66 protein-coding genes (1 of these 66 cut by a window edge) are annotated in these 56,218 nt (G+C 41.9%); 20 read left to right on the top strand and 46 right to left on the bottom strand.

The window, feature by feature from the left end:
- The 7 genes from EIZ39_RS11920 to asd all read right to left on the bottom strand — a co-directional run.
- Positions 1-945: the 5' portion of a DmpA family aminopeptidase gene (locus EIZ39_RS11920; RefSeq protein ID WP_129200188.1), read on the bottom strand. Its footprint begins 120 nt before the window's first position; the window shows 945 of its 1,065 coding nt (coding positions 1-945); the start codon lies at positions 943-945; its stop codon lies beyond the left edge, outside the window.
- A 15-nt stretch (positions 946-960) separates the two neighbouring features.
- Complete coding sequence (locus EIZ39_RS11925; RefSeq protein ID WP_129200277.1) at positions 961-1,458, bottom strand: metallophosphoesterase family protein; 498 nt, start codon at positions 1,456-1,458, stop codon at positions 961-963.
- Between the two features lie 158 nt (positions 1,459-1,616).
- Positions 1,617-4,091: a DNA topoisomerase IV subunit A gene (gene parC / locus EIZ39_RS11930; RefSeq protein WP_129200189.1), complete on the bottom strand. Its 2,475-nt coding sequence runs from the start codon at positions 4,089-4,091 to the stop codon at positions 1,617-1,619.
- Between the two features lies 1 nt (position 4,092).
- Positions 4,093-6,054, bottom strand: coding sequence for a DNA gyrase/topoisomerase IV subunit B (locus EIZ39_RS11935; RefSeq protein ID WP_129200278.1), 1,962 nt, complete (start codon positions 6,052-6,054; stop codon positions 4,093-4,095).
- Positions 6,055-6,183: 129 nt separating this feature from the next.
- Positions 6,184-6,612 (bottom strand): hypothetical protein, encoded by a 429-nt coding sequence (locus EIZ39_RS11940; protein WP_164985054.1) that lies wholly within the window; start codon positions 6,610-6,612, stop codon positions 6,184-6,186.
- 123 nt (positions 6,613-6,735) lie between these two features.
- On the bottom strand, positions 6,736-7,134 hold the full coding sequence (locus EIZ39_RS11945; RefSeq protein ID WP_129200191.1) for a S1 RNA-binding domain-containing protein: 399 nt from the start codon (positions 7,132-7,134) through the stop codon (positions 6,736-6,738).
- A gap of 98 nt (positions 7,135-7,232) precedes the next feature.
- Positions 7,233-8,075, bottom strand: coding sequence for an archaetidylserine decarboxylase (gene asd, locus EIZ39_RS11950; RefSeq protein ID WP_129200192.1), 843 nt, complete (start codon positions 8,073-8,075; stop codon positions 7,233-7,235).
- Between the two features lie 169 nt (positions 8,076-8,244).
- Here asd and EIZ39_RS11955 point away from each other — a divergent pair, with 169 nt between their 5' ends.
- Together EIZ39_RS11955 and EIZ39_RS11960 are read left to right on the top strand one after the other, a co-directional pair.
- Positions 8,245-8,697: a hypothetical protein gene (locus EIZ39_RS11955; protein WP_129200193.1), complete on the top strand. Its 453-nt coding sequence runs from the start codon at positions 8,245-8,247 to the stop codon at positions 8,695-8,697.
- A gap of 83 nt (positions 8,698-8,780) precedes the next feature.
- A complete protein-coding gene (locus tag EIZ39_RS11960; protein WP_129200194.1) occupies positions 8,781-9,434 on the top strand; it encodes a hypothetical protein in 654 nt (217 codons plus the stop codon).
- An 80-nt stretch (positions 9,435-9,514) separates the two neighbouring features.
- On the opposite strand, the gene EIZ39_RS11965 is transcribed toward EIZ39_RS11960, so the two are convergent.
- From EIZ39_RS11965 to EIZ39_RS11990, 6 genes are all read right to left on the bottom strand, one after another.
- Positions 9,515-9,712, bottom strand: a complete 198-nt coding sequence (locus tag EIZ39_RS11965; protein ID WP_129200195.1) for a hypothetical protein — start codon at positions 9,710-9,712, stop codon at positions 9,515-9,517.
- Between the two features lie 253 nt (positions 9,713-9,965).
- Positions 9,966-11,075, bottom strand: coding sequence for a PRK06851 family protein (locus EIZ39_RS11970; RefSeq protein ID WP_129200196.1), 1,110 nt, complete (start codon positions 11,073-11,075; stop codon positions 9,966-9,968).
- Positions 11,076-11,248: 173 nt separating this feature from the next.
- Entirely contained in the window at positions 11,249-11,842 is a 594-nt protein-coding gene (locus EIZ39_RS11975; RefSeq protein WP_129200197.1) for a hypothetical protein, read from the bottom strand.
- Between the two features lie 202 nt (positions 11,843-12,044).
- Positions 12,045-12,362 (bottom strand): hypothetical protein, encoded by a 318-nt coding sequence (locus EIZ39_RS11980; protein WP_164985056.1) that lies wholly within the window; start codon positions 12,360-12,362, stop codon positions 12,045-12,047.
- A gap of 87 nt (positions 12,363-12,449) precedes the next feature.
- A complete protein-coding gene (locus tag EIZ39_RS11985) occupies positions 12,450-13,871 on the bottom strand; it encodes an NAD-dependent malic enzyme (RefSeq protein ID WP_129200199.1) in 1,422 nt (473 codons plus the stop codon).
- Between the two features lie 136 nt (positions 13,872-14,007).
- Positions 14,008-15,201, bottom strand: a complete 1,194-nt coding sequence (locus tag EIZ39_RS11990) for a D-alanyl-D-alanine carboxypeptidase family protein (protein WP_240675781.1) — start codon at positions 15,199-15,201, stop codon at positions 14,008-14,010.
- Positions 15,202-15,331: 130 nt separating this feature from the next.
- On the opposite strand from EIZ39_RS11990, the gene EIZ39_RS11995 reads away from it, so the two are divergent.
- On the top strand, positions 15,332-16,231 hold the full coding sequence (locus EIZ39_RS11995) for a ComEC/Rec2 family competence protein (RefSeq protein ID WP_129200200.1): 900 nt from the start codon (positions 15,332-15,334) through the stop codon (positions 16,229-16,231).
- Between the two features lie 74 nt (positions 16,232-16,305).
- On the opposite strand, the gene EIZ39_RS12000 is transcribed toward EIZ39_RS11995, so the two are convergent.
- The 4 genes from EIZ39_RS12000 to pyrB form a co-directional block, all read right to left on the bottom strand.
- The gene (locus EIZ39_RS12000; RefSeq protein ID WP_129200201.1) at positions 16,306-16,653 is read right to left on the bottom strand and encodes a hypothetical protein; all 348 of its coding nucleotides are present in this window, start codon (positions 16,651-16,653) and stop codon (positions 16,306-16,308) included.
- Positions 16,654-16,763: 110 nt separating this feature from the next.
- On the bottom strand, positions 16,764-17,195 hold the full coding sequence (locus tag EIZ39_RS12005; RefSeq protein WP_129200202.1) for an Hsp20/alpha crystallin family protein: 432 nt from the start codon (positions 17,193-17,195) through the stop codon (positions 16,764-16,766).
- 140 nt (positions 17,196-17,335) lie between these two features.
- Positions 17,336-17,566 (bottom strand): hypothetical protein, encoded by a 231-nt coding sequence (locus EIZ39_RS12010; RefSeq protein ID WP_129200203.1) that lies wholly within the window; start codon positions 17,564-17,566, stop codon positions 17,336-17,338.
- Positions 17,567-17,693: 127 nt separating this feature from the next.
- Entirely contained in the window at positions 17,694-18,632 is a 939-nt protein-coding gene (pyrB, locus tag EIZ39_RS12015) for an aspartate carbamoyltransferase (protein WP_129200204.1), read from the bottom strand.
- Between the two features lie 163 nt (positions 18,633-18,795).
- Here pyrB and EIZ39_RS12020 point away from each other — a divergent pair, with 163 nt between their 5' ends.
- Positions 18,796-19,191 (top strand): globin domain-containing protein, encoded by a 396-nt coding sequence (locus EIZ39_RS12020; RefSeq protein ID WP_129200205.1) that lies wholly within the window; start codon positions 18,796-18,798, stop codon positions 19,189-19,191.
- Here the strand turns inward: EIZ39_RS12020 and EIZ39_RS12025 are convergent.
- Positions 19,188-19,724: a PaaI family thioesterase gene (locus EIZ39_RS12025; RefSeq protein ID WP_129200280.1), complete on the bottom strand. Its 537-nt coding sequence runs from the start codon at positions 19,722-19,724 to the stop codon at positions 19,188-19,190. The two genes, EIZ39_RS12020 and EIZ39_RS12025, sit on opposite strands and share 4 nt — an antisense overlap.
- 85 nt (positions 19,725-19,809) lie before the next feature.
- Here EIZ39_RS12025 and EIZ39_RS12030 point away from each other — a divergent pair, with 85 nt between their 5' ends.
- The 3 genes from EIZ39_RS12030 to EIZ39_RS26615 all read left to right on the top strand — a co-directional run bounded on the left by EIZ39_RS12030 (position 19,810) and on the right by EIZ39_RS26615 (position 22,064).
- Positions 19,810-20,595 (top strand): stalk domain-containing protein, encoded by a 786-nt coding sequence (locus EIZ39_RS12030; RefSeq protein WP_129200206.1) that lies wholly within the window; start codon positions 19,810-19,812, stop codon positions 20,593-20,595.
- Between the two features lie 158 nt (positions 20,596-20,753).
- Complete coding sequence (gene spoIIP / locus EIZ39_RS12035) at positions 20,754-21,893, top strand: stage II sporulation protein P (RefSeq protein ID WP_129200207.1); 1,140 nt, start codon at positions 20,754-20,756, stop codon at positions 21,891-21,893.
- Between the two features lie 15 nt (positions 21,894-21,908).
- Positions 21,909-22,064: a hypothetical protein gene (locus tag EIZ39_RS26615; RefSeq protein ID WP_164985057.1), complete on the top strand. Its 156-nt coding sequence runs from the start codon at positions 21,909-21,911 to the stop codon at positions 22,062-22,064.
- Between the two features lie 53 nt (positions 22,065-22,117).
- Here EIZ39_RS26615 and EIZ39_RS12040 read toward each other — a convergent pair whose 3' ends face one another.
- The 3 genes from EIZ39_RS12040 to EIZ39_RS12050 form a co-directional block, all read right to left on the bottom strand.
- Positions 22,118-22,753, bottom strand: a complete 636-nt coding sequence (locus tag EIZ39_RS12040; RefSeq protein ID WP_240675782.1) for a YkyB family protein — start codon at positions 22,751-22,753, stop codon at positions 22,118-22,120.
- Between the two features lie 169 nt (positions 22,754-22,922).
- Positions 22,923-23,273, bottom strand: coding sequence for a hypothetical protein (locus tag EIZ39_RS12045; RefSeq protein WP_129200208.1), 351 nt, complete (start codon positions 23,271-23,273; stop codon positions 22,923-22,925).
- A 78-nt stretch (positions 23,274-23,351) separates the two neighbouring features.
- Positions 23,352-24,779, bottom strand: a complete 1,428-nt coding sequence (locus EIZ39_RS12050; protein WP_240675783.1) for a putative glycoside hydrolase — start codon at positions 24,777-24,779, stop codon at positions 23,352-23,354.
- Between the two features lie 133 nt (positions 24,780-24,912).
- Here EIZ39_RS12050 and EIZ39_RS12055 point away from each other — a divergent pair, with 133 nt between their 5' ends.
- Complete coding sequence (locus EIZ39_RS12055; protein ID WP_129200209.1) at positions 24,913-25,548, top strand: peptidylprolyl isomerase; 636 nt, start codon at positions 24,913-24,915, stop codon at positions 25,546-25,548.
- A 66-nt stretch (positions 25,549-25,614) separates the two neighbouring features.
- On the opposite strand, the gene EIZ39_RS12060 is transcribed toward EIZ39_RS12055, so the two are convergent.
- Positions 25,615-26,568, bottom strand: a complete 954-nt coding sequence (locus EIZ39_RS12060) for an MraY family glycosyltransferase (RefSeq protein ID WP_129200210.1) — start codon at positions 26,566-26,568, stop codon at positions 25,615-25,617.
- An 85-nt stretch (positions 26,569-26,653) separates the two neighbouring features.
- Positions 26,654-27,403: a bis(5'-nucleosyl)-tetraphosphatase PrpE gene (gene prpE, locus EIZ39_RS12065; RefSeq protein WP_240675784.1), complete on the bottom strand. Its 750-nt coding sequence runs from the start codon at positions 27,401-27,403 to the stop codon at positions 26,654-26,656.
- A gap of 205 nt (positions 27,404-27,608) precedes the next feature.
- Between prpE and EIZ39_RS12070 the strand changes: the two genes are divergently transcribed.
- Positions 27,609-27,800: a hypothetical protein gene (locus EIZ39_RS12070; protein ID WP_129200211.1), complete on the top strand. Its 192-nt coding sequence runs from the start codon at positions 27,609-27,611 to the stop codon at positions 27,798-27,800.
- Positions 27,801-27,922: 122 nt separating this feature from the next.
- Here EIZ39_RS12070 and EIZ39_RS27520 read toward each other — a convergent pair whose 3' ends face one another.
- Complete coding sequence (locus EIZ39_RS27520) at positions 27,923-28,057, bottom strand: hypothetical protein (RefSeq protein WP_255433927.1); 135 nt, start codon at positions 28,055-28,057, stop codon at positions 27,923-27,925.
- A 224-nt stretch (positions 28,058-28,281) separates the two neighbouring features.
- Between EIZ39_RS27520 and EIZ39_RS12075 the strand changes: the two genes are divergently transcribed.
- Positions 28,282-28,872, top strand: a complete 591-nt coding sequence (locus EIZ39_RS12075) for a rhomboid family intramembrane serine protease (RefSeq protein WP_129200212.1) — start codon at positions 28,282-28,284, stop codon at positions 28,870-28,872.
- A 26-nt stretch (positions 28,873-28,898) separates the two neighbouring features.
- Here the strand turns inward: EIZ39_RS12075 and EIZ39_RS12080 are convergent, their stop codons facing one another.
- Entirely contained in the window at positions 28,899-29,183 is a 285-nt protein-coding gene (locus EIZ39_RS12080) for an NAD/NADP transhydrogenase alpha subunit (protein ID WP_129200213.1), read from the bottom strand.
- 132 nt (positions 29,184-29,315) lie between these two features.
- A complete protein-coding gene (locus EIZ39_RS12085; RefSeq protein WP_129200214.1) occupies positions 29,316-29,954 on the bottom strand; it encodes a cell wall hydrolase in 639 nt (212 codons plus the stop codon).
- Positions 29,955-30,045: 91 nt separating this feature from the next.
- On the opposite strand from EIZ39_RS12085, the gene EIZ39_RS12090 reads away from it, so the two are divergent.
- Complete coding sequence (locus EIZ39_RS12090; protein WP_129200215.1) at positions 30,046-31,218, top strand: MFS transporter; 1,173 nt, start codon at positions 30,046-30,048, stop codon at positions 31,216-31,218.
- 71 nt (positions 31,219-31,289) lie between these two features.
- A complete protein-coding gene (locus tag EIZ39_RS12095) occupies positions 31,290-31,550 on the top strand; it encodes a hypothetical protein (protein WP_129200216.1) in 261 nt (86 codons plus the stop codon).
- 65 nt (positions 31,551-31,615) lie between these two features.
- On the opposite strand, the gene pepF is transcribed toward EIZ39_RS12095, so the two are convergent.
- Positions 31,616-33,433, bottom strand: coding sequence for an oligoendopeptidase F (gene pepF / locus EIZ39_RS12100; protein ID WP_129200217.1), 1,818 nt, complete (start codon positions 33,431-33,433; stop codon positions 31,616-31,618).
- 140 nt (positions 33,434-33,573) lie between these two features.
- Here pepF and EIZ39_RS12105 point away from each other — a divergent pair, with 140 nt between their 5' ends.
- Together EIZ39_RS12105 and EIZ39_RS12110 are read left to right on the top strand one after the other, a co-directional pair.
- Positions 33,574-34,626 carry a type III polyketide synthase gene (locus EIZ39_RS12105; RefSeq protein ID WP_129200218.1) on the top strand — a complete coding sequence of 351 codons (1,053 nt, stop codon included), beginning with the start codon at positions 33,574-33,576 and terminating at the stop codon, positions 34,624-34,626.
- A 1-nt stretch (position 34,627) separates the two neighbouring features.
- Positions 34,628-35,143 carry an isoprenylcysteine carboxyl methyltransferase family protein gene (locus EIZ39_RS12110; RefSeq protein WP_240675785.1) on the top strand — a complete coding sequence of 172 codons (516 nt, stop codon included), beginning with the start codon at positions 34,628-34,630 and terminating at the stop codon, positions 35,141-35,143.
- A 57-nt stretch (positions 35,144-35,200) separates the two neighbouring features.
- On the opposite strand, the gene EIZ39_RS12115 is transcribed toward EIZ39_RS12110, so the two are convergent.
- From EIZ39_RS12115 to EIZ39_RS12130, 4 genes are read right to left on the bottom strand one after another with little or no spacing between them, the layout of a single operon-like run.
- Positions 35,201-36,775 carry a GMC family oxidoreductase gene (locus EIZ39_RS12115; RefSeq protein ID WP_205668545.1) on the bottom strand — a complete coding sequence of 525 codons (1,575 nt, stop codon included), beginning with the start codon at positions 36,773-36,775 and terminating at the stop codon, positions 35,201-35,203.
- Positions 36,772-37,365, bottom strand: a complete 594-nt coding sequence (locus EIZ39_RS12120; RefSeq protein WP_129200219.1) for a gluconate 2-dehydrogenase subunit 3 family protein — start codon at positions 37,363-37,365, stop codon at positions 36,772-36,774. The genes EIZ39_RS12115 and EIZ39_RS12120 overlap by 4 nt, the downstream gene beginning before the upstream one ends.
- A 4-nt stretch (positions 37,366-37,369) precedes the next feature.
- Positions 37,370-37,762 carry a hypothetical protein gene (locus tag EIZ39_RS12125; protein WP_129200220.1) on the bottom strand — a complete coding sequence of 131 codons (393 nt, stop codon included), beginning with the start codon at positions 37,760-37,762 and terminating at the stop codon, positions 37,370-37,372.
- A 16-nt stretch (positions 37,763-37,778) separates the two neighbouring features.
- Positions 37,779-39,011 (bottom strand): nickel-dependent lactate racemase family protein, encoded by a 1,233-nt coding sequence (locus EIZ39_RS12130; protein ID WP_129200221.1) that lies wholly within the window; start codon positions 39,009-39,011, stop codon positions 37,779-37,781.
- 144 nt (positions 39,012-39,155) lie between these two features.
- On the opposite strand from EIZ39_RS12130, the gene EIZ39_RS12135 reads away from it, so the two are divergent.
- Entirely contained in the window at positions 39,156-39,908 is a 753-nt protein-coding gene (locus EIZ39_RS12135) for a DUF1385 domain-containing protein (protein ID WP_164985059.1), read from the top strand.
- A 50-nt stretch (positions 39,909-39,958) separates the two neighbouring features.
- On the opposite strand, the gene EIZ39_RS12140 is transcribed toward EIZ39_RS12135, so the two are convergent.
- Positions 39,959-40,264, bottom strand: coding sequence for a hypothetical protein (locus EIZ39_RS12140; protein ID WP_129200223.1), 306 nt, complete (start codon positions 40,262-40,264; stop codon positions 39,959-39,961).
- A gap of 210 nt (positions 40,265-40,474) precedes the next feature.
- Between EIZ39_RS12140 and EIZ39_RS12145 the strand changes: the two genes are divergently transcribed.
- From EIZ39_RS12145 to EIZ39_RS12155, 3 genes are all read left to right on the top strand, one after another.
- Positions 40,475-40,681, top strand: a complete 207-nt coding sequence (locus EIZ39_RS12145; RefSeq protein ID WP_129200224.1) for a hypothetical protein — start codon at positions 40,475-40,477, stop codon at positions 40,679-40,681.
- Positions 40,682-40,717: 36 nt separating this feature from the next.
- Positions 40,718-42,775 carry a peptidoglycan D,D-transpeptidase FtsI family protein gene (locus EIZ39_RS12150; protein WP_129200225.1) on the top strand — a complete coding sequence of 686 codons (2,058 nt, stop codon included), beginning with the start codon at positions 40,718-40,720 and terminating at the stop codon, positions 42,773-42,775.
- A 72-nt stretch (positions 42,776-42,847) separates the two neighbouring features.
- Positions 42,848-43,078, top strand: coding sequence for a hypothetical protein (locus EIZ39_RS12155; RefSeq protein WP_129200226.1), 231 nt, complete (start codon positions 42,848-42,850; stop codon positions 43,076-43,078).
- Between the two features lie 261 nt (positions 43,079-43,339).
- Here EIZ39_RS12155 and EIZ39_RS12160 read toward each other — a convergent pair whose 3' ends face one another.
- The 3 genes from EIZ39_RS12160 to EIZ39_RS12170 all read right to left on the bottom strand — a co-directional run bounded on the left by EIZ39_RS12160 (position 43,340) and on the right by EIZ39_RS12170 (position 45,886).
- Positions 43,340-44,467, bottom strand: coding sequence for a hypothetical protein (locus EIZ39_RS12160; protein ID WP_129200227.1), 1,128 nt, complete (start codon positions 44,465-44,467; stop codon positions 43,340-43,342).
- 151 nt (positions 44,468-44,618) lie between these two features.
- Positions 44,619-45,266, bottom strand: a complete 648-nt coding sequence (gene nth / locus EIZ39_RS12165; RefSeq protein WP_129200228.1) for an endonuclease III — start codon at positions 45,264-45,266, stop codon at positions 44,619-44,621.
- 95 nt (positions 45,267-45,361) lie between these two features.
- Entirely contained in the window at positions 45,362-45,886 is a 525-nt protein-coding gene (locus EIZ39_RS12170; RefSeq protein ID WP_164985061.1) for a hypothetical protein, read from the bottom strand.
- Between the two features lie 187 nt (positions 45,887-46,073).
- Here EIZ39_RS12170 and EIZ39_RS12175 point away from each other — a divergent pair, with 187 nt between their 5' ends.
- On the top strand, positions 46,074-46,910 hold the full coding sequence (locus EIZ39_RS12175) for a hypothetical protein (protein WP_129200230.1): 837 nt from the start codon (positions 46,074-46,076) through the stop codon (positions 46,908-46,910).
- A gap of 53 nt (positions 46,911-46,963) precedes the next feature.
- Here EIZ39_RS12175 and EIZ39_RS12180 read toward each other — a convergent pair whose 3' ends face one another.
- Together EIZ39_RS12180 and EIZ39_RS12185 are read right to left on the bottom strand one after the other, a co-directional pair.
- Positions 46,964-47,683 carry a YetF domain-containing protein gene (locus tag EIZ39_RS12180; protein WP_129200231.1) on the bottom strand — a complete coding sequence of 240 codons (720 nt, stop codon included), beginning with the start codon at positions 47,681-47,683 and terminating at the stop codon, positions 46,964-46,966.
- A 47-nt stretch (positions 47,684-47,730) separates the two neighbouring features.
- Positions 47,731-48,600, bottom strand: coding sequence for a CvfB family protein (locus EIZ39_RS12185; protein WP_129200286.1), 870 nt, complete (start codon positions 48,598-48,600; stop codon positions 47,731-47,733).
- Positions 48,601-48,834: 234 nt separating this feature from the next.
- Between EIZ39_RS12185 and EIZ39_RS26620 the strand changes: the two genes are divergently transcribed.
- On the top strand, positions 48,835-48,999 hold the full coding sequence (locus tag EIZ39_RS26620; RefSeq protein WP_164985063.1) for a hypothetical protein: 165 nt from the start codon (positions 48,835-48,837) through the stop codon (positions 48,997-48,999).
- 50 nt (positions 49,000-49,049) lie between these two features.
- Here EIZ39_RS26620 and EIZ39_RS12190 read toward each other — a convergent pair whose 3' ends face one another.
- From EIZ39_RS12190 to EIZ39_RS12230, 9 genes are all read right to left on the bottom strand, one after another.
- A complete protein-coding gene (locus tag EIZ39_RS12190; RefSeq protein WP_129200232.1) occupies positions 49,050-49,262 on the bottom strand; it encodes a hypothetical protein in 213 nt (70 codons plus the stop codon).
- A 104-nt stretch (positions 49,263-49,366) separates the two neighbouring features.
- Positions 49,367-49,786, bottom strand: coding sequence for a LysM peptidoglycan-binding domain-containing protein (locus tag EIZ39_RS12195; RefSeq protein WP_129200233.1), 420 nt, complete (start codon positions 49,784-49,786; stop codon positions 49,367-49,369).
- Between the two features lie 119 nt (positions 49,787-49,905).
- Positions 49,906-50,667 (bottom strand): flagellar motor protein MotS, encoded by a 762-nt coding sequence (motS, locus tag EIZ39_RS12200; protein ID WP_129200234.1) that lies wholly within the window; start codon positions 50,665-50,667, stop codon positions 49,906-49,908.
- Complete coding sequence (locus EIZ39_RS12205; protein WP_129200235.1) at positions 50,664-51,467, bottom strand: MotA/TolQ/ExbB proton channel family protein; 804 nt, start codon at positions 51,465-51,467, stop codon at positions 50,664-50,666. Before EIZ39_RS12205 ends, motS begins: the two co-directional genes overlap by 4 nt.
- 159 nt (positions 51,468-51,626) lie before the next feature.
- The gene (locus EIZ39_RS12210) at positions 51,627-53,330 is read right to left on the bottom strand and encodes an acetate/propionate family kinase (RefSeq protein WP_129200236.1); all 1,704 of its coding nucleotides are present in this window, start codon (positions 53,328-53,330) and stop codon (positions 51,627-51,629) included.
- A 141-nt stretch (positions 53,331-53,471) separates the two neighbouring features.
- Positions 53,472-53,696 carry a hypothetical protein gene (locus EIZ39_RS12215; RefSeq protein ID WP_129200237.1) on the bottom strand — a complete coding sequence of 75 codons (225 nt, stop codon included), beginning with the start codon at positions 53,694-53,696 and terminating at the stop codon, positions 53,472-53,474.
- Positions 53,697-53,787: 91 nt separating this feature from the next.
- Positions 53,788-54,912 carry a hypothetical protein gene (locus EIZ39_RS12220; protein ID WP_129200238.1) on the bottom strand — a complete coding sequence of 375 codons (1,125 nt, stop codon included), beginning with the start codon at positions 54,910-54,912 and terminating at the stop codon, positions 53,788-53,790.
- 53 nt (positions 54,913-54,965) lie between these two features.
- Complete coding sequence (locus EIZ39_RS12225; protein ID WP_129200239.1) at positions 54,966-55,394, bottom strand: YugN family protein; 429 nt, start codon at positions 55,392-55,394, stop codon at positions 54,966-54,968.
- A gap of 70 nt (positions 55,395-55,464) precedes the next feature.
- Positions 55,465-56,124, bottom strand: coding sequence for a TVP38/TMEM64 family protein (locus tag EIZ39_RS12230; RefSeq protein ID WP_129200240.1), 660 nt, complete (start codon positions 56,122-56,124; stop codon positions 55,465-55,467).
- Between the last annotated feature and the right edge of the window lie 94 nt (positions 56,125-56,218).

The following is a 56,218-nucleotide window of genomic DNA, read 5'->3' on the forward strand; positions in this document are numbered from 1 at the left end:
TGCCACTGCTCGGAATACCGAATCCAGGTGATCCTCATGCAATACCGTCTGTATCACTTCTGTCGTCTCCGGATAATGCGGTACTTGATTGGCCGTGCTAAATGAAAGAACAATATCCCCGCTTCCATGTCCAACAAAGGATCCTGTTCGACTAAGGCCAACCGTGGCACGTTTTGACACTCGTTTAAGCTGTCTTTCGCTTAGTGGAATATCAGTAGCTAGCACAATGATGATCGATCCTTTGTCCCGTTCTGTCATGTGTCCGCTTTGATCTTGCATTTCGATCCACTTCCCTACGGGTCTTCCATCAATTAGAAGATCACCCTTCTGACCAAAGTTAGAAAGGACGATACACCCGACAGTATAATCAAGGGCTTCTATGCGTACAACACGTGAAGCTGATCCGATTCCCCCCTTTAACCCGAAGCACGACATGCCGGTTCCTGCTCCCACAGCCCCTTCCTCAAAATCTTCTGAAGCCTTGCAAATCGCATCCCAAGCATGTTCCTTTTGCACGTGGAGCCCGCGGATATCATTCAGATATCCATCATTGCACTCGCCTACCACAGGATTGACGGTTCCAGTCGTCACACCAATATCTTCATTGTCTCTCAACATATACTCGACTAAAGCAGCACTGACCGTACCTACACTTAGCGTATTCGTAAGCAGGATGGGAGTTTCTAGTACTCCCAATTCTTCCATTTGGATCGTACCAACTGTTTTACCGAAACCATTGATGACGTAGCTTGTTGCTAACACCTTATCTTGAAAGCAATTTCCCCTATGCGGAAGTATACACGTAACACCAGTCTGAATGGCCCCCTCGCTTAACGTCACATGCCCCACCTTTACGCCTTGTACATCTGTTATCTTATTCTTTGGTCCAGTAGGAAGCTGTCCAATGGAAATTCCATAGTCTCTTAATCTCTTTTTTGTGCCCATGTTAACCTCCTAGCCTTATGTTTTATCGTCGTAATAATAGTGTTCTGCCTTAATTGAGTTCGCAAGAGTCAAAACACCATAGGAATATCGAGGTTGACGTCTCTTATCGGTCGGGGAGCCGGGATTAAACACCAAGACCCCTTGATGCTTACGAAGAAAAGGAACATGAGAATGACCAAAAACAATCACATCCACCGTCTCATCAGCGAAAGCTTCCCAAGCTCGTTCCTCCGTCTTCTTCCTCACCCCATCACCATGAATCATACCGATCCGATATCCCGCCAGGGTAATAATCTTCTTTCTCCCAAATCGCCGAATAATTTCTTCCCCATCATTATTTCCTGCTACACCATCAATCGGTGCCAGCGACTCAAAAGCATGAACCACCTCGGGCTTAGTCCAATCTCCCGCATGAAGGATAAGATCTACACCTTTCAACCCCTTTACAAGCTCTTGAGGAATTCCCTTTGCCCTTGATGGCATATGAGTGTCTGAGATGATCCCAATTCTCATGTTAAAAGCCATATATCGTCATCCCTCTTCCTTCCCTAACGATCTTTCTTTTAGTTTAGCAGATATTCCCTTTTGTTGTTATCACCTCTCACTTCCTTCGACAGAAAAAGAGCCGTTACGACAATTGTCGTACGGCTCTTATCGAAATATGCGCTTGCCTAGGAAATATCCTGATCCTCGTCGTGCTTTTCTTCTGGTATAATCGGTCGCTGATAAGCCCGAATCACTTCTTCTCCTTTTTCAAGAGAAAGTAGATCTTTTCCCGCTCCACCTTGATCAGAGATGTCTATTGTATCTACAGGAACTATGGCTTCTTGCCCCTTATTCGTAACAAAATAGAGGTCCCCAGCTGTATCTGACTCTAATAAGACGTAGATCAAGCGGTGAGGTTTCGTCTTTCTCTTCCGGATGACCAGTAATCCCTTGCCTCCTCTGGCCTGAACAAGGAAGTCTGAAACATAAATCCGTTTTACGGTACCATCTGTCGTTAGGATGGCTAACACTCGCTCATCCTCTTCTTTTGTAACGAAAGCGTCAATCATATCGTCTGTATCCGATAGTTTCATCGCTTTTACGCCTGCGGTATTCCTTCCCATAGGGTTTACTTCCTTCAGTGCAAACTGGATAGCCATTCCTTCCTTGCTTACCATTAGCATCTGATCATTGGCGCCTGCAAGGAACACTTGAACGACACGATCATCCTCTTTCACTTTAACAGCTGCGATCCCTCGCTTCTTGTAGTTCGTAGCATACTCCGTGAGAGCCGTCTTCTTTACCATCCCCTTAGAAGTGGCAAAGTGGACAAACACCTCTGGCTGATTGAAATCCTCAATAGGGATAACCCCAATAATTTTTTGATCTTTCCCTAATCCAACCACATTGACAAGGGCAGTTCCAGGGTCTTTCCAACGCGCGTCCGGAATTTCGTGGATGGGTACCTGATAATACATCCCGTCATTGGTAAAGAGCAACAACGAATGAATCGTATTAACCCGTAGGAAGTACTTAATTTTATCCCCTTCTTTGACTCCTGCTGTTTCTAAGGTCCCTCCCGAACTAGTAAAGGAACGCAAAGATACACGCTTGATATACAAGTCTTCTGATAGGGTTACTATGACATCCTCAGAAGGAACGGTAATGGAAATATCGACTTCGATCGTCTCAATTTCATCCTGAATCACCGTCCTGCGTTCGTTGCCATACTTTTCACCGATTTCCGCCAACTCTTTTTCAATCACTTTCTTAAGTTGTTTTTCACTCGTGAGAATGGCATTCCATTCTTTCAGCTTTTTAAGAAGCTCTTTTTCCTCTTTTTCATACTTTTTGATATCAAGTCTAGTCAATTGGTGAAGGCGAATATCTAAGATGGCCTCCGCTTGCTCGTAGGTAAAGTCATATTTAGAGATCAAGTTTTCTCTTGCATCTTCTCTTCCATCAGAATCCATAATCGTATCAATGACTTCCCTAAGAATGGAGATCGCCTTAATTATTCCTTCAACAATATGAAGACGCTTTTCGGCCTTATCATAATCATATTGAGTACGACGGGTTACAACCTCTTTTTGATGCTCGATATAAGCTTGTAAGATCTCTTTTAGCCCCATTTGTTTCGGATGGGTATCTGAAATCACTAGCATATTAAAGCTATAGGAAATTTGGAGATCTGTTTTCTTGTAGAGATAATTCAAGATGCCCTCAATCTCAGCGTCCTTGCGAACCTCTAAGACGATCCGCAAGCCTTCTCGATCGGTTTCATCTCTTACTTCCAATAAACCGTCCACGTTCTTGTCTATAATTTCTTCATCAATCTGCTGGACCAGCGCTTTTTTCTTCACAGTATAAGGAATCTCGTCAATGACGATTAACTGCCTTCCTTGCTTTCCCTTTTCCACATGGGTCTTAGAGCGAATTACAATTCTCCCGGAACCTGTCCGATAGGCTTTCTTTATTTCCGACTTCCCTTGAATAATTCCACCTAGTGGAAGGTCTGGTCCAGGGATATACGTCATAAGCTCATCTAAGGTGATATCAGGGTTATTAAGCAAGGCAATAGATCCCTTAATGACTTCTCTTAAGTTATGAGTAGGAATCTCTGTCGCAAAGCCAATGGAAATCCCCGTTACCCCGTTCACTAGCAAGTTGGGAAAGCGTGATGGTAGTATGGTAGGTTCCTTCGTCGTGTTGTCATAGTTCGGGATGAAATCAACCGTATCCTTTTCAATATCGCGCAACATCTCTGTAGAGATTTCTGTTAGGCGCGCCTCAGTATACCTCATAGCCGCAGCGGAATCGCCATCCACCGTCCCCCAGTGGCCGTGTCCATCAATAAGAGGCTCTCTCATTTTATGATTCTGCACGAGATTCACCATTGTCTCATAAATGGAGGAATCGCCATGCGGGTGGTAATTCCCCATAACATCCCCAACGGTTTTCGCTGATTTCCGATAAGGACGGTCAGGTAGATTTCGCTCTTTATACATGGAATAAAGGACTCTTCGCTGTACAGGCTTTAAACCATCACGAACATCAGGTATGGCCCGTGATAGGATAATATAACGTGCATAATCGCTAAATCTGGAACGATAAACGTCCCTTACACTCATCTGCATATAATCCTGGTTGAATAGGCTCACACTATTCCTCCTCAACAACAAACTTCACGTTCTGTTCGATCCACTCCCTGCGTGGTGGAACCTTATCCCCCATAAGGATGGTTACGATCCGTTCGGCCTCTGCTGCATCTTCGATATCCACTTGGATTAATCGCCGCGTGCTTGGATTCATCGTCGTATCCCAGAGCTGCTCCGCATTCATTTCACCCAGTCCTTTATAACGTTGGATCTCGGCTTGTTTACCCAGCTTTTTCATAGCTGCGCTGCGCTCTTCCTCAGACCAGCAGTAGATCACTTCCTGCTTCTTCTTATCCTGCTTATAAACTTTATATAAAGGTGGTTGGGCGATATACACTTTCCCACGTCTCACTAACTCAGAAAAATATCGGTAAAACAAAGTCAAAAGGAGAATCTGGATATGTGCTCCATCGTAGTCGGCATCGGTCATGATAATAATCTTGCCGAATGCACATTTATTCGCATCGAATTCGTCGGCAATTCCGGTTTCAATCACTTCCACGATCGTATTAATCTCTTCGTTTCCATTGGGCCCGATCACTTCATAAATCTTCTTCTTTTCCACATTGATCGGCTTCCCTCGCAAACTGAGTACGGCTTGGAAGTTGCGATCACGCCCATTGATTGCCGAGCCGCCAGCACTATCTCCCTCAACAATAAACAGTTCATTGCGCTCGGAATCCCGTTTGGCAGGAGGAGTGAATTTGTCACTGATACTCTTTTTGCCTTTTTTCTTTTTCTTTCCTGGGTTCTTTAGCGCTTCGGTCGCCTTCCTAATTTCTTCTTTTATTCGTCTGGACTCGATTGCTCGATCGATAATCAGCTTCGCTATCTCAGGATTCTCATCTAGGAAAAATACCATCTTCTCTCCAACAAATCCTTCTACAGCAGAGCGAGCCTCCTCACTTCCTAGTTTGTCCTTAGTCTGACTTTCGAATTGCGGGTTATCCATACGAATACTAAGGACAGCCATGAACCCTTCTCGATAATCATTTCCTGATAAGTTTTTGTCATTCTTCTTTAAGAAGTTATGCTTGCGAGCGTAGTCATTGAGTGCCTTCGTCATGGCATTGCGCAGACCGGACACATGCGTACCCTCGTCGATGGTAGGAATGGTGTTTACATAGGACAACAAATTATCGACAGAGGAATCATTGTATTGAAAGGCTAATTCCACATCAATGCCTTCCTTCTCCCCTTCAAAGTAGACAATATCGTGCAGAGTTGTCTTCCCATCGTTAAGATACTCAACAAACGCCTTAATCCCTTCATCGAAGTGAAAGATTTCCTCCCGGTTAGGAGAAACTCGTTCATCCTTTAGATGAATGGTCACTCCCTTCAGAAGGAAAGCGTTATCCTTAAGACGTTCCTTCAATGTTTCAAAGTGAAAGTTCGTTTCACTAAACACCCTGCTATCTGGTTTAAAACGAACAATGGTGCCTTTCTTATTCGTCTTCCCCATGACCTGTAGGTCTGTTACGGGATGTCCTACTTGTTCTTCTTGGTTTGCTTTTTCTTCGATGTACTCGAAACGTTGTTTATAAGCTTGGCCATCGCGGTGGATTTGAACTTCTAACCATTGGGACAAGGCATTCACCACACTGGCGCCAACGCCGTGCAAACCACCAGATTTCTTATATCCGTCTCCACCGCCAAATTTCCCTCCGGCGTGAAGGACGGTAAAAACAACGGTTGGGGTTGGAATCCCTTCATCTCGGTTGATTCCAGTAGGAATCCCCCGCCCATTATCTTCAACAGTCACACTGTTATCTTTATGTATAGTTACACGGATGGTATCGCAGTATCCTGCAAGTACTTCATCCTTGGAATTATCGATAATCTCCCATACTAAGTGATGCAAACCCCTAGTTCCGGTTGAACCGATATACATACCTGGCCTTACCCGAACAGCGGTTAAGCCCTTGAGGACTCTAATATCGTCATCACTATATAACTTTTCTTTCATTTGACTCAACTGGACTTCCCCCTTTGCTTTTAAAATGTACTGGTTTTTTACTGATATTGCAAGAAGGAATCAGAAAAACTTCTATCGAACCTGTAAATTCACCTTGTTCAATCATGAAAAAAAACCCTTCTAACTCAAGGGTTTATCCTTTTCATTAGAAAGGTTATGTTCTTCTAGGCTTAAGTTTTTCATGGTTCTTTTAACCAACTCGGCTATGTTATTTCCACAATCAGGACAAAACTTCGTCGAGATCGTTACAATCTGGCGACAGGAATCACACGTAACTAAGTCTTTAAGAAACAGTACTTTCCCTTTCATCTCATCAATTTGGCGATGGAGATGGGTAAGCGCATGTACTTGTGCCTTTACATGATGCTTTGTTTCATCTTGCTCCATTATGGGATCTCGGAATATCTTTTCTCCGATGGATTGATATAGTTTTTCCGCCTCAGTCTCTAGTTTTTTAATCTGCGTGTTCAGCTTGTTAATCTCTAAGGCATCTTGGGACTTACGAGTCGCAATATCTAATGTCCCTTTCACTTTATTAAAGAACCTCATTTTCCTTAACCGCCTTTCCCGCTTCAAACCATATTTAATACATATATATGTCGGATGGTGAAAAGGCAGAACAAGGCTACAAAGAAGAGTAGAAAAGGAAAAAACCACTCTAAATAGAGTGGTTTATCTTCTCTTTTCACGCTTGCCAAGATCGCTCATTTTATCTTCGCTCGTTTTTGCCCACTTTTTCATTAGGCTTTCGAAGTCATCCTTCTGAGGAGCTTGCTGGCGTCCAGGGCCGCGATCATCGCGTTTTCTGAATGGAGGACGATTATTAGGTTTCGGTTCCTCATTGATTCTCATCGTTAAGGAGATTTTTCCATCGGGTTTGATTTCAGTTACTTTAACTTGAACTTTATCGTCCACTTTAAGCACTTGGTTAATATCTTGCACATAAGAAGATGAAATCTGGGATATGTGAACAAGACCTTGTTTGTTATCACCAATTTTAACAAAGGCTCCAAAAGACTGAACCCCAACTACCGTACCTTCAATAATGTTTCCTACTTCAATCGTACTCAAAAAATGTTCCCCCTAAACTAATATGTACACTATAGAATATACATCAAAAATGAAATGAAATAAAGAGCTACTCTAAGAAAAAAATTGGAAATAATATCTTATTTATTCAATTGACCAATTTGTTCCCCCATCTTAACCGCCAACCCTTCATGAATCCTGTCTTCGAACTCGACCTTACCTTTTTCGAAGACTAGAACCACGGTAGATCCAAACTCAAAAAAGCCAAGTTCGCCTCCACGTTCAACCGGTATCGCTGAAGGGAGTTGTCTTTGTACCAAAGTTCCTGCTTTTATATTCGTTCCTGCCTCTTTACTATATCCAACTTTCACACTCCCTACAACTGTTGCACCGACTTTCACGACGCCCACACGACCAGCAGAAGATTGAATGAAAGTAATTAGTCTCTCATTCATGGCAAATAGTCCTTTTACCGCTCTTACTCCAAAGGCATTCACTGGAAACAATGTACCCGGAATATAGCTATAGTCTGTAATCTGTCCCTCTACTGGAGCATGTACCCTATGATAATCACGTGGGCTTAGGTATATGGTCATAAACCTTCCACCTTCAAAGGCGGAAGCCTCTGACTCCTTCATCCCCAATAGATTCCATACAGTATAAGTTACCCCTTTTGCTTGAATCAGCTGCCCTTCCTTAATCTCTCCGAAGGCTGCGATTCGCCCATCTGCAGGACTAACCACCGCATAAGGCGAGGTCGCTATGGGACGCAGACCCTCCCTTAACTTTCGTGTGAAAAATTCGTTAAGGGTACCATATTCCATTGTCGATTTCTCCGCTTCTTCCACAGGAATCTGAAATACACGAGAAAAAAGTGGGATAAACTGTCTACTCACAGGTCGTTGCGCAAGGCTTCCAATGAACCTTGATATGGCATGCGTAGGCATTAATTTCATAAGTTGTAATAAAACGAAATCCTTCATTCCATTCCTCCGAGTTTCTCTTTTTAACATTACCCCTTATTTTAGTTGAATAACTGCCAAAAGCAAAGGTAAAAAAGAAATTCCTGTTCTTTTGGCGAACGTGTTATAGTGTACTATTATAATATTACCCTGATCTGTTAACCATGGTTTGAAGAGAGGAGCCTTTTTATTGTTAGAAGATCGACCTATCATTTTTTCCATTGATCCTGGCGAGCACATCGGCTACGCCGCTTCCAGTGGAAACAAAGTCCTAGAAGCAGGAGTTATTGTAGGGGTTACGGAACATGAACGATTTAGCACCCTTAATGAGAAAATCTGCACCATACTTCCTCATATTATTCTCATCGAGAACAGTTATAAATATAAGAAAAAAATTACTCATATGCTTAAAACCATTCCTGAAGGTCGACGTCCTGTTATCTACCTTCTAGATGCTAAACAAGTCCAATTTCGTCTTTTTGGCAAACCCTTTGGAAAATATGGTAAAGAAAAGACGAGCCATCGTCAAATTCGAAACCTCATGGTTCAAGAATACTTCGGTATGACCTATGAGGTTCATGCGAATGACGCGCTTTTAATGATAATTGATTGGAATAAGAGTCCTGCCATTGTCTCAAGGTAGGTTCCTTCATTGCCACATCCATCATGCGATGATATACTCTATTTGTTGTTAAAGACAGATAGGTATTTGCCAAGGGGGAGCACATGTTAAAAAAAGGCCTAATCGTTACTGCCTTTCTTGCTGCTCAGTTGCTTTTAGCAGGCTGTGCACAAGAAAAAGTAATGGATACAGAACTCATACGCTTACAGAATAAAGTTAAAGACCTAGAAACTGCACAGAAATTAAAAGAAGATGAATCTGCGCAACTCACCCAGAAGATCATGGGGCTTGAGGAGCAAATTGAAAAACATAATGGGCAACTCGCGACGTTACTAGAGGCCTCTCAGGCCGTAAAAAACGAGGAGATCTTCCCCGTCATTATCCAAGATGTCAAGCTAACTTCAGATAAAATGGACCAGCATGGGAGAATATGGGGGGGATTCAATCTCAATGTCACGTTGTATAACGGAACGGATCAACCTATTGAGGATAGTATTTCGGCCATTATAGTGGAGGATCATCCTGAGAAGTTAACTGAACCACCTCGGGTGCAAAACATGGTTCAGAAGTTTGAAATTAAACCTAAAGAAGCTAAAATTATTACGTTTACAGACATTCCTATCAATGAACCATCTAAACGTTTTAATGTTATTGTAAAACTGTTGGAACAAACAAAATCTGGTACAACTTCAGGAGTGCCTGGGAAGGCGACATGGGTCGTAGTACCTACCGTTGTCTTTCCACCAAACGGACAATAATTTTCAGAAAAAGACTGAGCTCTAAGTTCAGTCTTTTTTCTGTTTAAAAAAAATACCACTCCCTCTTCTTGGGAGCAGTATCAAAATCCAACGATCTGCGGTTGATGCATTTCTCTTACAAAATCGTAGTGAAAATTGGCTTGTTTTTGCCTCATTCTAGATAAAACCCATCCCTTGCGGTTCATTCCATCCAGTTGCTCAGGTGACAGCATTCCAGTTGTTACGATTAAATGATGACCTCGGATTCTCTTACCAACTAAAAATACACTATTTTCCATGGTATCAACACCCTTTTGTCGTATTTGCGAAAGGCCTGTCCAACTTATTCGTCAACATGCTGCAAACTTCTATTTAATTGCTATCCTTGTCTATAATTGTAAATAATTAGTAAGCATTTTCCAACATAAATCGTTCTCTTTTTTTCGACTCCTTCTAACAAATAATTTTATATTCTTACAAATATTCTTAAAATAACTGTTGGATTAAAGGGGAGGAAGAACGAAAACGTTCTTCCTCTTTACCTTTAGGACCTTATTTGGATGCTGCCACTTGGGCAAATTTGTCGATTTCCAACTCAATTTCGGCTTGAATCTGGTTCACCTTGCCAAAATCCATTGCTTCTATATAAATTTTTTCTAATTCGTCATGAAGCTCTTTTGCTTTGGCTAAGGTTGCAATGGCTTCCTTCATTTTGCTGGAATATCGACCTGAGATTTCTTCTACTTGATCCGCATATTTTTCATCCGTACCAGGCTTAATTGTCCGCTTATACATATCAATAATTTCATCATTGTCCCGCTCTGGGAAATATTCGTGAGGAGCCGTACTATCAAAGATGGCAAACCCTAACTCCCTTACAATTACCATATCAAGACTGTTAGGATCAAAACCACAATGATAAATCTCAACATCAAAACCTCGTTCCTCAGCCACGGCTGCGAGCTTCTTCAACATGGTCGACTTACCGGACCCCGGTCTTCCTTTAATAAAATATCTCTTACCAATATCGGCAGTTAAATTTTGAATAAAGTCTACGGCTCCCTTGGGGGTTGCTGCACCTAAGTAGCGATGGCGGATCTGCTGTGTATCCTTTTGTGGTTCTTTGTCGCCATATAGACAGTCAATTAACTCCAAGGTCAGCTTGTTAGCTTCACTAAAGTTCATATTTTCAATGAAAATTTTCTCCCATTCGTCATGAATCTTCAAAGCTTGAGCAAACAGGGAATAAGCATTTTCAAAGGTGGTGGAGACTTGAGCGCTGATTTTCTGAATTTGATTCTTATGAACAAATAATTTTTCTACATCCCACGCACTTCCGAGGTTAACATATTGTTCAACGGCTCCTGGCGCCTTCGGTTCTATAACATGTGGGGCTGTTCCATCTACGATCCCTACTTTAAGTCCTGGAATTAGGACACCATCAATCGAGTCGTTGTCTGAAGAGCAATGGAGTAATTCCAGGTTATAGCCTTGCTGGCTGTACTTTTCCGCAATGCTTTTCATCAACGAGGATTTCCCTGTTCCAGGACCTCCTTTAAGAATAAATAACCGATCAAGACCTTGCAGGTTCGAATCGTAAAAATGTTTAAAGCCTCTGGCTGTATTGCCACCGGCGTAATAGTTCAATATCTTCAATGCCATTCTAAACACTCCCTGCCATAAGGTTGTTAAATTGCAAACAGGTAGATGCCTGTCGGTGATAACAAGATATGCAAGGACGATAGAATGGGTGTATGCCCATTAATCCTATATGGTATATAAAAAGCCTTGATTGAGAGTTCCCAAGCAAGGCCATGGCTATATCAATTTATTATTTAATGTATATGTTCAACGTGGCGTGAAATTTCAAGTACATCTCCTCCACCTTGAGCCTTTAGGGCATTGGCGGTGGCTATCGCTTTTACATCTGGCTTTAGGAGGACGGTTGTCCGAATCATCTCAGAATCGTCCTCATCATCAATGGGATTAAAATAACAAACTAAGGTTCTAGAGCCATCCATTCGTTTGATTGATGCTTCCTCAAGATAGCCCATAAATTCCGTTTCTTCATTGTAGCGTACATACAACAAATCGTCTTTGTATTTTTCCTCTAGCATACGGGCCAGCTCTTCACCGTTATGATATTCTACTTGGAGTGTACCGAGATGAGAAAACTGTTGAAACTCGTCTTCCCATAGTAAATCATCTAAGTAAATTTCTAATTCTTGATCCTCTAGAGCTGATAATACTCTTTTTCGGTAAACCTTCATTTCTTCATCTGAAAAGGAGACATCTACAATCTCCTCTCCTGCTCTTGTCAATGTAATATCTAATGAGTTCATACCGCTGTGCCTAACCGTGTAATCCCACTTCGTGAGATCATAAATAATAGACGAAATTCCCATACGTGGCTGTTCTTGATGGTTCAAAGTCTTTTGCCTCCTCCACTTGGAACTATAACATATTTATTTCCCTAGAGAAGAGACATTATGTAAAAAAAAAGCTTCCTCACTGAGGAAGCAGATAACTCTCAACCAACAATTATCATTAGTTGATACTTAAACAATACCATATACCTGTCTTATTGTATAACAAAAATTATTACCAAAGACTTAAAAACTTCCCAAATGACTATTCTTCCTCTTCTTCTTTTTCGCTTGCTTTTTCCTCGGAATTCCCAAGCTTCAGCACTTCTCCACCAAGATGAATGTAGACATAGGGTTCAGCATCTTCTTTTCCAGCAATAGATTGCTTAAGACCACCTATAAAGTGAGTAGTAATATCGAGAAAATTTTGTTTCTCGCCCTCATCCTCCAATTGTCCTAATACATAAAGATCACCTTGATCTTTATACATATAGGATAGGTAACCTACTGCTTTTCCCTTTGTGTTGATGACATTCAGGATTTCTCCATGTTCATTCCGGAATTGAGGTTCAAGGAATATCATTGATTTCACCATCTTTAACAGTTATTAGGCTTTATTTATTTTTGCCTAAATAGACTGTTATATTCCTTTAATAAGAAGAAGAAAGAGTTATTTCAAATCACGTGGGTCTTTTCGAGCAACACCAGTCTGAATTGCGGCCTTGATGACGGCTTCACGGATCCGCTCAACGACTTTATTGTTAAAGACACTAGGAATAATATAAGTTTCACTTAATTCATCATCTGTCACAACTGATGCAATCGCTTGTGCTGCTGCAAGCTTCATAGCTTCATTGATTTCGGAAGCACGGCAGTCTAATGCGCCTCGGAAAATGCCTGGGAAGCAGAGAACGTTATTAATCTGATTCGGGAAATCAGAACGTCCTGTAGCCATCACTCGAACATAAGGCTCTGCCAATTCTGGGTCAATCTCAGGAACAGGGTTAGCCATGGCAAATACAATTGGATCTTTTGCCATCTTCTTCACATCTTCAACCTTCAAAATCCCTGGTGCTGATACTCCAATAAAGACATCTGCACCTTCAATTACCTCTGATAAATTTCCGCTAAGGTTATGCGGGTTTGTCATTTGTGCATAGGCTGTCCATTGAGGATTTTCATATTGTCCATCTCGATTAATGGCACCATATCGATCGACCCCAATTACATTAGATACACCAGCCGCTAATAGGATTTTTGTACAAGCAATACCCGCGGCACCAATACCAGTAATGACTACTTTTAGATCCTCTAGGTTCTTACCTACGATCTTCAAGGCATTAATTAGTCCAGCAAGTAAGACAACAGCTGTGCCATGCTGATCGTCATGGAAAACAGGAATATCTAATTCTTTTTTCAATCTCTCCTCGATCTCGAAGCATCGAGGGGAAGAAATATCTTCTAAGTTAATCCCACCAAAAGCAGGAGCGATAGCTTTAATAATACTAATAATCTCTTCGGTATCTTTTGTATCTAAACATAAAGGAAAGGCATCAACGTTAGCCATCTGCTTAAAAAGCATGGCTTTCCCTTCCATTACAGGCATCGCTGCAGCTGGACCAATATCCCCTAATCCTAGAACGGCCGTTCCATCTGACACGACGGCAACAGTGTTTCGCTTAATGGTCAAGGAATAGGCTTTATTAGGCTCTTCTTGTATAGCTGTACAAACTCGTGCTACGTGAGGAGTATAAACACGAGACAAGTCATCTCGGTTTTTAACTGGAATCTTCGATTTCATTTCAATCTTTCCACCAATGTGCATGAGGAAAGTTCGGTCTGACACATTGATTACTGTTGCACCATTCAAAGCAGAAATAGCACTGCTAATTAGCTCACTATGCTTGTTGTCGGAAACATTCACTGTAATATCTCGAATGGTATGAGTTTTACTGGAAGAGATTACGTCAATACCGACAATATCCCCACCTGCTCCACCTATGGCCTGTGCGATATCACCAAAAGAAATGAGCGCTTTCTCAAGTTGAATACGAATAATGATATGCATACTTGCTCCAGTTGGCATTGACATCTGGTTTCCCTCCAAAATATCTTTTTGTGTTAATCTTTTTACTTTTTTACTTTTTCCATATTACTCCTTGTCCCAAGGAAGTTCAAGTTAAATAAGCAACAAAAAACCCAGAAAAGATCTGGGAATTGTTTACTATTTACATGTTCTTAGATTGGTTATCCTTTTTCCGCAGTTTATTCAAGATGAAAACAGCTAAGATGGACAATACGACAGCTCCAACCAGGTAAGAGATAAAACCATCATTCTCCACATTACCCATATTATGTACTCTGACAGAGCTCATCATATTTGCAGCTTCATCTTTTGGCCCAGAGGATTCCACTATCTTAAGCTTTCCTTTTAAGACTTGCTTGACCCCACCCGTCCCGATAACAATGTTTCCTTCTTCATCCACTCGGTAGCTTAATGATTCGTTTTTCTTAACCGTATAATAGACATCCTCAGCGGCTTCCCACAATGAACCTCCATCGGATCTTTCAAACCGCTTTCCTTTTGTGAACAGCCTTCTCGTTTCAAAATGGTCGAACCCATAATCAAGCAAAGTTGAGGTATCGGCATATACCTTCTCACTTCCAGACGCTTTCAGGGCCACGGCAATCAATTCCGTCCCTTCCCGTTTTGCGGAGGCGACCAATGTATTCCCTGATTGGTTAACATACCCGTTTTTGATCCCTGTGGCCCCTTCATATCTCCATAGCAGTTTATTATGGTTTACGAGATTGGTCTCCCATTCCTCTCCATGCCAAGGTCGCTTTTTAGTCGAAACCATCGTTCGAAATGTTGGATTTTGCATAGCATAACGCGAGATCATGGCCATATCATAAGCTGTCGTATAGTGCTGCTCATCAAACAGCCCATGTGGGTTCATGAAGTGAGAATCATACACCCCCACTTTTTCTCGGACAAACTCGTTCATTTTTATAGCGAAATCTTCTACTGTTCCACCTAGATGCTCTGCAATTACAATTCCAGCGTCATTTCCTGAATGCATCAATAAGCCATATACTATATCTTCAATCCTTTTTTCTTCATCTTGCGCAAGATAAATCCTTGTACCCTCCGCCCATCTCGCCCTTTTGGATGTAACAGCAAGCTCTGATAGCCTTCCGCTTTCTATGGCCATGATACCTGTTACGATCTTTGTAATACTTGCTGGATACATTCTGTCCTTAGCCCGATTTTCATAGATAACCTGTCCAGTTGTTGCGTCAATGAGAATGACTGCTTCGCTGTTTATGGGTAATTCTTCTTGGTTGCTGCTCCAGACTGTAACGGGAAAGAGGAAGAGAAAGACGATCATTATGCTCATAAAACGAACCAAAGAGCTCAAGTCGCTAACCTCCATTTCATCAGGCAAATTTCTGTTGGTTACTAATATGTAGGGAACGCTGCAATCATGACATTATAGCATAGCAAGAAAAATATACATAGAAAGATACTCTCGATTAAAGGAGTTAACTATGTTGCGCTTTTTATTTCAGTGTATCTTGTTTAGTATTCTTTTGACGGTTCTTTTCCTTTATTTATTATTGCAGTACCTGCATACGATCACGGAAGAGATAAATAATAACAATTTATCTACATCCTATGAACAGACGGTTAATATTCAAGAAAAGGACATGATTCTTCACTTTATTAATTTAGAAATTGGAAAATCAACGATAATTCAGTTAGGCGAACGGGCCATTCTTATGGATGTAGGGCATAAAAAAGATACACTAACTCTATTGGCCTATATACAAGATCATGGTATAACGAACATCACCGAAATTCTGCTATCTAATCCTGCTGAGGAAAATACCGGAGGCTTACCATCCATTATGGAACACTTCCCTACGGCCAAAGTCTATGTTCCAGCCCTGACCAAAGATCAATACCCGAAAGATCTAACTAGGATATTACTTACTCTTCGTGCAGGAGATCATTTGGTTCTCTCAGAAAACCAGAAAGTCGAGATAGAAATACTTAGCCCTCTTCGTCCGTTATTTACAGATGAAGCCAATAATTCTATGGTCAGCCTTTTACGTTACCGTGATCTTCGTGTTCTACTGACCAACGACATCCGCGAGGAAGCGGAGTCTCGACTCATTGAACATCACCCCCTGCTTCGAGCCCACATCATTACCGTTCCTGACCGTCCAAACGGAATAAGCAATACACAGGAATTGATTCAAAAACTGAATCCCCAAGCAGCTGTCATGCTTGAAATGCCTTGTTCTGAATGTAAAGATGCAGCACAAAAAGTCGCTCGCGAATATGCCCAAGAATGGAGCGACTTCTTCTTCGTACCTATAGGAGAAAATATGATGATTACGTTTGAAAATGGGATGTATACTACACCGAAAGAACAGACGCAGTAGGCTTTTAAGTCACTTCATAGAAAGAGGCCCGTAAAGAAAAATTCTAGTTTTTCTTTACGGGCCTTCCCTTTTTCTTATTCACTTCTTTTGCTTAATTCTCTTTTTGTTATTTCTTTAATCATATGGAATAACGCTTCATCATCTTCATCGGAAGCCTCAATATCGAAGTCTCCATAATTCCCCTCACCTGAGCGAATCTTAGACAGCTTTCGGTTTGCCTCTTTTTCTTGATGAGCTTCTTGATTGAATAACTGTGTATACAAATCAGACCCTTTTACTTGTCGGATACGATTGACCATGGGGTCTGCATTTTCAAACATCCACTTGGCCCCAGCTGCTATAAAGGGAGATGCAATGAGTAAGGCAGTCCACATCCCTTGTTTAAATCCTTCCCGATGGGCAACTCTTGTACGGCTTCTCAAGAACACTGTTCATCCTCACCCCTTATCTTGTCCTTTATCCATAGTTTATGTAGTTTTGCCAAGTTCTACTCATAAAAGACAGAGGGCGACCTTTCACTATTTGGGATAATCTAGTGAAAATCTACTTCAATTTTCTTTCCTTGATCTGCTGTTGTTTTTTTCATACGAATTTCCAGCACCCCATTTTTATAGGTCGCTTTTGCACTATCTTCTACTACCTTATGAGGGAGATCTACAGTTCGATAAAAGTTGCCAAAGTACCGTTCCGTACGGTGATAACGATTGTCTTTCGTATCCTCAGAAGCTCTTTGAATGATTCCATTCAAAGTAAGATGTCTTCCTGTTACATGAATGTGAATATCATCGTTTTTCTGAAGTCCTGGCACTTCACAAGAAACAACGACTTCCTCCATTGTTTCATATAGGTCTACCAGCGGGCCTGTACGTTGGAAATATTCCGTGTATGGTCCTGGACCGATATCATTTTCCATTCCTTGCCGAATTTGGGGAGATTGCCCCGACTCATTCGGATGGATGAGCATACCTATCCCTCCCTAAAATGTTAAACTGTTTTTCCCTCTTACTACGTTAACCATTTTGAGCAAGAAAAAAACAACAGCTAACAAAAAATCGACGAACACGTGAGTAAACCCTAGCGATTCGTCGATCTGTATCCTTATTTTCAAGTATGATTGGGAATCTGATTTCGCATACTTGCTGGTGTATATTTTTTCCGGTCAACCATGATCCACCCTAATGCCATGATCATAACCAGACCTACGGGTACCAAAAATGCGCCTAAGCCAATTTGCCCGGTGGAAACCCAATGTATTAACAGGAGAATGGCTGCTACATAACCACCACCAAACAGAGCATTTAGTAATAACATGACTCCTTTATGCTTCAACCTCATTCTTCTCTCCCCCATGATAAGTAAAATCCACCGGCTGCCATTTCTTCGTGATGAGTATTGGTGGTTAATACTATAATAAAGGGGATAAAAGGCGTTTGCTGTGCAAAAAGTCACATGATCGTCATATTTATTTTTTAACAAATCCTAGCTTCTCAAAGCACTTGTGAATCAATGCCATACGAACATAGAGTCCATTCTGCGCTTGACGGAAATAAGCCGCTCGAGGGTCATAATCCACCTCAGGTGCAATCTCTCCTGCTCTTGGTAGAGGATGAAGAATAATAGCATTCGGTTTCATCAAGTCGAGTACACTTTGATCAATAATATATTTTCCTTGGGCCTTTTCGTATTCTTCTAGAGAAGGAAAACGTTCTTTTTGGATTCGCGTCTGGTAAAGAACGTCCACTTTAGATGCTACTTCTTCCAGATTTTGAGTCTCGATATAACGAATCTGCTTCTCCTCTAAGAACTTTTTTACATAAGGAGGAATTAAAACATTCTCTGGAGCCGTGTAGTAAATCGTAATATTATTAAAATTGGCTAAGAGGTAAGATAACGAATGGACCGTTCTTCCATAAGTGAGATCTCCGATCATAGCAATATGTAGATCGTCTACTCGGCCTATTTCTTTTTTAATTGTATAAATGTCAAGTAAAGCTTGAGTAGGGTGCTCACCAGCCCCATCCCCTGCATTAATAATCGGTACTGTTGCAATCGCTGCCGCTTTCTCTGCAGCACCGATCTCTGTATGGCGCATGACAATCACATCGCTGTACCCCGAAACAATGCGGATGGTATCCTCTAAAGTCTCGCCTTTAATAGCTGAAGAAAACTGAGCGGCATTCTCCGTACCGATCACTTTTCCTCCTAGACGGCACATAGCTGACTCAAAGGATAATCGGGTTCTGGTACTAGGCTCAAAAAACAAGGTCGTCATTACTTTGTTCTTATAGCGATCTGAGCCTCCGCTGGCTTCAACTTGCTCCATATCAGCAGAAAGGTCAAAAATTTCCTCCAATGCTTCGCGATTAAATTGTTTAGCACCCAGAATATGATATATACTCATTCGTTATCCATCCCTTCAAGATCGGTACTCCTACATAAACCGAAAAGTATTGTAACACAAAAACGAAAGTTATTCAAAAAAAATGTTTAAACGTTCGTTGTTTTACCTCTATACCCTTATCATGTACAATAATAAGGAAAACACTTGAACAAGGGGGAAGACAATTTTGCAATCATCTTCTGATAAAACACCTTACGATCTAATAGGTGGGGCTGAGACAATAGCGAAACTCGTTGACGCATTCTATGATCGGGTCGCTGTTCACCCAGACTTAATTCCTATCTTTCCGGAAGATCTTACGGAGACTAGGGAGAAACAATATCTCTTCCTCACTCAATTTTTTGGAGGTCCCCTCCTTTACTCAGAGCAACATGGTCACCCTATGTTAAGGGCTCGTCATATCCCTTTCCCTATTACACCTAAGCGTGCAGAAGCATGGCTTTCGTGTATGGAACAAGCTATGGAGCATATTGGACTTAAAGGCCCGATTCGTGATTTTATGTTTGAGAGACTAACTCAGACCGCCTATCACATGGTCAATCGGCCACCCGAAGACTAGTCCGCTTGCTCCCTACCTGAACGATGGAGATGAAGGAAGGTGCCCGTTGCCGTGACAATCACCTCTCCACGATCATTAACAATTCGGCATGTAGCTTGCATGATCTTCTGAGCCCGATGGGTCAGGCGGCAATGGGCAATTAACTCCTTGCCCCGACCCGGGTTATGATAATTAACGTTCATGTCTAAGGTAACAACCTTATCTTTTTGGTCAATGAGCTCTTCAAGCATCCACCCCATTGCCATATCAGCAAGCAATGCCGTTATCCCGCCATAGACAATCCGGTAAGGATTCAAGATATCCCTCGTAATTGGCATCGAACAGCTAAACCGCTCCCCACTTTCAATTAACTTCATCTGCATGAAATTTCCCATAAACGGATATTTATTTTCACGCATGGCTTCTACAGCTTTAACAGCTTTAACAACCATGGCGTATTCACGCTCTGACATGGCTTGTATAGAGTCTATCAATTGTTTTTTATCATATTTTTTTACATCTGCACCAACATCTGGGGTGTCGATTCTTGTCATTTTCACTCGTATTCCACTCCATATTCCGTTATAATAGAAAAAACCGTTTTCAAGATCAGAAAAAGAACCAACAAGGAGTACACCTATGAGAACGATTTGGTTTATGATTTCATTCTTTTTATGCTTTCTCTGCTTTTCTACTATAACGCAAGCTAAAGAGAAAGTCATCGAAGTATATGTGAATGATCAACAAATGCGCTTTGATAGTGGTCCGCCCTTTATTACAAATGGTACAACCATGGTTCCTTTGAGGTTTATCGTTGAATCCCTTGGAGCCCAGGTATCCTGGGATTCGCAAAGCCAAACTGTCTCTTTAATACGTGACGATACCACCATGAAACTCACGATTAATCAACTGGAAGCAGAGATAAATGGACAAGCCAAACCTCTGCGTCAGGCACCTCTCATCCATGAGAACCGGACGTATGTCCCGCTGAGATTTATTGGGGAAGAATTACAACAGGATGTAGAATGGGAACCTAGTCAGTCCATCGTCTTCATCTCTGATGATCAGCAGGAAAGTGATATTTATTGGTTGGCTAAACTTGTAGAGGCTGAGAGCTCTTCTGAACCCTATCAAGGTAAAGTCGCCGTAGCCGCTGTCGTATTAAACCGGACCCAATCCGCCTACTTCCCAAAAACAATTAAATCTGTGATTTTCGAGTCGTCGCAATTCACCCCAGTTAAGACGAAGAGGATCTTTGGACTTAAGCCAGAGGAAGATACCATACGTGCCGTTCGTGAAGCGTTGAGCGGTGTTGATCCAACCTATGGCGCTCTTTATTTCTTTAACCCAAACAAGACGAACAACCGTTTTCTTCATAGTCGGAGCATTACGATGACGATCGGTAACCACCGATTCACAACTTAGTGTTCAAGGATAAGGAGACTAGAAAAGGCATATGTACTTGCTATCGGTTTAGCAAGCAGATATGCCTTTTTTTCGTTTCACAAAATTCATTTGGAATGCCTTACGGACTAACCCCATATAATGCTAAAAAAGGACTTTTAATATAAAGGTGGCTTGCCATGAACCGAATATATAAGATGAGACTCCCCAGTCTCTTTCTATTATTGTCTCTTTTTAGCACCTTCCTATTCCTGTCTTTCGCTTGGCTGTTTAGCCATACAACGATAAAGATTTCATCTCCCTCGATGAGACAAGCTATGTCACAATTGTCCTATGAGACCATTATCCATGCCTTTGAGATGGAAATTCCTTATTTACGATATCATAAAACAACTTTAGAACAACAGCCTAAACCTTTATCCTTATTTCTATTTGAAACCATGACGAGCCTCAAGCCAACAGATCTGCGATCGCTCCTAGGTCGAGAACTTCCTGGACTATCCATGTTCCATGTCGAAGTTCTCGCAACAGGACAAAACGTGAACTTGCAAAACTTTGTAATAGAATCCCCTCCTCCCACAGATGCGCTGCTCCCTGCTGAGACAGCGGAATCTTTACCTGATGAGAAAGCATCCGAGGAAAAGGCAACGACAGAGCAAATTCGTTCTATGATATTCATCTATAACACCCATAATACTGAATCATGGACACATGTATCCAATAATCCAAGTGTCACAGATGAACAAAAAAACATTACCCTAGTCAGCAAGCGCTTAGCCGAAGAGTTAGAAAGAAGAGGAATTCGTACACACTTTGATCAAACGGATCACCAGCAAAAGCTTAAAGATCAGGGTCTGCCCTATGCGTTCTCCTATGCTGCATCCCTAAAGACCGTTCAAGAGGCAATAAAGCAGCATGACAACATAGGCTATATATTTGACATCCATCGCGATTCCCAACCTAAGGAACAAACTACAGCTGTTGTGAATGGGAAATCCTACGCTAGACCTTATTTTGTCATTGGTAAAAGAAATAAGAACTGGGAGCAGAATGCAGAATTAGCAAAGAAAATCCACTATGGCTTAGAAAAAAAATACCCGGGATTATCCATAGGTGTATTAGGTAAAGCAGAAGGAAATGGAGAATACAACCAATCCGTTTCCCCTCAAAGTATCCTCCTTGAAATCGGTGGAATCGATAATACGCTCGAGGAGACTTATAATACCGCAGCCGCTCTTGCAGACGTAATTGCTGATATCTATTTTGAAAAAGACAAAAAAGTAGATTCTCCCGCACCGTCAGATCGGAATCCTATGTAATGAGGGGAATGAATTGTGAGAGAATCCTTTGGATGGTTGTCCTTCACCTTTTTCTCTAGTCTTTTTTGCTTTTTCTGGTTTGATTGGATTATCACCATCACTTGTTTCACTTCAGGTTTGCTCGTCAGTATTAAAGCGATGATAAGCGAATACACGGATGACGAGGAATAAACCTTAAATGAGCCCTCTTCTTAAGCTAACAAAAGCTAAGAGAGGGCTCGCCCTTATTTCTTCGGGAATGGATCAAAGAATGATTTCCTTCGGTGATTCGGTTTTGAAATCGGGGTAGGTCGCTTCATATTCACAGGTGGATGAGTTTCCTTCGGACGGATATATTGCTCAAGCAATTGCACAGCTTGACGCAGTGGAAAGGTATCAGTCGGATTGCGGAAATCGTCACTCCACTCTCCTAGGTGAGGCAATTCAAGAAGGTCTTCACGCGTGGAAAGAATGTGGAACCCATACTCTCCCACTTTTACCAGAGTGTTTGAAGTCTGTTGATGATATTTACTTGGATTCGGTGATTGCTGAAGCCCCACCTTCGAAGCTTTCCCTTCATCAATAAGCTTTTCAATGACGGAGGTCTTAAGTTGGTACAATTTTTGGGGCTGTGGGCTTGTCTTTGCATGTCGGTTCACAGCAAACAATGCCTTCGCAAGGTTGTCAACCGTCGGTTGAATCGGCGCGGAGTGGCGAGATGGAATCGGTGCGGATTGTTTGAGGTCAAATAGATAATGGTACCGATCCCTATCCTTTAATTTTGCAATCGGGGCACCAACAGGAATCTTCCCCATCTTTTGCAGTTCCTCTTTCGTCTTATATTCTGTCGGAACTTGATCTTTTTTCGTGAACAATTGCAACGAATGATTCCTCCTTCCTTTAGCCTAAGAAAAAATTATATATTTCTTTATATTCTATCACAAGTATAGGCTACCTTGTCCAATATTTCATGAATTTCATTCTGTGATAACGAAGAAAAACCCCTGATTACATTAGAGTATCAGGAGTTTGTTGGTATATCCTATCTACTTACACATCATTAGGGCCATTCGCGTTCGGAGGCCGGGGAACCGATGAATTCACACCGTTAGAAGGAGGTTCTATTGGTGGGATTACGTTTTGTGGGGTACCGTTATCTTGGGGCAGGTACTCTCTTTTCTTCACTTGAGTGTAAACTCCACTGGCCGTTAACCCTATTAATAATGCAGTAACTGCTTTTTCCATCAACCAAACCGGCACGGAAACCAAGATGACGCCCATAACTACCGCAATCAACGCCCGATATCTCACGTCTATCCTAAAGGCATTACCTACAACAGAAACAAAGGCAGCCACCACGGCTGAAACCGTTGCAAAATCAAGAAATGTATTCTCAAACAAGGGAATCACCTCCCTATCAAAATATTCGAATACAATAAAAACGTGAAGGCCAACTACAGTTGGCCTTCAGGGTCAATATCAGTTCAGTGGAGTATAATCCACATTGGGTGTATAATTATTTCCTGCATTCCATAGCAGAAATTCTTTTATTCCAGCTTCATTAAGAGCTTTAATTTGCAATTCTACTTCTCTTTTGCCGTAAGGAATATAATTGCCTTTTCCTAGCCAAGGAGCGGTAAAATCTTGAATCCACGGTCTTGACAGGGGAGGGTTCTCCATCTGAGCCAATTTCTGATTTTCCATCTTGGCGTATTCTTGAACTAAACGATGAGGGTCTGTATCAGGCTTAGGAATATTAAAATAACCTGGCCCCCAATGACTTGGGTAGATCATGGAGCTGATGACATCTACATGGTTGCTGATCGCTGTAAAGTTCTGGCCAATACCGGGCGCCTCAGACAATGTTGCTGTGTAGCCAAATATATCGACAGAGACTTTGACATTATAGGGTTCAAGTTCCTTCTTTGCATACTCAACGAAATCGGTAACAGCCGTAACCCTCGCTGCAACAGCATCATATTCAGGCTTTGGAGGGGCTGATTCTTGAATGGCTATAGGAGCCGGTTTAGCATCGCCAGCCAAGGTTTCACTAGGAGGTTGAGCTTCTCGCTGCTCTGCCCAAGCTTCTTGATGCTCCGTTTCCCATTCTATCTTCTTCTTTTCCCACACTGCCACCAGCCTTGGTTCCAATTGATCTTTTGTATAGTTCCCCATACCATAAGTTAAAGTTTTGTCACGATTTTCGAAACCTTCAGGAAAGCGAACATAGTCAAACTGAATTTCCTGAAAGCCGAGTTTCGCTGCTTCCTTTGCTATCTCCACATTATGTTGCCACACTTCAGTCAAGAAGGGGTTTACAAACGCTTCCCCTCTTCGATTTTTCCATACCTGCCCCCCATTCTTAAAAGAAAGTTCTGGTTTTTGCCCAGCCAGAACAGAATCCTTAAATACTACAATACGGGCAATCGGATAGATCTTATGATCGGAAAGAGTCTGGACCAGCGCCTTAGGATCTTTCATAAAAGGCTTGCTAAAGGGCTCCATATCACCTTCCATCTTATACGTAATCCAACCATGATCATCTTTAATATCGATGACCATCGCATTCAAATCGGTTGTTTCCACAAGCTTGAGCAGATCCGGGAACTTTTGTCCCCCCGCCGAATGACCCGTCACATAAATGCCTCGAATCGCATCTGGATACTCAAAAGGAGGATGGCTAACAGCTTGCTCCTCTTCCTCTCCTTCTGGTGCTACTTCTGCTACTTCAGTTACAGGCTTTTCTACCTCCACAGCTTGTTTGTTCGAAGCTTCTTCTTTCTCTTGAGTTTCCAGATCTTTTGGGGTCGTGTCAAGAGAAGGTGATGTGGATACGGGCTCACTACAAGCGATTAGGAGGACCATCATCATCATGAATAAAAGCATGATTATTCCTGTTTTCCTCATTATGCTTCTCCTCTACATATAATCTTGGCCACGCTTTTGAATTTGTTCTGGTTATCCATAGATACTTCATTCTATGCTTCAGAATAGGGTATAATGAGGTGTATCTAACTCCCCTTCAGGAAAGGATGAAAAAATGAAAAAGTGGTACTTCCTATTCATCGCAAGTCTAAGCATGTTGCTGCTTTCTGCATGTGGGGCCACCCAAGAACAGGCCGTTTCAGATAGGGGGCCTACAACGACGAAAACGTGGGACAAGCCTCCAGAGATGATCATTGAGCCGGACAAGCCTTATACAGCAACGATTACAACTAATAAGGGAGATATTAAAATAGAGCTCTTTACGAAAGATGCTCCGCAAACTGTCAATAATTTTATCTTCTTAGCGAAAGAGGACTTTTACCAGAACGTTTTGTTCCATCGTGTTATTAAGGGATTTATGATCCAAACCGGAGATCCTACCGGCACGGGAACCGGTGGCCCAGGCTATCAATTTGAAGATGAGCTTCCTGCCCCACACCGCTATGAGGCAGGAATCGTAGCAATGGCCAATGCAGGCCCCAATACAAATGGCAGCCAATTCTTCATCTGTAATGGAGCAGATAGTGAGAATCTTAATGGCTACCCAAACTACACCATATTTGGTAGAGTCGTTGAAGGTATGGAAACCGTAGAAGCCATCTCCAACGTGAATGTGAAGCAAAGTCCTATGGGAGAACCAAGCCAACCGACTGAAGAAGTGTATATTAAAAACATAACCATCTCAGAATAAAAATAGAAATAGTCTTGCCCTTGATAATCAGAGGCAAGACTATTTCTATTCATCTATGGTATAGAACTATATGGTGCTATACAGAAGTAAAACAATGGAAGTAAGAGATAAACAGGCTCCAATAAGATATAGGAATGCTACCGTCTGTTTTTGATTCAATCCCCATCTCATGAGCGTATGATGGGTATGAGATCTGTCCGCAATATGTAATCCTTTGCCACTGAGGAAACGCTTCAAGAAGACAATTAAAGTATCAAAGATCGGAACCCCTAAAGCAAACACAGGAACAAAAATAGAAGCAAGTGTCGCCCCCTTAAACGCTCCATCAACTGCAATCACCGCTAAAGTAAACCCTAAGAAGGTGGCACCTGAATCCCCCATAAAAATGCTGGCAGGATGGAAATTATACTTAAGGAAAGCAAGGACTGCGCCCATTAAGATGATAGCCACCATAGCGGCTGCATACTGGCCTTGTATGAGAGCGATGAAAAACAACGTCATGCTGGATATCGATGTAATACCAGCCGCTAATCCATCTACACCATCAATAAAATTCATCATATTCGTAATCGCAACAATCCACAGGATGGTTAACGCGGTAGCTAACCAGTCCGGAAACATAATCATACCGTGGTCAACAAAGAAGTTCGTAATCCCGTCAATTCGAATTCCAAGAGCGACAATAACACCCGCTGCCCCAACCTGAGCCAATAACCTCGGCCACACATAGAATTCCCTACCCTTAGACTTGTACCAATCATCAAGCAATCCTATCGTTACCAGAATAGCCCCTCCGACCACAATCCCTAAAGATAACCGGTTAATTCCCAAAAATAACAAGACTAAAGAGGCAACCGTTAAATAAATTAACAAGCCACCTAACAAGGGAATCGGCTTGGCATGGATCTTACGAGCACTTGGTTGGTCAAGAATTCCCCAATAAAAAGATAACCGCTTAAATAAGGGCAGCAAAAAATAGCACAGTAAATAAGATAGGCTCAACAACAGCAAGTACTTCATTCTCTTTAGGCTCTCCTTCGTCTCATTCTCTATGATTTCGACAGGTTCTACTAAATTATACCACAATAGAATGAGAGAGGAACCTTTATTTCAACTGAAATCGCTTACTTTCGCCATAAATCTTCAAAGCCTTGACAGCAACAAACGACTTCTCGGGATAGCGAAAACAAGTTAATTCGCCACCAAAAACACAACCCGTGTCAATATTGATCACGTTTTGTTCCCATAGGGGCTGATGAACAGGAGTATGTCCATGTACCAGCAAGGCCCTCCCCTTGTAATGCTTAATAACCGGATCTCTTTCGGGTAAGCCATGCTTATCCAGATTACCTGTAGGAAATCCATATAAACATATATCCCTTAGCCTCTTATGATTAGAGCCAATCATATCTGCCCGAATCCCTGCATGCACAACGACTAATTCTCCCTGATCAAATTGAAGGTATAAGGGAAGGCTCTTGATATACTCTTCAATCCAACGGCGAGTTCCTGTTGGATCTTCCGTTTTTTCTATTTCTTCGACCGTAGTTTCCAACCCATGCTTGACTTGAACCCTTCTGCCTTGACACCATCTCAGCAGCTTATCATCATGATTCCCAGGGCAGTGATAAGCCAGCTTCGCTTCTACTAGTTTTTTCACTAACTCCAATACAGCGAGACTCTTAGGGCCTCGATCACAAAGGTCACCCACAAACACAAGCATCCGATTATCTGAATGACGATAGAGGCCTTCTTGATTCTTATAACCAAGCTTATCTAAAAGTAAGATCAACTCGTCGTAGCATCCATGAATATCGCCGATAATATCCACGTTACGAATAGATTTGGTATTCACCCTTGTCTCACCTCCTATTCAACCCGAACTCTGTTTAGCCTATTATACCCAAAAAGAGGAAAAAAAAATTCTACTTTTCAAGAGACTCTTCCACCCATTATAATGAGCTTGCAAGGCATTAGAGTCAAGAATAATTCATCTTTGATCTAGCTATCCTAACCATGAACATTCTTTAGCAAACAAGGGCGAAGGGAGACTAGACGTCTTGAATGGGTCCATGGAAGACATCATTTTAGCAGAGATTGAGAAGCAGCGATCCCGTAAGATTGAAGATAAGGTCGCTCAATTTAATCAGATTTGTACACGTCTTGGATTACAAGAAAAGGGAATTAATGAAATTACCCCACACTTGCGTGAAATACTGGAAGAAGAGGTGGAATTCGAACCTTATCATTAAATTACATAGTAATTACTTCTGACTAGTCCAGTTTTAACAACTGGACTTTTTCATCTTCTTGCCAGGTAGAAAATATTAAAAAAAGAAGAAGCCGTAGGCTATCTTCTTTTCCTTTAGATGAGTTATTCTGTTGCGGCTACGGAACCCTTAAGCTTTGTGGAACGCTTCATCTTCCCAGATTCCTTCTGCAGATCCTGTAATTTCTTTAGATATTCAGGTGAACTTAATTCTCTATTTTTTAGTCTCAGCTTTGCCATAATCCATTCGCTCCTTCAAAGCTAAACTTTTTTATATGTTATCACTATGCTCATAGTAATATTATACCGATTCTTTGATTAAATTCAATATTAGATTAGAATTATTTTTAATTAAGGCAGAAGTACACATCAATAAGGGGTTAAAGGGGATGATTCCTCCATAAGAGATATAAGGTATAATAAAAGGATGAGTAACGGTCACTCCGTTAGAAAGGAGCCTAAACATGTCTTGGTTTTACCGCAACGAAAACTGGAGAACGTACTTAAAGAGATACCCATTGACTTCCCTTTTCATTTCTTTAAACATTATCGTATTTTTATTGATGACTATAGCAGGCGGATCAACCAATCCAAACACTTTAGTCCAATTTGGCGCTTATTATAAGCCCTTTGTTTTACAAGGAGATTTATATCGATTATTTGCCCCAATTTTTATTCATATTGGTTGGGAGCATCTGCTTTTCAATTGTTTCGCCATTCTGATCTTTGCCCCCGGGCTAGAAGTGATGCTCGGCAAATTCCGTTATCTTATCTTATATTTAGGTTCCGGACTAGTAGGCTTTATTATGACTCTTTTCTTCTCTTCAGCTGTGCTTGCAGCCGGTGCCTCAGGGGCCATATTCGGAGTCTACGGCATGTTTGCTTATTTATCAATGTATCGACGCGACTTAATGGATTACTACTCCAGACAGACCATCCTTCCTATCCTTGTCATCGGGGTTGTATTAACCTTCCTGCCCGGAATTAGTATTACAGGCCATCTAGGAGGTTTAGCAACGGGATATCTACTTGGGTTTATACTTATGAGACGTTAAAAAAAAGACCCTTATATAAGGGTCTTTTACGCTGTTTCTTCTGCTTCTTCGTCCTCTTCCGTAGGAATAAGAATTTCGAATACTTCTCCATGCTGAAGAATGATCACGCCTTGCTTCTTAATGCGCATAACAGCCACTTCAGGCTTTTGTCGCATCTTCTCAATGTAATCATCCGGAATCTCACCTGCATCCCCAACGGTGATTCCGTCAATTTCAGTTTCTTCATTGTCATCTAAGTTTAATTCCAGAATTCTTTCATAGATATCAGAAAACACTTCAAAGTCCTTCGTATACACACTAATACATTTCATATCCAGACCTCCTATAAATCATGTTGCCTATTGTACCATATTTTACTTAATGAATAATAGATGGATCTCAATAAAAATAGGCAGAAAAATTTCCGTTATCCATCAACGGTAGCTAAAATGAAGGAAATTCCCTTAATGGGCAAAGTTGTGCCTTCCTATCTCGGCTACAACCACTCGCGTACGAATCCATTGGCTTCTTGCCGTATGTGGGTTGTAAAAAAACAGGGCTCCTGAAGTGGGATCTAATCCACGTAATGCTTCCTGAGCTGCTCGATAGGAGTCTTTTGAAGGTTTTACTTTATGGATTCTGCCGTCTGCAACTGGAGAGAATTGATACACATGCTTTACTTTATGAAAGATAACTCCTGTTATGGTCCCAGGATAATCTTTGTGCAAAACACGATTTAATACTACACTTCCTACGGCTACCTTACCTTCGAAGGATTCTCCTCCTGCTTCTGCTTCAATAATTCGTACAAACCAATCATAATCTTTTTTTGTAAATTTGATTGCTCTTTTAGAATTCACGTTATTGTCTCTAGGTATTATCAGCTTGTCTCCATCACGTATGAAATCGCTTGATAGCCGGTTAGCCTTCTTTAACTGGTCTACATTTACCCCTGTAATTTTCGATATGCGCCAGAGGGTATCCCCTTTTTCAACCTTATAAACTATCGATTCTACCGCGTTTGCTTGTCCAATAAATAGACACGAAATAACAGCAAACACAGACGTAAATAAAGGAATTGATAACAACCACTTTTTTAACATAGATTCCTCCTCAAGATCCTTTCCATATCTTCCCTACCTAACATTTCCAGTTCTAAAAAGGAATATACATGTGGAAGAGGAGGACGAGTCTATGCTTACGCGCAATTCATTCTTTACACCACTTCAATCGTTATTTTCTGTTCAGCTCATTTTCTGCATCATTTTCTCATTTGCCAACCTTTTTATGAACATTTTTCTCTGGGATCGTGGTCAATCATTTTGGGCTATTGGGGTCTTTAATCTGTTTTCTGTGGCATCCATCTTCATTGCCTCTTTAGCAGGCGCTTACCTGCTGCATCTACTCGGCACGAGATCGACTTTTATGATTTCCTCTATCCTGGCTCTAGGGCTTTTTCTATATTTATTTCATGCAGGGCAAGCATCTCAAACCTTATTGCCTGTGTTAGGTCTATTATATGGTGGATATGTAGGTCTCTTTTATATCGGTTTTAACCTACATATCTTACAGCTGTCGGACCCACAAAACCGTTCGTACTTAATTGGCATGGAGTCGACTATCGCTACGGTTGCGCAATTGATCACGCCTCTTTGTGCTGGCTTATTCATTACCAGTCAGGGATACAGCCACACTTTTTTTATCATTATTGCTTTGCTCATCCTTCAGTTTCTTTTCAGCGCATTCATACCTAGCATGAAGATGACTGAAAAGTATCAAAAGCGTTATTTTTTTCTAGCTGAAAATGAAGAAATGGCAAAGATGGGTTTTACCTCAGCGGCTTACGGCTTTTATTTTTCCTTTGTTCAGATGTCCTATGGATTGTTCTTTTTCTTTTTCCTACAGAACGAATCTCAGCTAGGTTCTTGGAACTTTGTATTCGGAGCCATTAGCGCTGTGATGTATTGGTTAATAGGTAAGTCACTTAAACAGTCCAATCGAGAAATCATTCTTGGCATGGGCATGATTAGCTCCATCATGGTAACCTTAACGCTGTTTTTATCGGCTGCTCCCTGGTTTATTCTCTTTAACCTCATCGTGTCTATTGCTTTACCTATGATGTGGATCCCTGCAAAATCCCTGCACTATGCCCAAATCGCCAGAACTAATACTACTCATAAGGAAGATGGTTTCAGCAGGATGCTGCAAAGGCTGGTTTTTCGAGAGTTTGCTATTAGCTTAGGACGTATCAGCTTCTTCTTTATCATGATCATTGGGTTTGATTTTGGTTTAGGGCCAGCCTATTACATCATGATTGCATTAGCCTGTTTTATGCCCGTAGGGATCTGGCTGTTAAGCAGGACGTAAGGAATATTAACTCCTTATCGAATCATGAATTGGACGGCTTTACCATATAAATAGGTAAGGAGGGATGATCTATGATTCAGAGAAAGCCTGTTTCTTTCGTCCTAATTCTACTATCCTTATGTATGATTCCGCTTGGGTTTCTTTACTCCTATTACCTGTTTATTGCCGCGGTATTATTTATTCTTTTTCGATTGAAAGTTCCCATAAACTCCTCTAAGTGCCCTAGATGTAAAGAAGAAAATACGATGGAACCTTGGGTTACCCGCTATCGTTGTACCAGATGTAAAACCGCTCTCTATAAAGAAAAAAACGGCTGGTCCAGGATCAAATAATCATAGATACCCAATAATTAAGCATAAGACCCAGAAATTATCCTTGGGGCTTATGCTTATTATTTTTACGCTTCATTTACTAATGATTCTAATTCATCCAATAGTCGCCTGAATACGTCAAGTGCGCTTTGAATAGGTTCAGGAGTAGTCATATCCACTCCTGCAGATTTAAGCAGTTCTAGTGGATAGTTTGATCCCCCACTCTTCAAGAAATTGAGGTATCGTTCAACCGCTGGTTCCCCCTCTTGCAGGATCTGTTGGGACAAAGCTGTAGCAGCCGAGAATCCCGTGGCATATTTATAAACATAAAAAGCGTTATAGAAATGAGGAATTCTAGACCACTCCATCTCAATGTCTTGATCGATATGGACCTGTTCCCCATAGTAGTCTTTATTTAATTGGTAATACATTGAACTCAGTGTTTCCGGTGTTAGCGCCTCTCCTTTTTCCACCTTTTCATGGGTCATCTTCTCAAACTCTGCAAACATGGTCTGACGGAAGACCGTACCTCTAAACTGTTCTAAGTAATGGTTGAGGAGGAACATCTTTTCCTTCTTATCTGTGGTGTTCTTAAGCATCCAATCCATCAGTAAGGACTCATTGACAGTCGAAGCTACTTCTGCAACGAAAATCGTATATTGAGCATAAAGGTAAGGTTGCTCCTTATCCGAATAATAACTGTGCAGCGCATGCCCCATCTCATGTGCCAAGGTAAACATATTATCCACGGTGTCCTGATAATTCAACAAGACATATGGATGTGTACCGTAAGCCCCCCAAGAATAGGCGCCGCTCGTCTTTCCTTCATTTTCGTAGACATCGATCCAGCGATGATCCCGTGCTTCTCTGAGTAATGAGGCGTACTCCTCACCTAACGGAGCCAGCCCCTTCATCATGGTTTCGTAGGCTTGCTTATACCCCATTTTCATTTCTACTTCTTTCACCATAGGAACATAGATATCGTACATATGCAATTCGTCAAGCTCAAGCATCTTTTTACGTAGATCGACATAACGGTAGAAAACAGGCAAGTTGCTGCGCACAGTCTGAATTAAATTATCGTACACTTCGACAGGGATATTATCATCATCTAAGGATGACTTAAGGGCGGATTCATACTTTCTTACGCGGGAATAGAAAACATCCTTTTTCACACTAGAGTTTAAGGTGGCCGCGAAGGTGTTCTTGTTTTTCCGGTAAGTATCATACATCGCTTTGAAGGCTTCTTCTCTCACTCGACGGTCAGGCGATTCCATGAACTGAATATAACGACCATGAGTCAGTTCAACCTCATCTCCATCTTCATCCTTAATCTTTGGAAACTTGAGATCTGCGTTATTCAACATTCTAAATATATTTCCAGGTGCGCCGGCCAATTCCCCCGCTTGAGCTAACAGTTCTTCCTGTTCAGCAGACAAGACATGCGACTTCTGACGGAGCAATTCTTTAAGATAGAAATCGTATAAAGCCAACTCTTTTTCTTCCTTAAGGAAGCCTATCAAGTGCTCTTCTGGAATGGATAAGATCTCAGGGACAATAAAAGAACTCGCGCTGCCCACTTGAACACTTAGACTCGAAGCACGATCGGTTAACGCCTGATACTTCCCATTCGTATTGTTCTCATCTCGACGCATACGGGCGTAAACGAATAACCGCTCCATCAAGAGGCTGATCTCACTCTTGAGCTTCAGGCATTGTAATAGTTCTTGGGGTGACTCCCCTAACTTTCCTTTATATTTCGCGAGTCCAGGAAGCTGCTCCTTCACTTGGGAGAACTCTGCTTCCCATTCCCCATCATTTTGATAAATATCTTCCAAAATCCACTTAAAAGAAGAATCAATCTCTTCTCGTACCGGTAATTTTCTCTTTGGAACTTGTTCCATTGTTAGACCTCCTTCAAGGATTATGGTTGATTGATATTAACAGGTAAAGCTTACCATAGTATTTCCGTGCGTGCGATAATTTTTAACCATTTTGGTAATAATAACCTTATTCTTCTAGGAAACTGAAATGGGGGAAGTCCATGCCATACATTCTGAGTACAGGAACAGCACAACCTCCTTATACCTTTCAACAAGCTGATGTAAAACCATTTGTTCGCGACATGTTTTCCGACGTTTTTGCCGATATTGATCGACTGTTGACCATCTTTGAGAATACCGGGATTGATACACGACATTTCTGTGTACCTATCGACTGGTTTAAAGAAGGTCATCAGTTCAAAGAGAAAAACGAGTTGTACATTGAAAATGCTACGGCTTTAGGTGGACAAGCCTTGAGCAATGCATTGAAAAATGCCGGTTTAGATATGAAAGATATCCATCATCTTGTCTTTGTTTCCACTACAGGAGTCGCTACACCCAGTATCGATGCCCTCCTCTTCAACCAACTTGGAGCAAGCCCGCATACGAAACGAACCCCCATCTGGGGATTAGGCTGTGCAGGAGGGGCTGTTGGTCTTTCCCGCACCTTTGATTATGCTTTAGGACACCCAGAAGAGATTGTTGCCTTAGTTGCTGTAGAGTTATGCGGCCTTACCTTTCAGCGTAATGATATTACCAAGAGCAATCTGGTTGCCACCTCTCTGTTTGCAGATGGTGCTGCGGCTGTCATCGTGGGAGGAGATCAATACCGGTCTGAAGGTCGGTTGCAAATTCGAACCACAAGGAGCATGCTATGGCCGGATACACTCGATGTGATGGGTTGGGACATCTCTTCTTCAGGCTTTCATGTCATATTTAGCCGTGATATCCCGACCATTGTAAAAGAAAAGACAGTTCCGGACCTGTTGGACTTCCTTCAGGAGAATAAAGTACAAGAACCACAGCACTACATCTTTCACCCAGGCGGGAGAAAAGTTCTTGAAGCATATCGCGAAGCCTTGGAGTTGCCCGATGGGAAGCTCCGTGTGGCGGAGCAAGTTCTTCGTCAGAATGGTAACATGTCTTCCTGTACCGTTCTGCATGTATTGAACCAATTTTTTACAGAGAAAATCATCTCCCCAGGAGAGGTCGGCTTAGTTTCTGCGTTAGGACCCGGTTTTAGTGCAGAAATGCTATTACTGGAGGGAATATAACGTGAGTACATTTTTTGTCATTCTTTTCTCCTTATTAATTACCCAACGGCTGGGAGAGCTATGGTTAGCCAAGAGGAATGCCCGGTGGATGCTCGCAAGAGGAGGCTACGAGGTTGGCCGTGAGCATTACAAATATATTGTGATGATCCATGTTGGATTTCTAACAAGCCTATTAATAGAAGGCGGGGTACTTGAGGCGACCCCTCCAGGCTGGTGGATACTTCCGTTTGCTCTATTCATGGGAACCCAAGTCTTACGATACTGGTGCATTCGATCTCTTGGTCCCTATTGGAATACACGGATCTACATCCTTCCGGAAAGCGAGTTGGTAAAGAAAGGACCTTATCGCTGGTTAAAGCATCCTAACTATTGGATCGTAATGACGGAGTTCATTGCCATCCCTGTACTATTCGGGGCTTATTATACGGCCTTTTTATGGACACTGGTTAATTTCACCTTCTTGAAGATGGTTCGCATACCTGTTGAGGAAAGAGCGTTGGGAATGAATAAGGAGTAAGGGTACGGTAGGGCCACAGGTTCGGCATTGTTCGCTTATTTGTGGCTCCTCACCGTTTTACAACTCCAACCGCTTCATCTTCTCTTTAATATAATCTGCCGTCCTTAAAGCGATAGCCATCACTGTATTCGTTGGATTGCCAGCACCTGATGTGACAAATACACTCGCATCACAGATGAATAAATTATCGATATCGTGGGACTGACCATAGGAATTCACCACAGACTGGAACGGGTCGTCGCCCATTCTACATCCCCCCATTAAATGAGCTGTATCTGGTACAACAAACTCGACTTTACCGCCTGCAGCTTGGATAATATCCCCCATCTTCCCGACGGCATGAGAGATGAGACTTTGATCATTTTCTCCATAACTGAAGGTAACCTTGGCTCGGGGAACACCGTATTCATCTTTCTCATCCGCTAGTGTAATCGTATTATTCTCATTAGGAAGTACTTCACCGACCAAGGTAATTCGACCGTAATAATTGTAATCAAGCACCTTCTCCCTTAGTTTCTCCCCCCAGAGCAACCCTTCAGAAGACTTTGAAATGCCATTCACAAACTCTACTGGTCTAGCACCATGAGCATGAAGGGTGTATCCCCTTACAAATGAATGGTTCTCATTGGTTCGGTAAAAGGCTTGTGTGGTCGCAAGGACTGGGGTCCCCTTGTAAAGTCGAATTTCATGGTCAAATTTTCCATACACATCATGGCTGCTATGGGTCATGAAGGCCTTCCCTACCCACCCGCTGCTATTAGCTAGTCCATCTGGGAAGCTTGAATTGGCGGAATGGAGCAATAAACGAGGGGTCTCCACCACATAAGCCGATAAAATGACAAGTTTGGCTTTTTGGGAGTATGTCGTACCCTCGTGCACAAACTCAACACCCTGAGCCCGGCCATCTTTTCCCATGAGTACTTGTGTGACTGTACAATCTGCTAGGATCTCTGCCCCAGCTTGAATGGCTTTCGGAATATGAACGATAAGCGTACTGAATTTCGCATCAGGCATACACCCTTGATTACAGAAGCCTCTATTAATACAAGGCGGACGTCCTTCAAAAGGAGCCGAGAGGATGGCAAGTGGGGGGACCACGCTCTCAATTCCTAGCTTATCGCATCCGTTCATAAACATATAAGCATTCGGACTCAACGGTTCCCGTTCCGGATAGGGATAGGGCCCGTGGTAGTTCCCCCATGGGAAATGCTTGGGACCAGAAACCGCAATCTCCTTTTCAATTCGATCATAATAAGGAGCAAGATCTTCATAGGAGATAGGCCAATCTTCGGCCACGCCGTCCCAGCTTCTCGCTTTAAAATCCACATCATGAAAGCGTAGAAAGACACCCGTAAAATGTACCGTTCCTCCCCCAACTCCTCGACCACTGTTGTTGTGTCCCATTGTCAAGGGATCCTGTCCATCTACGATCCTTGTTTCTTGCCATCCTAAGTTTTTCATCGCGAGCTCATCACTAGCAAAGTCCTTTTGTGGATCACGCTTTGGACCGGCATCGAAAACAACGACCTTTAACCCAGCTTCGCTTAGTTCTTTCGCTAGAACACCACCTGCAGCTCCAGCCCCTACGATTACGACATCTACTTCGTCGTTTTCGTACCTTCGTTTCATCATTTTGGTTGCGCCTCCCAGGGATCCAACTGACCAAGCTGTGTTCTGACATATCCCCTTGGGTATGCCGGGCCGCCGTACCCCATTTCGGACCACACCTGCGGATGAGAATAATAGGCTTCTATCGTCCAGCTTAATAGCTTCTTAAACCATTCCACTTGAGGCAGTCCCCTCCATTCGGGGACGTCAGGGGCTTGGGCTCTGCTTACTAAATCTAATATATATCCTTGTTTCTTATGATCCAATTGTATAAAAGACAACAGATAAACTTTTCGGCAAGACTCATTTAAAGCTCGCAGACCCTCCCTAATCAGGATCTGAGCCTTGGGTACTCCTATTTTTCTTTGTCCTTCTCCTGGAGAATGATGAAGCGATTCGTCTATGTGCCGAACAACGAAAGAGATGAGCTCTTCCCTCGTGTCTCCAGCTAGATGAGCACATATGGCATGAACCATTTCAACCTCCTCTAAGATGAGGAATTGATAATCCCAGCTTCTGACCCACCTGGATTGAACGATGGATCTTGTATGATCATCCCAATGATCTTTCTCTTGCATCACATCATAAGTGGGGTAGTGCGTTTCCTTCTCCATCCGGCTACCTCCAATACATAACAATAAGCCCTAGACCACTTAGCGCCGTAAACATGAGCGGAAGAATGATGGGCGGACCAATCAAAAAATTACGCAGGGCCCAACCTCCCACCCGAATGCCAACACCCCGAAAGTGATAATAGAAACCAATAAGCCCATCAATTAACCCTAGCCACATTAACCAGAAAAAAAGGGTTGAAACCCACCCTACATTGTAAAAAGTGAACACGCTCCCAACAATAAAAAATAATGGAGCAAACAAAACGGGGATCCACATGGCCTTATGATGAAAGTTCTGCCGGTAATGAAACAAAGTAACTTGTATTCCTATCATAAGGAACGCTAAACTGACAAATAATATCCCTACTCTCTCCAATGGCCAACCGTTCCAATACATCTTCTAACCTCCTTACTTAAGTCACCGGAAAAGTCAAGGCACCAAAAGGCATGATAGCAAGTGACCCGTATTGACTGAACTGATTGACACAAGCTTGCAAATCCTCCACCGGTTTAAAACCGATAAGCTCAGCCGTACTCTCCGGAATTTCAGAGTATAAATAAACCTCATGCTGCTTTAGCACTTCATCTATGTGGGAAACCTTGTGAGCCCCTAAGACGAATTGCTCCTTCATCATTTCTGCAATTCGACTTGAGTCTTGAACCGTTTCCACCCAGTATTGAAAAAGACCATTCCCAAACATTTCTTTGCATTCAGCAACCAGAAGAATTCTCCCCCCAGGCTTTACAACTTTAGATGCATTTTGAAGTGTCTTAACTGCTTGATAAAGCTGCATATCCTTGGGGTGTCCGCCTGTAGATACAATGACGGCATCGTATTTTTTTTGGATCGGAACCAGAAAGATTTGTTTTGCCTTTTCCACAAGGGTTCGATGCGCTTTTAGAACATCACCTCCCACTGCATGAAGAATTTCACGACGGTGGTTCACGATCGTATTCAATAGAAACTGAACGGGCAAAAACTTTAACGTTTCTTCCATATCTTTTCGAATCGGGTTCTCAGGGTTCCCTGGCTGCGACTTCCACTTTATCGAGAAGGAGTGATTGTGCTGAATACTGCGTTGGGAAGAAACACCAGGCATGAGTGCTTTGACTCCCCCTGATAAGCCGGCCAACCCATGAGGCTCCATATTTCCCGTAGCAATTCTAAGCTCAGCCTCCACGACCGGTCTAAAGATCTCCACAGGCGTACCAAGTGCAGTTGTTCCTAAATGGACACAGTCCTCAGGCAATGCAGAATGATTGATCACCTCTATAGACTGATAGATCTCCTCCCCGACTAATTGTTTTAATTCCCTCTCTGTTTGCTTACGATGCATCCCTAAGGCAACTACAATACGAATCTGCGCATTCGATAGCCCACCTTCTCTTAACGCTTCGAGTAGAGAGGGAAGAAATTTATAGCTTGGGGATAATCGACTGGCATCGCTAATGAGAATGACGGCACTCTGTTTCCCCTTTGCTAGTTCTCTCAAAAGAGGACTCTCTATAGGATTCTCTAAGGCTTGACGGATCCAATCCATCTCCTCGCCACGCGACTCGCTGTCATAATTAATTTCATGGGCATCCGTTCCTTCAGGTAGTGAAAATTGAATCGAACCCTTGCCGTAACCAATTGTATAATTCATGGGCATCTCCACTTTTTTAGTAACCATTTTTTCCACACTGAACTCAAAGTAAACACTTAACTATCATCCGTTCAATGATGTGAAAAAAGACGGAAAGCATGATAAACTATACATAGAAAAAAATATATGTATAGGAGAATCCATATGATTAGAGGCATGTCTTATCCAAAGGGAATCTTCTATATGGATAAGGATCATATCGCTCATGCGATGATAGATCAGAATGGGGATATACAGACGAAAGTGTTGCCTTTCGATTTTCCAGGGCTTGTCTTCTTTATCAAACGAACCTTGTTTACAATTCCACTATATTTCTTAATTGGTATGATCGGTCTGTTCTTATGGATTGCGTTACAACCGGGTTATCCATTGTTCTGGATTCCGCTTGCAGCATTCGGTTATCATTTTATTTTTCCGTATACACTAAAGCAGTACCATGGTGCTGAACACAAAGTATTTAGTCACCAAGGACTCAAGACGTATCGCTCCCTTAATGAAATTCGCAGGTGCAACATCGTCAATCGTCATTGCTCTACCAATGGGGTTGTTATTTTTTATCTCCTGTTTCTTCTAGGGTTCTATCCCTTAGGCGGTAATGGGGCAGCTCTTCTTGGCTTAGCAGGAGTTTGGTTGATCCCGAGATGGCTCATACCTTTAGATACAAAGGTCTTTTTCCCTATCTCGGCCTTTCTTCAGAGGACGGTTACAACGATCGAACCAAACGAAGCTCAATTAAAAGTTGCCCTGCTCTCGTATATAAGTCTGATTAGAAAAGAACCCGTGAGTGAATCTATACTGCTAGAGGAAATTCGGCAGGAAGAAGAAAGGAAAAAGGAACAGCTCTTAAAAGAAGAACGAGAGCGGGTTATTCGGGAAACAGAGTGGGTTGAAATCTAAAAATTGCAAAGAAGGGTCTACAATTGCATGTAGACCCTTCGGCTCATTTACTATTCTTTGAAGTCCTTTAATCTTTTCGTAATTCTCTCAAACCAATCTCGATCGTTCACATTCAGCGCCAAGTCTGCTAGTTGGAATAGATGGGCTTTTTGCAGAGCTCTTTGTTCTTTATGGGACAAATACTTTACGAGATCATAATGGTACATTTCACACTTATAGCCATTGTTAAATTGCAGGAGGTACTTATTGGTGAATTCGTCAAACATGAGGATTTCTGCCACTTCGTCAAAGAAATGATTGTTAGGATTTATGACCCTGACCATGTCTCCCTTCTTGAAACGAACCTTCGTCTTCATAATCCTCTCACCCTCTAATTGAATTTCCTCATAGCTCCTAAGGTTTTGGTCTTATATACTATGCAAGAAACCCTTGGTCTAATTCGCCCTTTTTTCCTTTTTTCAGCCTATTAGGACACTAGAGCATCTTGAAGTGAAATCTGATAGAATAAATATTTGGGGTATGCTATATGGATAAGAACGAGAAGAAGAAGGAGGTATCTTATTCCAATGGGTAATTGGTTTTGGATCATTTTAGGATTGTTGCTCCTTGCCGTCAACACCTTCCCTCCTTACCGACGTTGGGTAATAGAAAGATTAAGGAAAAAGGGATTTAAGGAGCCGGAACAACTAGCTGCGAAACGTTGGAAAACGTTAAATATTCTTGCAGCTGTCTACATTCTCGTAGGATTTGCCTTATGGTACAGCGAGTTGTAAAGGAAACTACCGTGGGAATAGAAAGAGGATTTCAATATGATATACAACTACAATAATGAGGAGAAAAAGAAGCAACAGCAAACACTCATTTCTCGCCGGATTCAGTTACTTTTTACGATTGTATTTATTTTCTTTGCTGCCTTGATTTTTCGCTTGTCTATCGTACAGATTGCCAAAGGGGAAGAGTATCTAAAAATCGCCACAGAAAAATCCATTCAGACCATCCCAATTGCCGCTCCCCGAGGAAAAATTCTCGATAAGAACGGTGAAATCCTTGTAGACAACAAGGTTTCCTACACGGCCGTGTTTCGGGAAGAAGACTGGATGACGAAGGATTACATTCTCTATTTAGCGAATCAGGTTTCCCCTGTCTTGCAATTGCCTGTAGACGAAGTCTTGAAAAAGATGGATACGGGATATAATGCAGAGGGAGAACGTGTCATAAGAAAAGACCCAAAATTCCTTGAAAAAGACCTTAAATTTGACTTGAAGGATTACGAAATCTCCATTCTTTCTGAACAACGGACCGTTCTAAAAGGGATTGATGTCGTCGTCAAGCCCGTCCGTTTCTATCGAGAAGGCGAGAATCGCATTGCCGTTCAGACCATTGGTTTCGTTCGTCCCTATGCTGTGGCGGAAACGGCTAGAGCTACTGAAAACTACTATAAACAGAGAAAAGAAACTTATCTCCCGAATCAGTATGTTGGTATGGACGGTGTTGAATTTAGTTACGAGGACATTCTAGCTGGACAGAATGGGGCAAAGAAACTGCTCGTCAATGCTCGCGGCACTCTCTTAGAAGAGGTTTCCGTTACCAAGCCAACACCAGGAAACAACCTATATTTGACCTTTGATGAACGAGTACAGAAGGAAGCTCAACAGTTCGTGGCTAATTATATCAAAGAATTACGACAAAGACCCAATGCTCATACGGATACAAGACAAGTAAAAAATGCCTATGCTGTAGCCATTGAAACGGAAACAGGAAAAATTGCAGCCATCGTCAGTCATCCGGATTACGATCCGAATGTCTGGATTCGTGGAGTCGATCAGGAGGTGTATAACGATATTCAATTCTCTATCAATAATGGAACGATTCGTTCTGCTCCTTACGATGCCAGACCTAAACCATTAAAGGAATCTGAACGTCATCCAAGCTCCATGGTTCCCATGGGGTCAACCGTGAAGCCTTTGACCGTTCTAATGGGGCTAAATGAAAAAATTATTTCTCCTTATGATCGCTGGCGAGATCCTGTTGTGTACCGTTATGGTCGAGGAACAGACTCCATCACGAACGCTAACAGGCGTGACCTTGGATGGCTCACCCCGCAGATCTCTCTCCAGAAGTCATCGAACACCTACATGGCAAGGATTGCGGAGAACTTAGTTAGCAAGGGCAACTCAGTACAGACCTTCCAACGTTACCACCACCACTTTGGAATGGGGATTCAAACAGGAGTTAAATTACCCTTCGAGAGTAAAGGGCTAGAAGACTATGTGGATACAAGTAAACGAATTAGTGCTCTAGCGGGACTTGTTCAAGCCTCCTTCGGGCAACAAGAACGATATACCACCATGCAAATGGCGCAATATACGGCTACACTCGCAAATAAAGGGAAGCGGCTTCGACCACAGATTGTAGACCGAATTGAGAGTAAAGACGAAATCAAAGTAGTTGAGCCTGAGGTACTCAGTGAAATCGAAATTCCAGACTTGTACTGGAAAGTCGTCATTGACGGTATGAAAATGGTAACCCGACCGGGTGGTACAGCGGTAGTACCTTTCCAAGGATTCCCCTATTCAGTGGCCTCGAAGACGGGGACATCAGAGCAAGACATGTATGTAGAATACGAAGATGGTAAATGGAAAAAGGATCGACGAGTAGAGAATGCAACTTTCATTGCCTTCGCCCCAGCGGAGAAACCAAAGCTGGCCATCGCTGTTGTGGTACCCGAAGGTGGGAGAGGAACAAATTCTGCATCCTATATTGCCCGCGGGCTGTTTGATATTTATGATAAGTATATAGGATTAGGCGACCAACCAAGGATGCCTCCAGGTCCTGTAGAGATTGAACCCACTACACCAGCCCAATAATTGCTTGGGGAGAGATCTCACTGTCAGGGAAAACTAATTGCAACTTTTATTTCAGGAAGGACGTCGACACTCATGGCAAAGCACGAAATTTTTAAACAAGATAAGTGGAATATGATTGTAGCCGAAACGAAAGGAACCAAGATCGAGGTAAGAGAAATTACTACGGAATGGGGAGAAGATAAACATATCTTCCACAGTCGCCCTGAATTAATGAATTGGGTGGAGCATCACTTTACACCAGACCGTTTTGAAGGACGCGAGGAAGAGTACGAGGAAATCATCGAAAACTTTAAGAAGATCTAATAGGGATGGCGGCGGTAGGCGCCATCTCATAAGCGGAGAAATTCCGGCTATTTTCCCTAATGCATCAAAAAAGGCGAAAATAACCGGAGTTTTTTCCGTTATTTGGTCAAAAATAGGTATTCTGTTCGGATTTATTATTCATAAGAGAAAATATTCCCGTTATTCTAAGCTGGAACAAATCATTTTCGAACATAAAGGAAATTTCTCCGGTTAATTTAAGCCAAGAAAATCGACAACCTCCGATTTCCTTGGCCTATCTTCTTATAAAGCATCGATAAATTCTTCCAGCGTTTGTGTGTCCGTATGATCCGATTCATTTTCATCGCTTAGGTTTGGTTCATTCTCCAATGGCTCATCAAAAGGCCTTTCTAAAATGGGATTTGTTTTTAAATCTGATTCAGGAATTGCCTTTGGGGTAGGCATGACTTTGGGTTTTAACTTCTTCATTTTCTTTTCTATGGTCACTTTCGGATTCATTCTAATGCTTTTTGGTTCTAGTAGGCGTTGTTGCACTTTTGATCTATTTATTCTAGGTCGTTCTATCTTCATAGGTTCTATTTTCGGTTTAACAACTTTAGGTTTTTCTAATTTTGGTTTTTCTAATTTTGGTTTTTCTATTTTTGGTTTTTCAAGTTTTGGTCTCTCTACTTTGGCTTTTTTAAATTTTGGCCCCTCTATCTCTATTTTTGCCTTTTCTAATTTTTGCTTTACTATTTTTTTTACAGGGCTCTGGATTGTGACTTTCTGTGTTGGAGATGGCATCTTTCTTATAGAATCCTTCTTAACCATAATCTTTGTCGATAATTTTTGAGGGGCTGGGATAGTTTTTTTGCTATGAGGTGACATAGTTGCCCCTACTCTATCTTTCGCTACCGGAACCTTGTTACCAAACTTCTTCTTCAGAGGGGAAGACTGCAAATCTACTTGGGTTGTAACCATATGAAATGAGTCGTTGAACGAAGACATGTACTCGAGTGTTAATTCTTTTTGCTTTGGAGTAGTATGAGGTAGAAACAGAGCTACTCTCATACGAAGGCTACTGAGATCGTGAATAATCTTGGATATCCTGCCCTTGATGGATAATCGATAAACTTGTTGTCGCTTTACTCTACGTTTCCGAACTAAAACCGCTCTATTGAGCAATATCCCTTTCGACCCAACTTTCGCATGGACAAATGGACCTGCTGCAGGATCACCTGACTTCTGCCTCATCCAATCCATAAGGAGATGAAAGTTTCGGAGCCTTCGAGAAAGCCTCCTCTTATCCTCTAATGGAATGGATGATAAGGCCTCATTCATTTTACTCATTTTGATTAGTTGATAACCTACCGTGTCTATCGCTTTTTGAAATTTAGAACCCTCACTGGACAACTTCCCTGGCTGATTCACTTTATTATCCTCTCCCAACTTAGATTGCACAGTTGCTATATCCTATTGGTTGGATAAAAGGACGGTAACGGCGTATGTACATAGGGGAATGAACATGGTTTTCTATCACTATAGTAGAGATTAACCAAAATAAAAGGATCAGCCAAAAAAATCATGGCCGATCCTTCATTCGTTTTTTCCCTTCTCGACACAGGTCTGTAAGAGGACAAATTTCGCATGAGGGAGACTGGGCTTTACAATGATAGCGACCAAAGAAGATAAGGCGATGATGAGTTTGGGTCCACTCTTCCTTAGGGATCTTTTTCATTAGGGTCTTCTCAACCTCCAAAACGCTATCCTTCCACCTGCAAACCCCTAATCGTTTACTTACCCGCTCTACATGAGTATCTACCGCAATGGCAGGAACACCGAAGGCATTGGAAACAACGACATTAGCGGTCTTTCTTCCCACTCCCGCAAGCTTCGTCAGTTGCTCATGCTCACGCGGGATTTCTCCTTGATGTTCATCTATTAAAACCTTACACAGCTTTTGAATATTTTTGGCCTTACTGCGAAAGAGACCAATCTGTTTGATATCCTGCTCTAGTTCCTCTAGCGGAACAGACAGATAATCCCAGGGAGTCTTGTATTTTTGGAACAATTTTTCCGTCACCTGATTGACCTTCTTATCTGTACATTGAGCACTAAGCAGCACTGCAATCGTTAATTCAAAGGCATTCTCATGGTTGAGCTCGCAATGGGCATCCGGGTACATATCCTTAAGTGTGTCTAATATTCTCAGCATATTTTTCTTATTCATTATGAAATCACCCCCCTAATGATACTAGAAAACTTAGCTCAACGCCAAGCGCTAACTTTTCCAGAAACACAAAAGAACCGTAGAGTCTTGGGACTCTACGGTGTAACTTCCGGATTATAAGGCAACAAGGGTTTGGATTGGTCCTGCCCCTTCTGGAACATGCGGATCAAGTCATCCCACTGCTCAAACGTATTATCATTTCTTACATTGTGCTTTTTACGGATAATAACCGAAATTTCCTCATCGCAAAACCCTTCTTCTTGGGAACCTCGGACACAAATAAAGAAGTGGTTTGTACGTTCATTTCGAATCTGTTTTAAGTGAGCATAGATCTCCTGAACATCTAAAAACTCACCAAGTAAACATTCAAAAGTCGACTCCACTACGATTTCATCTAAATCACCTTCTTCAAGATAGGCAGAGACATTCATCTCAATGTCACTAGCGGCCACGTATATCGGTTGTGTTATCGTCATCGACAGGCGCTCTTCCGTTTTCAAGTGAATGATGGGTTCCTCTTGGAGCAAAATGTAACCCCTAGTCTTCACATAATCGTTAACGTCCTGAACAAACCGTAAAGCAGCACTTGTTAACTGATGCATTTGCTTCATGTTTTTCATACGATGTAATTTCCCCTCCCGATTTATTCCTTATCATCCCATTTCTATTTTTGGAGTGTCGAATCCTTTGACGAAACAGCACTTGTTTCTTCTACTTTTGTCATGGAAGAAATCTGTGTTGTATACATCACACAATTCATACTGACCGCATAGGATGAAAAAATGAGCGTGATGGGAGGTTCAACACATGTACACTTTCAATAAGCCTCTTCATTTGTCACCGTATGATCATCCTGATATCTATCCGGGACCAACGCCAAAACATTCCTTTATCTATATGAAAGGTAAAGCCTATCCAATTATGGGATCTGGCGATCCCTCTCAGCTATTTATAGATTTCAATGGAAGAACCATGACTGTAGCTCAATTTTTAAAGGAACAAAATGTCTGTCCTATTGAGGAAAGGTATCCCATCTTAAGCTATGGCTCAAATATCTGCTTAGCACAGCTAAAGTACAAGTACAGCCTAAACCCAAAACTAAACGATATTGTCATTAATCTTAAAGGAAAGTTACAGGATACCGATATTATATATGCGGCCTATATGACCAAGTATGGGGCGCTGCCTGCTATGCTTGGTCCTATGGAAGGGGCGAAATGTCAAGTATGGCTCACCTTATTCGACGAACAGCAATTCAAACATATCACTCATACAGAAAAAATTTATTCCATCGCCTCCCACCGCGAGAAAAAGCTAAAGCTAAGCTGTGGGATTAAACCCGTTGAGTTCTATGCCTACTATTTTAACCGCGCACTCGCCTACAATGGATCTTTTTTTCGCTATCCGGATATTCCTGCTACAAACTCATCCGCTAAGGAAGTGTGGCAAGCACATATGCTTCAATTGTTGTCCAAAAGCTTTGATTTAGAAAGAGAACCCTTCATAGACTTGGTTAAAACGAATGTTGCTTTCCGCCGGATTGTTCAAAGGACACTTGGACTTCTTTCTGTACCGATCAAACATGCGGACTGGACTCCTGTAAAAAAAATGAAGAAGTGGAAAGACATCTCCCAAGGCCTCTAGGCTTGGTCGGTTTCGCCCACTCCCCTATTTATTCATTCTTTTATAGGACAAGCTCAACGCCTATATGGCTCTTCCTTTGTGCTCACATAAAGAGAACCGTCCCCTTCGAGTAGCGCCAAAAACACATCCTTAGCTGATTTAATGCCTTGTTCTTCAAGTTGATTCTCCAGCCAGCCAATAGAGAGGTTATGATGCTCTAGATTACGATTCACAATATTCCCATCCTCTATAAGCACAGAAGGCATCTTAACCTCCGAGATAGGAAGGTCTAAGTCCCTTAGGGTCACAGGATTTGCCTGCGCCTTGGTAATAATGCTGATCTCTCCGTTAGGCTCAAGAATGGCCAATTCAATATCCGAGAGTTTCATAACATTATTCATCCTCGCAGACATCAAGAGCATGTCTAGTGTGACCTTCGTCTTTTTCATCATTCCCCTTAGAATCTTCCCTCGTGACACGAGCAATCTCGGCTCCTCATCTACAAACCGGCGAAAACGAGCCGATTTCAAAGCCAGGAAAGTCGTAATATAATGAATAAACGTGAGGGTTAACGCTACGGCAAGCGGCCCTGAGAGGCTAGTTTCCTGATTCACTAAGGGATCTCCAATCACATCCCCTATAACGATGGCAAACAAGAAGTCTTGTGCTTGCAAATTGCTAAGCGTTCTTTGTCCTAAGAACTTTATCAAACTAAATAGAAACAGGTATGCAACGGTTGCCCGAATGACAAAACCTAGGATGGGCATGTGCGCATCTCCCTGCCAGAAGTCCATACGCTAGTGCTCCCTTCTAGGATGAGTTTGCCTTTATAGCTTTCGTCTTAGTTTTGCTTAATTGTAGCTAAATATGTCCATCCATCTTCTTGATATATTTTATTCTCTTTCATCAGCTTACCAAGTGCCCGTTTAAATGCTGCTTTACTAATGCCAAACTTTTGGCGGATCGTTTCAGGATCGGTCTGGTCGGAGAAAGGCATGGCACCTCCGCGATCTTGAAGGATTTGATAAATGATCTCCGCATCCTCTTGGTAGGCTACTGCCTTAGGTGGGTTCTGTGTTGCATTAATTCGACCATCGTCTCGAATACTCTTTACTCTTGCTGTCACCTTTTGTCCTAAACGAATAGGTCCTAACATATCATCACGATGCACGAAGGCAATATGATTCTCTTCCGTAAAGAAGAATGCGCCTAGGGCAATTACACGGTAAACATATCCGCTAACGCTCTTATGAAGCATATCTTTTCCAGCTGGCTGTTCGAGCTCTGCAAGCTCAACATCCAACCCTAATTTGGCTAGAAGTCTTCCTTTCTTATCGTATTTTAACCCTACAAATACGCGGTCCCCTTTAAGTGGCCATGCAGCTCTATCCTGCGGCAAATCATCTTTAGATAATAGTAATTCCTTCTGAATGCCCATATCTAAAAATACACCCATCTTGCGATTCACATCGGATACTTCAAGCCAAGTGAATTGGCCAAAAACGATCTTCGACTCCTTCATTGTAGCCGCTAGACGTTCCTCATGATCCATATATAAAAACACGGAGACCTTCTGTCCCTCCGACAGCTCTTTGGCTGCCTCGTTCTTATGGAGCAGAATATCATTCTCTCCATCCGTTAAAAAGTAACCAAACTGAGCTTTACGTGCCACCTCTAGTGTAGCCATCTGACCAGCCTGCACCATTTTCATCACTCCTTCGTATCCACCATGCCATCTTTGTTAAATTCTTTACATCTAGCCAGAATTTATGAGTCAAAAAGATAGCTTATTGGGAAAAAGACAAAAAGTCAACTGCTTTATTTGAATTACATCTCAGCATAATTTGTCGTAAAATTTGATTATTATAAAAATTTTTACTATAATAACATTAAGACATTGCCTCTAATGACAGTCCTCACTATATTTTCTAAAGGAGTGAAGTAGATGCAAGCGGATATGAAGATGGAAGATGTGCTTTTCAAATTAAGACAACTGAAGGATAACGGCGAGCCCCTCTCTAAGAAAAAGGTAAAGGAGAAACATCCTAAACTCATGAGGAACGCTTTATTTTATTTTCCTTCCTGGGAACATGCCTTAGAAAAAATCTAAACATAGAAAAAGAAGGGGATACAGCAGTTAAGGCTGATATCCCCTTCTTCCTATTCCTCTATTCTCCTTACAACATAGAAAAGCTTGCATGTTATATAATCAACCGTTTTATCAACATCATGGTTAAGCATCCGATCAATAATATGCTGAGGGACCATCCATTCACATTGGAATTGAGAAAATCGATAAATTGCATCTCCAACCACTTCTAGTTTAATCCCTTGTGCAGATAGGCCATCTTGCATAATCTCTTTAGCCTGCATCTCAGGTCCCCCTCATTCTAGATTTCTCTCCAATTCTATTATACTACTAGAATGATGAAACTACGAAAACTTTTTGAAAAGGTAGATATTCGATTCGTTCTCAATTATGGAAGTAAGATCGATTGCCCTGCATGAATCGTTGTCCCGGAAAGTCTATTTTTTTCTTTAATCATTTGTACCGCTTCCTCACGTGTTCGTTCCGGATAATACTGTCCTGCGATTCCCCACAATGTATCCCCTGGCTTGACTGTATATAGGATGGATTCTGGTGTCGCAACGGATATAGCTTGTTTAGATCCTGCTGTTTTCTGATTCATAAATGTAGCTTGTCCTTCAATATCTGCAAACAGGAAATAGCTTAACCAGAATACGCATAAAATGCTAAGTGATAATATAAAGAGCATTCCTTTATTGGTTTCCCAAAGCTTAAGAATCCTAGTCTGGTGATTCGTTCCTTGTGCCAATTCATGTTGAGGTTGGCCGTTCTCCTGCTTGTCCCATTCAGAATAGAAGCGAATCTGCATATCGGTTCCCCCTCTTGCTTTTGTAATGCTACTATATGTGCAAGAAAAGGGAGATATGATTAAAATTGGTAGAATAAAAAAACCACATCAGCTTTTAGCAACTGTGTGGCTCAAAACTATTATTTCTCTAAGCCTGCAATGGCAATGACTACCCTGCGATTCTTCTGTCGTCCCTCAGGTGTCCCATTACCTGTGACAGGCCTTGTATCTGCATAACCCATCGCAACAAATCGGTCTGGTTTTAATTTATGTCGTTCAATGAAGAAACGGACAACCCTACTGGAACGAGCAGCGGATAGTTCCCAATTAGATGGGAATACTAAATTAGAGATAGGCTGGTTGTCTGTATGGCCTTCGACGATAATTTGATTTGGAAGGGTCTGGAACAATTCAGCTAGCTTATTCAGAAAAGGAACACCGTTCGGTAAAATCTCTGCTTCCCCTGAGCGAAATAGTAGACCGTCCTGTAATATCAATTCCACTCCAAGCGGGGTTCTTGAAGCTTGTACGTTAGTCTCGAGCTGATTCTCTTTAAGAAACTCCTGTACTTTCTTTGTTATTTCGTCTAGCTGCTCCTGATTTCTCTTTTGGATCTGTTGCTCTGAAACAGAAGTAGCTTGTCCGGTTTGGTCATTAGGTTCTTCCTTAACTTCTTCTCCTCTAACCATTTTCCCTTGAGTATCAAACTCTATAATGGACTGATTGTATTCAAAGGGAGCGTTATTCGTGAAAGACTCCAGGAAAGCCCGAAACTTCTTGGCGTCGAGTTCAGAGAAGGCAAACAAGAGAACGAAAAAAACGAGAATAAGAGTCATCAAATCAGAGAAAGTCGTCATCCACATAGGAGCGCCTTTGGGGGGGTCCTTCTTTTTCCTCCTCATTCCTCTTCCGCTCCTTTTACTTCCTCTGGTTTCTTTCTGGCTTCTGGAGGCAGATAGGAGGTCAACTTTTCCTCCAATACCTTAGGATTAATTCCAGAAGTAATCCCAATGATTCCCTCTATCATAACTTGTTTGACAAAGACCTCTTCTTCCGTATTTTGTGCAAGCTTATTCGCTATCGGAATAAAGATAAAGTTCGCTAATACAGAACCATAGAAGGTCGTTATCATGGCTACCGCCATGCTAGGGCCTAGACTAGCTGGATCACTTAAGTTCCGCAGCATTAAGACCAATCCAATCAGTGTACCGATCATCCCCCATGCCGGCGCCAATTCACCAGCCTTATCAAACATTGCTCTACCTCTACCATGTCGATCCTCTAAAGCCATGATCTCAGCATCTAAGATCCCTCGTAATGCATCTTGCTCTGTACCGTCAACAGCAAGTGTAATCCCTTTTTTGATGAAATCATCTTGCATCTCTTCCAATTGATCCTCTAGAGCCAGCAAGCCCTCTCTCCTAGCTGTAGATGCCAAGCGAACAAAATCATCAACAAGCTTGCTTAAATTATATTGTCTTGAAGTGAATACCTTTTTCATGATCGGAAACATCTTTTTCATTCCGTCAAGTTGAAAGGATATAAGCATAGAACAAATCGTTCCCCCGAAAACAATGAGTACAGAAGGAATATCAATGAATCCTGTTGCACCAGCTAAACCACCGGCTACTAAAATGGAGGCTACGAGTATCACGACTCCAGCCGCAAGACCGGATATGGTGGCTATATCTTTCTTTTGCATCTTTCTCTCTCCCTGTGGTGAGTTACCCTATCATCATACCATAACTCCTATCAATTAAATCGGCAGAATACGACATTTTCTTGAGAATTATTTTTTGGAGTTACAAAAAATAAAAAGAGGGTGATCTCCTTTATGGAAAACCCTCTCATTGACCTTTTCCTATAAGATTAGCTGATACGCATCTCGAGCCATGATTAATTCCTCATTAGTAGGAATAACCAAGACTTTCACTGGGGAGTATCGACTGCTGATAAAACGCTCACCTCGCTTCTGATAATTCGCTTCATGATCAAGATAGACACCGGCATATTCGAGTCCTGTACAAACCATCTCCCTGATTTCTGGACTATTTTCTCCAATACCAGCTGTAAATATGATTCCATCTACTCCATTCAGCCTAGCTAAGTAAAGACCAATGTGGGTATGAAGCTTCGTTGAGAATATATCGATGGCTAGTCGGCACCTCTCATCTCCATCGGCCGCTCCTTGTAGAACATCGCGGATATCATTAGACCTTCCAGATATCCCTAGAAGACCACTTCGTTTATTCAATACCTCAATAGCCCCATGGACATCTGTCTGTTGAATTTCTGCTATATACGGCACAATTCCAGGGTCGATGTTTCCACTGCGAGTTCCCATGCTGACTCCCGCCAGCGGTGTCATTCCCATGGAAGTATCATATGACTTCCCATTTCGTATAGCAGTAATGGATACACCATTACCAATATGGCAGCTAATCAAACGGAGCTTTTCCTTTGGAATTTCCATCATTTCTTCCGCGCGCTCCATAACGTAACGGTGACTAGATCCATGAAAACCGTACTTACGGATCTTATGGTTTAAATACAACTCATAGGGTATAGGGTAAATATACGAAGACGGGGGCATTGTCTGATGGAACGCTGTATCAAAAACAGCCACCTGGGGCAATCCCGGGAAAAGTTTTTCTGCCCATTCTATTCCCAACAAGTTTACGGGGTTATGCAAGGGAGCCAAAGGTGATAACCTGCGAATGATATCTTTTGTCTCCTCTGTTATAACAACCGACTGATCAAATTCTTCCCCTCCGTGAACGACTCGATGGGCCACCGCATCAATATGATAAGGACTCATTTGCTGAGCTATTTCTTCAATGTGACCTCCATAGGCTTCTTCGGTAACTTTTTCTATAACTCCTGATTCGAGAATAGACTTACTTGGCATTTCATATAGCTTATACTTTATGGATGAACTCCCGCAATTAAACAATAGAATGGTCTTCGGGCTCATCACACGCAATTCACGATAAGCATCCAACTCGATAACTTCAACTAGGTCTCCATTTTTTAAATTAGCAGCATTTCCTTCGTCCGTATCCACATGAAATTCCAAAACGTAATTGGGATCTACTCTGCATAGTACATTCTCAAGAATGACAGATCGTTCACCCTTTGTTTTTACGCTAACAATATCTTTATCCCTGACGCCAATACGGACTGCATCTTCTTCATCCATATGTATATGACGAACAGGCAGAATAACCCCTTCCGTTAACTCTACTCGTCCCTTTGTTCCTTCAATTATAATGCCTGGCGTATGGTCTAAATCACCGGAATCACGTACGGGAGGCTTGACACCAAGAACAAAGCTGTCTGTTTTCGATATCTCTAGCTGAGATCGCTTCCGCTCTGGCCCTAAGATCCGAACATGATGAATCTTTCCCTTTGGCCCCTCGATCGTTACGGTTTCCTCACAAGCGTACTGTCCCGGTTGTTTAAGGTCTTTCATCTTCTTTAATTGATAACCTTTACCGAATAGAATATCCACATGCTCTCTGGTTAAGTGAATATGACGATTTGAAATTCCAACGGGTACTTTCAAGACCAATCCCTCCGAACCCCATATCTTTTATTTCTCCCTATAGGATGTTCATTTCGGAAGGAATTTACGACAGATGTAAAAATGGGATATTTTCACATCACGAGAAAACATCTCCTTATCATGTGAAAATACCCCATTCTATTAATTTTTATGATCTGCTGGTTTAAAATAGTGATAAAGCTGGAATAACATTTCAGTAGCAATGATCAGTGGAACAATGACAACAAACATCGTGACCACTACATTATCCACGTCATGAAGCCAACTGGTAACTTCTAGATATTGATAGAGAATTATAAGACAAAAACCGGTGATTAGGGCGAAGAGACCCTTTTGCACATGCATTCTAGCCTGCTTGTTTTCCATAGAGTTTTCCTTCCCTCCTTGCCTTTGATTTCCTACTCTATAAATGAAGACGAAGGAAGGGAGGAAAAGGTTACACTAGTTTCGCATACTTTTACAATTGACTGATTAATGGATTTAACTCTAGCTTCCATCGATCGATTACACTCTCTCGGCTTAATAAAAATATAACGCCAAGTTGTTGCTCTTTCTGCTCTTTTCGCTTTACTCTAATCGTAGCCATAATTTCCTGCATTAGAAAATTATCTTTTGGACTAGAACCACTCTCTAGTGAGTGAATCTTTACCCCTTCAATTTGATCAAGTTGCTGCAATAATTTTTCTACTCTATCTGCTTCGTATTGATTAAGAAGAAGCTTAATAATACTCTCATCCTGCTCGTTGACTGCTGTAATAAACAATGACACCAACTCCTCAGGGCTGCCTTGCACGATTCGGTCGTGGAGAAGGCCTGAAGCTTTTGTAATCATGAGATCATGCCCTGGATCAGGTATAGCACGCCGATGTGTTGTACTGTCCTTAAAATGAATACAAAAGTGTCCAGGGAAGTTATTCCAAGAGATCGCTCCTCCCCCATGTGGCATTCCATGCATAGAGCCAGCGAGGGTTCTCCCTTCCGTTCGGACAAGGATCGCTCTTCGTTTCCAGCTCCATTTGCCATTATATATATCTTTCATTGTTTCTGTATCTGCAACTGTAATGGGCTGGACATCAGCATGCTGACTTCCTGCACGGCGCTGAACCATAAAGCGTAATCCGCTCTCGATATCGACAACTTCTGCATACCCTTTGCGTGGAAAAAGCTTTTCTGCTTCCTTCCAGGACACCGACTCCCCAAAGTGATGCTTTCTAAGCATGGAGAGATAAGAATGAATCTTCATTTTTGTTTCTGGTGGAAGTACGATCTTTACACCTGTTTCGACTTGGAATAAGTTATAGGCATAACTGATCATAAAGGTTTCTGTTTTTGTTCCTTTTTTTATCTCAACATAGGCAAAAGGGAGCTCAGGTGCATGCTTTGTAGAAACCTGTTTACCCTTAAGGATATCTCTCGCCAGCTCCTTGTTCTCAATATGAAGGCGGCTCTCAAACAAAGCATAAGGGGAGGATTTCACAATAAAAGTTAACTCATTTTTCTCCTTTCCTTCTGTTGGCATCGGGACAGAAACCATCAACAAAAGTAGGAGCGCTAAGGGTAAAACCAATCGCCAGATTTTCATGATCTTCCTCCTAAAAGGCGGTGCAATAGAAAAACCCCAGAAGTCCGGGATTCTTATTGTACATAAGGCAGAATTTTTGCTATTGCAGCTCTCGCCTCTTCCACTCTCCTGTCTACATCATGAATATCTCCATCCACCTCGGCTGGCGTTTGGAACTGATTGACCAACGTATTAAGCTGTCCTGGTAATTGGTCAACTAAAGGGATGGAATCGCTAAAATTTCGAGTATGAACAACATGTCTTACAAGAAAAGGCTGGTGAAACCTCAGTCGAGCACCTCCGTCATCAAGTTCACCTTCCATCACCTCTACGGGAACGCGCAGATAAATTGTTTCGCCGCCATCCCTTTCTAAGGCTGCATCGAAGTAGCCCTTATCATATTCCCAATTTCCGCCCAATACAAAGCCTTCTCTATTAAACGCATCTTCAATTTCACCGTAGGTGGCAACTTTACCTTCTATCTCAGACGGTACAGAAATCATAAATACAAATCACACCTTCCCTAAATTCAATTTCTCCTTATAATACATAGCTTTCCCAACATAAGGGTTTTCATGAAAGCTTCAATTTTTTCCTAACCAAACTCATCCCAACCACTAAAATGAAACCAAAACCAAGTACGAGGAGTAAAATTCGTCCTTTATTCTCAGAAAAATAAATTATGTCATTTCCAATCATGGATTGAACCAATATGGCAGGGATCTTTCCTATCGAGGTTGCAAGGATATAGGCCCTCCCTTCAAGTTTCGATACCCCTGAAGCTAAATTTAAGGCAACGGGCGGGATGACAGGAAACAACCTTAATGTAAGGATGGAGCGAAAACCATTTCTCTTTACAAAATCATCCATCTTCATCAGCTTAGGGTGATGTTCTAGCTTTCGTTGAGCCCAATCTCTTCCTGTTGTGCGTGCGACATAAAACATCAAGACAGACGCCACTACCGCACTAATCCAGTTTATTAGAAATCCCCCAACCAATCCGAAAACTAAAACATTAGCTGCAACCAGTACAAGGAAGGGGATCACGGGCAAAAAGGTTTGAATAATGATTAATGCACTCCCGAGCAAAACAGCCCACACACCTAATCCTCTTAGCCATTCAGCAATAAGATGGATATCCATAGCGGATAACTTCTCTCGTATTGGCCCTAAAAACGTTAAAATAAATGCTGCTATGAGAATGAACAGCACGATTATCCATCTTTTTTTCATCCTTCCGTCTCACCTCACCTTTATAGTTTGCCTGTCATAGGCATACAACCATTCCGTTTTTCTATAACAATCATAGGATATATAAACCAAATCT

Origin of the sequence: Ammoniphilus sp. CFH 90114 (assembly GCF_004123195.1) — a bacterium.
In the GTDB taxonomy this organism is placed as follows: domain Bacteria; phylum Bacillota; class Bacilli; order Aneurinibacillales; family RAOX-1; genus YIM-78166.

What these genes read in the sequence shown, in the direction of transcription:
- EIZ39_RS11925 (WP_129200277.1), bottom strand. Translation starts at nt 1,458, where the DNA reads ATGAGAATTGGGATCATCTCAGACACTCATATGCCATCAAGGGCAAAG.
- EIZ39_RS11935 (WP_129200278.1), bottom strand. Translation starts at nt 6,054, where the DNA reads ATGAAAGAAAAGTTATATAGTGATGACGATATTAGAGTCCTCAAGGGC.
- EIZ39_RS11940 (WP_164985054.1), bottom strand. Translation starts at nt 6,612, where the DNA reads ATGAGGTTCTTTAATAAAGTGAAAGGGACATTAGATATTGCGACTCGT.
- asd (WP_129200192.1), bottom strand. Translation starts at nt 8,075, where the DNA reads ATGAAGGATTTCGTTTTATTACAACTTATGAAATTAATGCCTACGCAT.
- EIZ39_RS11960 (WP_129200194.1), top strand. Translation starts at nt 8,781, where the DNA reads ATGTTAAAAAAAGGCCTAATCGTTACTGCCTTTCTTGCTGCTCAGTTG.
- EIZ39_RS11965 (WP_129200195.1), bottom strand. Translation starts at nt 9,712, where the DNA reads ATGGAAAATAGTGTATTTTTAGTTGGTAAGAGAATCCGAGGTCATCAT.
- EIZ39_RS11970 (WP_129200196.1), bottom strand. Translation starts at nt 11,075, where the DNA reads ATGGCATTGAAGATATTGAACTATTACGCCGGTGGCAATACAGCCAGA.
- EIZ39_RS11980 (WP_164985056.1), bottom strand. Translation starts at nt 12,362, where the DNA reads ATGATATTCCTTGAACCTCAATTCCGGAATGAACATGGAGAAATCCTG.
- EIZ39_RS11985 (WP_129200199.1), bottom strand. Translation starts at nt 13,871, where the DNA reads ATGTCAATGCCAACTGGAGCAAGTATGCATATCATTATTCGTATTCAA.
- EIZ39_RS11995 (WP_129200200.1), top strand. Translation starts at nt 15,332, where the DNA reads ATGTTGCGCTTTTTATTTCAGTGTATCTTGTTTAGTATTCTTTTGACG.
- EIZ39_RS12005 (WP_129200202.1), bottom strand. Translation starts at nt 17,195, where the DNA reads ATGCTCATCCATCCGAATGAGTCGGGGCAATCTCCCCAAATTCGGCAA.
- EIZ39_RS12010 (WP_129200203.1), bottom strand. Translation starts at nt 17,566, where the DNA reads ATGAGGTTGAAGCATAAAGGAGTCATGTTATTACTAAATGCTCTGTTT.
- pyrB (WP_129200204.1), bottom strand. Translation starts at nt 18,632, where the DNA reads ATGAGTATATATCATATTCTGGGTGCTAAACAATTTAATCGCGAAGCA.
- EIZ39_RS12025 (WP_129200280.1), bottom strand. Translation starts at nt 19,724, where the DNA reads ATGACAAGAATCGACACCCCAGATGTTGGTGCAGATGTAAAAAAATAT.
- EIZ39_RS12030 (WP_129200206.1), top strand. Translation starts at nt 19,810, where the DNA reads ATGAGAACGATTTGGTTTATGATTTCATTCTTTTTATGCTTTCTCTGC.
- spoIIP (WP_129200207.1), top strand. Translation starts at nt 20,754, where the DNA reads ATGAACCGAATATATAAGATGAGACTCCCCAGTCTCTTTCTATTATTG.
- EIZ39_RS12050 (WP_240675783.1), bottom strand. Translation starts at nt 24,779, where the DNA reads ATGAGGAAAACAGGAATAATCATGCTTTTATTCATGATGATGATGGTC.
- EIZ39_RS12055 (WP_129200209.1), top strand. Translation starts at nt 24,913, where the DNA reads ATGAAAAAGTGGTACTTCCTATTCATCGCAAGTCTAAGCATGTTGCTG.
- EIZ39_RS12060 (WP_129200210.1), bottom strand. Translation starts at nt 26,568, where the DNA reads ATGAAGTACTTGCTGTTGTTGAGCCTATCTTATTTACTGTGCTATTTT.
- EIZ39_RS27520 (WP_255433927.1), bottom strand. Translation starts at nt 28,057, where the DNA reads ATGGCAAAGCTGAGACTAAAAAATAGAGAATTAAGTTCACCTGAATAT.
- EIZ39_RS12075 (WP_129200212.1), top strand. Translation starts at nt 28,282, where the DNA reads ATGTCTTGGTTTTACCGCAACGAAAACTGGAGAACGTACTTAAAGAGA.
- EIZ39_RS12080 (WP_129200213.1), bottom strand. Translation starts at nt 29,183, where the DNA reads ATGAAATGTATTAGTGTGTATACGAAGGACTTTGAAGTGTTTTCTGAT.
- EIZ39_RS12085 (WP_129200214.1), bottom strand. Translation starts at nt 29,954, where the DNA reads ATGTTAAAAAAGTGGTTGTTATCAATTCCTTTATTTACGTCTGTGTTT.
- EIZ39_RS12090 (WP_129200215.1), top strand. Translation starts at nt 30,046, where the DNA reads ATGCTTACGCGCAATTCATTCTTTACACCACTTCAATCGTTATTTTCT.
- EIZ39_RS12095 (WP_129200216.1), top strand. Translation starts at nt 31,290, where the DNA reads ATGATTCAGAGAAAGCCTGTTTCTTTCGTCCTAATTCTACTATCCTTA.
- pepF (WP_129200217.1), bottom strand. Translation starts at nt 33,433, where the DNA reads ATGGAACAAGTTCCAAAGAGAAAATTACCGGTACGAGAAGAGATTGAT.
- EIZ39_RS12105 (WP_129200218.1), top strand. Translation starts at nt 33,574, where the DNA reads ATGCCATACATTCTGAGTACAGGAACAGCACAACCTCCTTATACCTTT.
- EIZ39_RS12115 (WP_205668545.1), bottom strand. Translation starts at nt 36,775, where the DNA reads ATGATGAAACGAAGGTACGAAAACGACGAAGTAGATGTCGTAATCGTA.
- EIZ39_RS12120 (WP_129200219.1), bottom strand. Translation starts at nt 37,365, where the DNA reads ATGGAGAAGGAAACGCACTACCCCACTTATGATGTGATGCAAGAGAAA.
- EIZ39_RS12125 (WP_129200220.1), bottom strand. Translation starts at nt 37,762, where the DNA reads ATGTATTGGAACGGTTGGCCATTGGAGAGAGTAGGGATATTATTTGTC.
- EIZ39_RS12130 (WP_129200221.1), bottom strand. Translation starts at nt 39,011, where the DNA reads ATGAATTATACAATTGGTTACGGCAAGGGTTCGATTCAATTTTCACTA.
- EIZ39_RS12135 (WP_164985059.1), top strand. Translation starts at nt 39,156, where the DNA reads ATGATTAGAGGCATGTCTTATCCAAAGGGAATCTTCTATATGGATAAG.
- EIZ39_RS12140 (WP_129200223.1), bottom strand. Translation starts at nt 40,264, where the DNA reads ATGAAGACGAAGGTTCGTTTCAAGAAGGGAGACATGGTCAGGGTCATA.
- EIZ39_RS12145 (WP_129200224.1), top strand. Translation starts at nt 40,475, where the DNA reads ATGGGTAATTGGTTTTGGATCATTTTAGGATTGTTGCTCCTTGCCGTC.
- EIZ39_RS12150 (WP_129200225.1), top strand. Translation starts at nt 40,718, where the DNA reads ATGATATACAACTACAATAATGAGGAGAAAAAGAAGCAACAGCAAACA.
- EIZ39_RS12155 (WP_129200226.1), top strand. Translation starts at nt 42,848, where the DNA reads ATGGCAAAGCACGAAATTTTTAAACAAGATAAGTGGAATATGATTGTA.
- nth (WP_129200228.1), bottom strand. Translation starts at nt 45,266, where the DNA reads ATGAATAAGAAAAATATGCTGAGAATATTAGACACACTTAAGGATATG.
- EIZ39_RS12170 (WP_164985061.1), bottom strand. Translation starts at nt 45,886, where the DNA reads ATGAAAAACATGAAGCAAATGCATCAGTTAACAAGTGCTGCTTTACGG.
- EIZ39_RS12175 (WP_129200230.1), top strand. Translation starts at nt 46,074, where the DNA reads ATGTACACTTTCAATAAGCCTCTTCATTTGTCACCGTATGATCATCCT.
- EIZ39_RS12180 (WP_129200231.1), bottom strand. Translation starts at nt 47,683, where the DNA reads ATGGACTTCTGGCAGGGAGATGCGCACATGCCCATCCTAGGTTTTGTC.
- EIZ39_RS12185 (WP_129200286.1), bottom strand. Translation starts at nt 48,600, where the DNA reads ATGAAAATGGTGCAGGCTGGTCAGATGGCTACACTAGAGGTGGCACGT.
- EIZ39_RS26620 (WP_164985063.1), top strand. Translation starts at nt 48,835, where the DNA reads ATGCAAGCGGATATGAAGATGGAAGATGTGCTTTTCAAATTAAGACAA.
- EIZ39_RS12190 (WP_129200232.1), bottom strand. Translation starts at nt 49,262, where the DNA reads ATGCAGGCTAAAGAGATTATGCAAGATGGCCTATCTGCACAAGGGATT.
- EIZ39_RS12195 (WP_129200233.1), bottom strand. Translation starts at nt 49,786, where the DNA reads ATGCAGATTCGCTTCTATTCTGAATGGGACAAGCAGGAGAACGGCCAA.
- motS (WP_129200234.1), bottom strand. Translation starts at nt 50,667, where the DNA reads ATGAGGAGGAAAAAGAAGGACCCCCCCAAAGGCGCTCCTATGTGGATG.
- EIZ39_RS12205 (WP_129200235.1), bottom strand. Translation starts at nt 51,467, where the DNA reads ATGCAAAAGAAAGATATAGCCACCATATCCGGTCTTGCGGCTGGAGTC.
- EIZ39_RS12215 (WP_129200237.1), bottom strand. Translation starts at nt 53,696, where the DNA reads ATGGAAAACAAGCAGGCTAGAATGCATGTGCAAAAGGGTCTCTTCGCC.
- EIZ39_RS12220 (WP_129200238.1), bottom strand. Translation starts at nt 54,912, where the DNA reads ATGAAAATCTGGCGATTGGTTTTACCCTTAGCGCTCCTACTTTTGTTG.
- EIZ39_RS12225 (WP_129200239.1), bottom strand. Translation starts at nt 55,394, where the DNA reads ATGATTTCTGTACCGTCTGAGATAGAAGGTAAAGTTGCCACCTACGGT.
- EIZ39_RS12230 (WP_129200240.1), bottom strand. Translation starts at nt 56,124, where the DNA reads ATGAAAAAAAGATGGATAATCGTGCTGTTCATTCTCATAGCAGCATTT.